This window comes from Ruegeria sp. N7, assembly GCF_056531345.1.
This window is the reverse complement of record NZ_JBQFLR010000019.1, coordinates 1-57191: the sequence shown is the minus strand read 5'-3', so window position 1 is coordinate 57191 and position 57191 is coordinate 1. Positions and strand designations below refer to the sequence as shown.

The 57191-nt window shown below is 55.6% G+C and carries 57 protein-coding genes and 1 pseudogene (1 of these 58 running past the window's edge); 17 read left to right on the top strand and 41 right to left on the bottom strand.

Annotation, left to right across the window (positions count from 1 at the left end; all coding sequences use genetic code 11):
- Both ACR0ES_RS17390 and ACR0ES_RS17385 read right to left on the bottom strand, forming a co-directional pair.
- Positions 1-469: the start of an ABC transporter permease gene (locus ACR0ES_RS17390; RefSeq protein ID WP_480473304.1), read on the bottom strand. The gene continues 509 nt to the left of window position 1, outside the view; the window shows 469 of its 978 coding nt (coding positions 1-469); it begins with the start codon at positions 467-469; its stop codon lies beyond the left edge, outside the window.
- A gap of 60 nt (positions 470-529) precedes the next feature.
- Complete coding sequence (locus ACR0ES_RS17385) at positions 530-2110, bottom strand: ABC transporter substrate-binding protein (protein WP_480871407.1); 1581 nt, start codon at positions 2108-2110, stop codon at positions 530-532.
- 180 nt (positions 2111-2290) lie between these two features.
- Between ACR0ES_RS17385 and ACR0ES_RS17380 the strand changes: the two genes are divergently transcribed.
- Entirely contained in the window at positions 2291-3202 is a 912-nt protein-coding gene (locus ACR0ES_RS17380) for a LysR family transcriptional regulator (RefSeq protein ID WP_480506344.1), read from the top strand.
- Here the strand turns inward: ACR0ES_RS17380 and ACR0ES_RS17375 are convergent.
- Positions 3199-4740: a M81 family metallopeptidase gene (locus tag ACR0ES_RS17375; protein WP_480871406.1), complete on the bottom strand. Its 1542-nt coding sequence runs from the start codon at positions 4738-4740 to the stop codon at positions 3199-3201. The two genes, ACR0ES_RS17380 and ACR0ES_RS17375, sit on opposite strands and share 4 nt — an antisense overlap.
- A gap of 139 nt (positions 4741-4879) precedes the next feature.
- On the opposite strand from ACR0ES_RS17375, the gene ACR0ES_RS17370 reads away from it, so the two are divergent.
- A complete protein-coding gene (locus tag ACR0ES_RS17370; protein WP_480871405.1) occupies positions 4880-5392 on the top strand; it encodes an RES family NAD+ phosphorylase in 513 nt (170 codons plus the stop codon).
- A 217-nt stretch (positions 5393-5609) separates the two neighbouring features.
- Here ACR0ES_RS17370 and ACR0ES_RS17365 read toward each other — a convergent pair whose 3' ends face one another.
- Complete coding sequence (locus ACR0ES_RS17365) at positions 5610-7169, bottom strand: acetolactate synthase large subunit (protein WP_480473298.1); 1560 nt, start codon at positions 7167-7169, stop codon at positions 5610-5612.
- A gap of 121 nt (positions 7170-7290) precedes the next feature.
- Positions 7291-7476, bottom strand: a pseudogene (locus ACR0ES_RS17360) (hypothetical protein); the annotation flags it as partial.
- A 153-nt stretch (positions 7477-7629) separates the two neighbouring features.
- Here ACR0ES_RS17360 and ACR0ES_RS17355 point away from each other — a divergent pair.
- Positions 7630-8247 (top strand): GNAT family N-acetyltransferase, encoded by a 618-nt coding sequence (locus ACR0ES_RS17355; protein WP_480473296.1) that lies wholly within the window; start codon positions 7630-7632, stop codon positions 8245-8247.
- Positions 8248-8524: 277 nt separating this feature from the next.
- Here ACR0ES_RS17355 and ACR0ES_RS17350 read toward each other — a convergent pair whose 3' ends face one another.
- Genes ACR0ES_RS17350 through ACR0ES_RS17330 form a run of 5 tightly spaced genes read right to left on the bottom strand, consistent with a single transcriptional unit; the run spans position 8525 to position 13318 of the window.
- A complete protein-coding gene (locus tag ACR0ES_RS17350; RefSeq protein ID WP_170463241.1) occupies positions 8525-9283 on the bottom strand; it encodes an SDR family NAD(P)-dependent oxidoreductase in 759 nt (252 codons plus the stop codon).
- An 18-nt stretch (positions 9284-9301) separates the two neighbouring features.
- The gene (locus tag ACR0ES_RS17345) at positions 9302-10123 is read right to left on the bottom strand and encodes an ABC transporter permease (protein ID WP_171176822.1); all 822 of its coding nucleotides are present in this window, start codon (positions 10121-10123) and stop codon (positions 9302-9304) included.
- 7 nt (positions 10124-10130) lie between these two features.
- Positions 10131-10982: an ABC transporter permease gene (locus ACR0ES_RS17340; RefSeq protein WP_171176820.1), complete on the bottom strand. Its 852-nt coding sequence runs from the start codon at positions 10980-10982 to the stop codon at positions 10131-10133.
- 37 nt (positions 10983-11019) lie between these two features.
- On the bottom strand, positions 11020-12183 hold the full coding sequence (locus tag ACR0ES_RS17335; RefSeq protein ID WP_480871404.1) for an ABC transporter substrate-binding protein: 1164 nt from the start codon (positions 12181-12183) through the stop codon (positions 11020-11022).
- 34 nt (positions 12184-12217) lie between these two features.
- Positions 12218-13318: an ABC transporter ATP-binding protein gene (locus tag ACR0ES_RS17330; RefSeq protein ID WP_253282989.1), complete on the bottom strand. Its 1101-nt coding sequence runs from the start codon at positions 13316-13318 to the stop codon at positions 12218-12220.
- Positions 13319-13470: 152 nt separating this feature from the next.
- Between ACR0ES_RS17330 and ACR0ES_RS17325 the strand changes: the two genes are divergently transcribed.
- The gene (locus ACR0ES_RS17325) at positions 13471-14238 is read left to right on the top strand and encodes a helix-turn-helix transcriptional regulator (protein ID WP_371810850.1); all 768 of its coding nucleotides are present in this window, start codon (positions 13471-13473) and stop codon (positions 14236-14238) included.
- A gap of 236 nt (positions 14239-14474) precedes the next feature.
- A complete protein-coding gene (locus ACR0ES_RS17320) occupies positions 14475-14678 on the top strand; it encodes a hypothetical protein (protein WP_170666102.1) in 204 nt (67 codons plus the stop codon).
- Positions 14679-15031: 353 nt separating this feature from the next.
- Here the strand turns inward: ACR0ES_RS17320 and ACR0ES_RS17315 are convergent, their stop codons facing one another.
- Both ACR0ES_RS17315 and ACR0ES_RS17310 read right to left on the bottom strand, forming a co-directional pair.
- A complete protein-coding gene (locus ACR0ES_RS17315) occupies positions 15032-16330 on the bottom strand; it encodes a nucleotide disphospho-sugar-binding domain-containing protein (protein WP_480484405.1) in 1299 nt (432 codons plus the stop codon).
- A gap of 4 nt (positions 16331-16334) precedes the next feature.
- A complete protein-coding gene (locus ACR0ES_RS17310) occupies positions 16335-17453 on the bottom strand; it encodes a GntR family transcriptional regulator (RefSeq protein ID WP_170666104.1) in 1119 nt (372 codons plus the stop codon).
- Here ACR0ES_RS17310 and ACR0ES_RS17305 point away from each other — a divergent pair.
- The 8 genes from ACR0ES_RS17305 to ACR0ES_RS17270 all read left to right on the top strand — a co-directional run bounded on the left by ACR0ES_RS17305 (position 17437) and on the right by ACR0ES_RS17270 (position 24846).
- The gene (locus ACR0ES_RS17305; RefSeq protein ID WP_170463246.1) at positions 17437-18507 is read left to right on the top strand and encodes a polyamine ABC transporter substrate-binding protein; all 1071 of its coding nucleotides are present in this window, start codon (positions 17437-17439) and stop codon (positions 18505-18507) included. The two genes, ACR0ES_RS17310 and ACR0ES_RS17305, sit on opposite strands and share 17 nt — an antisense overlap.
- A 78-nt stretch (positions 18508-18585) precedes the next feature.
- The gene (locus ACR0ES_RS17300; RefSeq protein ID WP_170463247.1) at positions 18586-19440 is read left to right on the top strand and encodes an ABC transporter permease; all 855 of its coding nucleotides are present in this window, start codon (positions 18586-18588) and stop codon (positions 19438-19440) included.
- Positions 19440-20222 carry an ABC transporter permease gene (locus ACR0ES_RS17295; protein WP_170666106.1) on the top strand — a complete coding sequence of 261 codons (783 nt, stop codon included), beginning with the start codon at positions 19440-19442 and terminating at the stop codon, positions 20220-20222. Before ACR0ES_RS17300 ends, ACR0ES_RS17295 begins: the two co-directional genes overlap by 1 nt.
- Positions 20219-21280 carry an ABC transporter ATP-binding protein gene (locus ACR0ES_RS17290; RefSeq protein ID WP_170463249.1) on the top strand — a complete coding sequence of 354 codons (1062 nt, stop codon included), beginning with the start codon at positions 20219-20221 and terminating at the stop codon, positions 21278-21280. Before ACR0ES_RS17295 ends, ACR0ES_RS17290 begins: the two co-directional genes overlap by 4 nt.
- A gap of 24 nt (positions 21281-21304) precedes the next feature.
- On the top strand, positions 21305-22591 hold the full coding sequence (locus ACR0ES_RS17285; RefSeq protein WP_480871403.1) for a glycosyltransferase: 1287 nt from the start codon (positions 21305-21307) through the stop codon (positions 22589-22591).
- Positions 22588-22953, top strand: a complete 366-nt coding sequence (locus ACR0ES_RS17280) for a cupin domain-containing protein (RefSeq protein ID WP_170463251.1) — start codon at positions 22588-22590, stop codon at positions 22951-22953. The genes ACR0ES_RS17285 and ACR0ES_RS17280 overlap by 4 nt, the downstream gene beginning before the upstream one ends.
- Positions 22950-23294, top strand: coding sequence for a cupin domain-containing protein (locus tag ACR0ES_RS17275; protein WP_170463252.1), 345 nt, complete (start codon positions 22950-22952; stop codon positions 23292-23294). Before ACR0ES_RS17280 ends, ACR0ES_RS17275 begins: the two co-directional genes overlap by 4 nt.
- Before the next feature lie 34 nt (positions 23295-23328).
- Positions 23329-24846, top strand: a complete 1518-nt coding sequence (locus ACR0ES_RS17270) for an aldehyde dehydrogenase family protein (RefSeq protein ID WP_170463253.1) — start codon at positions 23329-23331, stop codon at positions 24844-24846.
- Positions 24847-25040: 194 nt separating this feature from the next.
- Here ACR0ES_RS17270 and ACR0ES_RS17265 read toward each other — a convergent pair whose 3' ends face one another.
- The 8 genes from ACR0ES_RS17265 to aptA form a co-directional block, all read right to left on the bottom strand.
- Positions 25041-25673, bottom strand: a complete 633-nt coding sequence (locus ACR0ES_RS17265; protein ID WP_480871402.1) for a tyrosine-type recombinase/integrase — start codon at positions 25671-25673, stop codon at positions 25041-25043.
- A 231-nt stretch (positions 25674-25904) separates the two neighbouring features.
- Complete coding sequence (locus ACR0ES_RS17260; protein ID WP_171176310.1) at positions 25905-26315, bottom strand: universal stress protein; 411 nt, start codon at positions 26313-26315, stop codon at positions 25905-25907.
- Positions 26316-26456: 141 nt separating this feature from the next.
- Positions 26457-27749, bottom strand: coding sequence for a TRAP transporter large permease (locus tag ACR0ES_RS17255; protein ID WP_480508844.1), 1293 nt, complete (start codon positions 27747-27749; stop codon positions 26457-26459).
- A complete protein-coding gene (locus ACR0ES_RS17250; RefSeq protein ID WP_480508846.1) occupies positions 27746-28393 on the bottom strand; it encodes a TRAP transporter small permease in 648 nt (215 codons plus the stop codon). The genes ACR0ES_RS17255 and ACR0ES_RS17250 overlap by 4 nt, the downstream gene beginning before the upstream one ends.
- Positions 28394-28432: 39 nt before the next feature.
- Complete coding sequence (gene dctP, locus ACR0ES_RS17245; protein ID WP_480508861.1) at positions 28433-29422, bottom strand: TRAP transporter substrate-binding protein DctP; 990 nt, start codon at positions 29420-29422, stop codon at positions 28433-28435.
- 104 nt (positions 29423-29526) lie between these two features.
- Positions 29527-30636, bottom strand: coding sequence for an alanine dehydrogenase (gene ald, locus ACR0ES_RS17240; protein WP_480508848.1), 1110 nt, complete (start codon positions 30634-30636; stop codon positions 29527-29529).
- Between the two features lie 25 nt (positions 30637-30661).
- Complete coding sequence (locus tag ACR0ES_RS17235; protein WP_480871401.1) at positions 30662-32173, bottom strand: CoA-acylating methylmalonate-semialdehyde dehydrogenase; 1512 nt, start codon at positions 32171-32173, stop codon at positions 30662-30664.
- 34 nt (positions 32174-32207) lie between these two features.
- Positions 32208-33530, bottom strand: a complete 1323-nt coding sequence (gene aptA, locus ACR0ES_RS17230) for an omega-aminotransferase AptA (protein WP_480871400.1) — start codon at positions 33528-33530, stop codon at positions 32208-32210.
- Positions 33531-33685: 155 nt separating this feature from the next.
- On the opposite strand from aptA, the gene ACR0ES_RS17225 reads away from it, so the two are divergent.
- Positions 33686-34240, top strand: coding sequence for a cupin domain-containing protein (locus ACR0ES_RS17225; RefSeq protein ID WP_170417168.1), 555 nt, complete (start codon positions 33686-33688; stop codon positions 34238-34240).
- 393 nt (positions 34241-34633) lie between these two features.
- Here the strand turns inward: ACR0ES_RS17225 and ACR0ES_RS17220 are convergent, their stop codons facing one another.
- The 5 genes from ACR0ES_RS17220 to ACR0ES_RS17200 are packed head-to-tail and all read right to left on the bottom strand — an operon-like array spanning position 34634 to position 38830.
- Positions 34634-35719, bottom strand: coding sequence for a flavin monoamine oxidase family protein (locus tag ACR0ES_RS17220; RefSeq protein WP_480773463.1), 1086 nt, complete (start codon positions 35717-35719; stop codon positions 34634-34636).
- On the bottom strand, positions 35719-36393 hold the full coding sequence (locus tag ACR0ES_RS17215; protein WP_480773464.1) for an SDR family NAD(P)-dependent oxidoreductase: 675 nt from the start codon (positions 36391-36393) through the stop codon (positions 35719-35721). Before ACR0ES_RS17215 ends, ACR0ES_RS17220 begins: the two co-directional genes overlap by 1 nt.
- 4 nt (positions 36394-36397) lie before the next feature.
- Positions 36398-37075, bottom strand: coding sequence for a cupin domain-containing protein (locus ACR0ES_RS17210; protein WP_480773465.1), 678 nt, complete (start codon positions 37073-37075; stop codon positions 36398-36400).
- Between the two features lie 15 nt (positions 37076-37090).
- Positions 37091-38071: an MBL fold metallo-hydrolase gene (locus ACR0ES_RS17205; protein ID WP_480474286.1), complete on the bottom strand. Its 981-nt coding sequence runs from the start codon at positions 38069-38071 to the stop codon at positions 37091-37093.
- Between the two features lie 57 nt (positions 38072-38128).
- A complete protein-coding gene (locus ACR0ES_RS17200) occupies positions 38129-38830 on the bottom strand; it encodes a type 1 glutamine amidotransferase domain-containing protein (protein ID WP_480474287.1) in 702 nt (233 codons plus the stop codon).
- A 108-nt stretch (positions 38831-38938) separates the two neighbouring features.
- Here ACR0ES_RS17200 and ACR0ES_RS17195 point away from each other — a divergent pair, with 108 nt between their 5' ends.
- Complete coding sequence (locus tag ACR0ES_RS17195) at positions 38939-39484, top strand: TetR/AcrR family transcriptional regulator (protein ID WP_480484710.1); 546 nt, start codon at positions 38939-38941, stop codon at positions 39482-39484.
- A 175-nt stretch (positions 39485-39659) separates the two neighbouring features.
- Here ACR0ES_RS17195 and ACR0ES_RS17190 read toward each other — a convergent pair whose 3' ends face one another.
- From ACR0ES_RS17190 to ACR0ES_RS17120, 15 genes are all read right to left on the bottom strand, one after another.
- Positions 39660-40355, bottom strand: coding sequence for an RraA family protein (locus ACR0ES_RS17190; RefSeq protein WP_480773466.1), 696 nt, complete (start codon positions 40353-40355; stop codon positions 39660-39662).
- Positions 40352-41047, bottom strand: coding sequence for an alpha/beta fold hydrolase (locus ACR0ES_RS17185; protein WP_480871399.1), 696 nt, complete (start codon positions 41045-41047; stop codon positions 40352-40354). Before ACR0ES_RS17185 ends, ACR0ES_RS17190 begins: the two co-directional genes overlap by 4 nt.
- Positions 41044-42168: a cobalamin-independent methionine synthase II family protein gene (locus ACR0ES_RS17180; RefSeq protein ID WP_480773468.1), complete on the bottom strand. Its 1125-nt coding sequence runs from the start codon at positions 42166-42168 to the stop codon at positions 41044-41046. The genes ACR0ES_RS17185 and ACR0ES_RS17180 overlap by 4 nt, the downstream gene beginning before the upstream one ends.
- 102 nt (positions 42169-42270) lie before the next feature.
- Positions 42271-43233, bottom strand: a complete 963-nt coding sequence (locus ACR0ES_RS17175) for a cupin domain-containing protein (protein ID WP_480539873.1) — start codon at positions 43231-43233, stop codon at positions 42271-42273.
- A gap of 151 nt (positions 43234-43384) precedes the next feature.
- Positions 43385-44359 (bottom strand): nuclear transport factor 2 family protein, encoded by a 975-nt coding sequence (locus tag ACR0ES_RS17170; RefSeq protein WP_480488929.1) that lies wholly within the window; start codon positions 44357-44359, stop codon positions 43385-43387.
- The gene (locus ACR0ES_RS17165; RefSeq protein WP_209599322.1) at positions 44356-45375 is read right to left on the bottom strand and encodes a LacI family DNA-binding transcriptional regulator; all 1020 of its coding nucleotides are present in this window, start codon (positions 45373-45375) and stop codon (positions 44356-44358) included. Before ACR0ES_RS17165 ends, ACR0ES_RS17170 begins: the two co-directional genes overlap by 4 nt.
- Positions 45375-46142: an SDR family NAD(P)-dependent oxidoreductase gene (locus tag ACR0ES_RS17160; RefSeq protein ID WP_480773469.1), complete on the bottom strand. Its 768-nt coding sequence runs from the start codon at positions 46140-46142 to the stop codon at positions 45375-45377. Before ACR0ES_RS17160 ends, ACR0ES_RS17165 begins: the two co-directional genes overlap by 1 nt.
- A gap of 1 nt (position 46143) precedes the next feature.
- Positions 46144-47193, bottom strand: a complete 1050-nt coding sequence (locus ACR0ES_RS17155) for an ester cyclase (RefSeq protein WP_480484717.1) — start codon at positions 47191-47193, stop codon at positions 46144-46146.
- A gap of 83 nt (positions 47194-47276) precedes the next feature.
- Positions 47277-48617, bottom strand: a complete 1341-nt coding sequence (gene hisD / locus ACR0ES_RS17150) for a histidinol dehydrogenase (protein ID WP_480773470.1) — start codon at positions 48615-48617, stop codon at positions 47277-47279.
- An 11-nt stretch (positions 48618-48628) separates the two neighbouring features.
- Complete coding sequence (locus ACR0ES_RS17145) at positions 48629-49159, bottom strand: ester cyclase (protein ID WP_480773471.1); 531 nt, start codon at positions 49157-49159, stop codon at positions 48629-48631.
- Positions 49160-49291: 132 nt separating this feature from the next.
- Entirely contained in the window at positions 49292-50320 is a 1029-nt protein-coding gene (locus ACR0ES_RS17140) for an ester cyclase (protein WP_480773472.1), read from the bottom strand.
- A 179-nt stretch (positions 50321-50499) separates the two neighbouring features.
- The gene (locus ACR0ES_RS17135) at positions 50500-51381 is read right to left on the bottom strand and encodes a carbohydrate ABC transporter permease (RefSeq protein ID WP_209507350.1); all 882 of its coding nucleotides are present in this window, start codon (positions 51379-51381) and stop codon (positions 50500-50502) included.
- Position 51382: 1 nt separating this feature from the next.
- The gene (locus tag ACR0ES_RS17130; RefSeq protein WP_480488923.1) at positions 51383-52411 is read right to left on the bottom strand and encodes a carbohydrate ABC transporter permease; all 1029 of its coding nucleotides are present in this window, start codon (positions 52409-52411) and stop codon (positions 51383-51385) included.
- 65 nt (positions 52412-52476) lie between these two features.
- The gene (locus tag ACR0ES_RS17125; RefSeq protein ID WP_480773473.1) at positions 52477-53703 is read right to left on the bottom strand and encodes an ABC transporter substrate-binding protein; all 1227 of its coding nucleotides are present in this window, start codon (positions 53701-53703) and stop codon (positions 52477-52479) included.
- 82 nt (positions 53704-53785) lie between these two features.
- Positions 53786-54835, bottom strand: coding sequence for an ABC transporter ATP-binding protein (locus ACR0ES_RS17120; RefSeq protein ID WP_480773474.1), 1050 nt, complete (start codon positions 54833-54835; stop codon positions 53786-53788).
- A 160-nt stretch (positions 54836-54995) separates the two neighbouring features.
- Here ACR0ES_RS17120 and ACR0ES_RS17115 point away from each other — a divergent pair, with 160 nt between their 5' ends.
- Together ACR0ES_RS17115 and ACR0ES_RS17110 are read left to right on the top strand one after the other, a co-directional pair.
- Positions 54996-55997, top strand: a complete 1002-nt coding sequence (locus tag ACR0ES_RS17115; RefSeq protein ID WP_480871398.1) for a nuclear transport factor 2 family protein — start codon at positions 54996-54998, stop codon at positions 55995-55997.
- On the top strand, positions 55994-56878 hold the full coding sequence (locus ACR0ES_RS17110; RefSeq protein WP_480488919.1) for an amidohydrolase family protein: 885 nt from the start codon (positions 55994-55996) through the stop codon (positions 56876-56878). The genes ACR0ES_RS17115 and ACR0ES_RS17110 overlap by 4 nt, the downstream gene beginning before the upstream one ends.
- A gap of 75 nt (positions 56879-56953) precedes the next feature.
- On the opposite strand, the gene ACR0ES_RS17105 is transcribed toward ACR0ES_RS17110, so the two are convergent.
- A complete protein-coding gene (locus tag ACR0ES_RS17105) occupies positions 56954-57142 on the bottom strand; it encodes an integrase core domain-containing protein (RefSeq protein WP_480484748.1) in 189 nt (62 codons plus the stop codon).
- Between the last annotated feature and the right edge of the window lie 49 nt (positions 57143-57191).

Genomic DNA, 57191 nt, shown 5'->3' with positions numbered 1-57191 from the left:
CTACGGCAAACAGCATGATGAGCATAAGCCCGACCCAGAAGGTCGGCAGCGAAAACCCAAGGATTGAGCCAGCCATAATGCCCTTGGACAGCGGGCTGTCGGGATAGAGCCCGGCATAAAGACCCAATGGAATACCGATCACGATAGCAAGAAAGAGTGCACTGAAGGCCAGTTCCATCGTGGCAGGCATATGGTGCAGGATCAGTTTGAGCGCGGGCTCACCGAAGACGAAACTGTCGCCGAGGTCACCCTGTGCAGCACCTTTGAGGAACAACCAGTACTGTTCCCAAATAGGCCGATCCAATCCAAGCCGTCGAATTGCAGCTTCGATGTCAGCCTGATCCGCGTCGGGGCTGACCAGCATGTAGACCGGGTCACCAACGATATTGACGCCGAAAAAGACAATCACCGACATCAGGAAGACAACAAGCATTGCTTGCTGCAATCGGCGAATGACAAAAACGGTCATGAGGACATTCCCTGGGCAAAGGCTCCGGGCCGCTGCGAAGGCGGCCCGGATGCATTGCGATTACTCTTTCACGACGCCTGTCGCGAGAGTGTACTCGTCGGTCCGAGGGATGTAGCTCAGACCTTTTTTGGCCGCCCAGGTGTTGACCTGGAAGTGAGTCGGAATGATCGCCACATTCTCGATCGCGCGCTCTGTCGCCGCGGCGAGTAGTTCCTGCCGCTTTGCGTCATCGACTGTTCGCAGGGCTTCTTCGATCAACGCGTCGGTTTCAGCATCCGAGTGCCGGCCACGGTTCGATGATCCAAAGCCCGCATCCTTGTCATGGGTGTGGATCAGCGATTTGAGAGGCGAGGACGCTTCGCCGGACCCCGCGCCCCATCCGACGAGGATAAAGCTGAACTCCGGCAGACCCTCCGGGCTGCCTTTGGACGCGCGTCCAAAGTATACCGAACGCGGCATTGTTTCGACTGCTGTCTTGATGCCCACACGGGTCAACATTTGCGCAATTGCCTCGGCAATTTTGGCGTCGTTGATGTAGCGGTCATTTGGCCCATGGATTGTCATTTCAAATCCATCGGGATAACCGGCTTCAGCCAGAAGTGCTTTAGCACCGTCCGGGTCATAAGCCACCACGTCCAGATTGTCGGACACGCCAAAGAATCCCTCGGGCAGAAGCTGGCCAGCGGGCAGCGCAACCCCCTCCATGACACGCTCAACGATCGCGTCGCGATTGATCGCCATGCTGATCGCCTTCCGGACTCGGACGTCCATGAGCGGGTTCTTTATATCGCCACCACCGTTGGCCTTCACAAAGGGTGAATCCTCACGGAATTGGTCCATGTGAAGATAGATCACTCGGTTGGACACGCCCTGGCTCAGCTGGATACCATCGTTGCCCTTAAGTGTTGTGATATCGGTCGTCGGAACGCCCGATATCATGTCGACGTCACCGGCAAGAAGCGATGCAACACGGCTCGGACCGGACGTGATTGGGCGGAATTCCACCTCGGACCAGATCGGTACATCACCCCAGTATTCGTCGTTCCGTACCAGCACGATGCTTTCACCCGGCGTGTAACTTTGGAACTTGAACGGCCCTGTGCCGATGGCGGCCGTACCCGCGTTGAAGTCTTCCGTCGTTGCTTCGCAGCCCACTTCTGAGATCACAGGGATCGTGGAAATGTCGTTGCCCATCAACGGATAAGGTGCGGCCGTTTTGAAGTGCACCGTGTAGTCATCGATCTTGACGACTTCCTTACCCTTAAGATAGGTGCCGTATCCCGATGGAGAGTTCGGTACGTCCGGCGCGCGCGCCATGGTGCAGACGACGTCGTCCGCCGTGAAGTCGCTTCCGTCGTGAAACTTTACGCCCTCACGCAGCTTGAACTCCCAAGTCAATTCATCAATTGGCTCCCAGGACACGGCAAGACCCGGCGATAGGCGCTGCTTCTCATCCTGCGCGATCAGCCGGTCAAAGATGTGCACGGACATGGCGTTGTTCGGACCAAGGTTATGAAAATGCGGATCGAGTGACGTCGGCTCCGAAGCGAGGCCGATCGTCAGTTTTTCCGCCGAAACAGCACCGGCGCCGAAAGCCAAAATGCCGACAGCGACGGCTGTCGCAGATGTGAGTTTCCTCATCAAAAAGACTCCCTGTTGATTTGGCGCTTGTGAATAGGCGAATCCCTGGCCGATCCCGCGCCCTGTAAAAAAGGCTAGCTACCGCAAAAAACATTGCCAATACTCAATGCTATGCAACTCTGCATAGACCAATCCAAGAGTTTGGATGTTCAGCCGCTCAAACTGGGGGAGTAACGTAGCATGACGGAACACCGACACAGACTGCGCGAGTTTGAGGCCCTGAGAGCCGTAATCACGACTGGTACAACCATCGGCGCCGCGCGGCGAATGGGGATTTCGCAGTCTGCCGTAAGCCGGTCCTTGTCCCAACTCGAGGCCCGTGTTGGGCGATCGCTCTTTCTCCGCCGATCGGGACGTATTGACCCAACAGACGAAGCATTGCGTCTCAACGAAAAACTGGACCCAATCTTCGAGACGCTTGCGGACATCGAGGGCGCAGAATGGGCTACTCCGGATAACGAGCCGTTGCGCCTGATCGTGCCGCCAACTCTGGCGCATCACTTTGTCATCTCTAGGGTGGCCAGTTTTCTCAAGAAGAATGAGGGAAAGCAGCTTCAATTGGATATTCAGGCCACGGACGTGCTTGTCGCTGGCATTCTCGACCTCCGCTATGATCTCGGCTTGACGAGTGCGATGATCCAACGAACGGGTGTTCACCTAATGCCCTGGCGCCGCAGTCAGGTGGTTTGCGCCATGCCGAGCAACCATCCGCTGTCGGAAAAACGAGTGGTGACGCCGCACGACCTTGAAGGCGTCGCGCTGATCGAGTTTCTGCGAAGGCTGGGGACGCGAGCGATCACCGAAAAGATCTTTGCGCGCGCTGGAATTCGTCCAAAACAAGTCGCTGAAACAGCAACGAATATGGCCGCTTTGGAGCTTGTCCGCGAGGGTTTGGGTGTGACGCTGATCAACCCGTTCCCGTTACTGTCGTCGGGGATGGAAGGCGTTGTCGTCAGACCATTTGACGCCGCCATCTTCTATGACACCAGCTTCGTTTTACCATCAGGCCGACCGCCGTCGCAACTTGCCCGCCAGTTCATGCAGTTTGTCAAATTGACGACGCCACATGACAAGTATTCAGAGCCCGTCTAGCGCAACATTTGCTCCGCCCGCGAGGTATCGAAGTCCATCGGAAAGTTCGGTCGTGGCAAATTAGCAAACGGCCAGCGGTCGTGAACAGGCGACGTAAGCCCGCCCGTGTCGACTTCAAATACCTGATTTGCCCCAAACCATTTGGAAAATCCGGCCCGAAAGTGGCCTCGGGATTTCACAACAACGGTCCGGGCCGACGCAATATCCAGTCCGAACATGTGAAAGAACACGGGGTCGGCAGTCTGTGTGCGATCGGTGATCACCACCACGGTGATACCACCAATACGAAGCGCAGCGCATGGGCCCAGGACCAATCTGCGACCAGCTGTCATGCCCAGTTCACCTACCACATCTCCATTATGGAGACCCAAGACCTCTGCATCCGCCTCAAAAGGTACATCCCATTGCGCCCAGAAAGCGCTGGAATCGGAAGACCGGTTGAATCGTGCCCTGAATTTGCCGCCGACACCGATGCCATGGGCTTCGTTCGCAAGTTCCGGATCACAAAAGGAACCGAACAGGCATTCTTCGACCTTTGCCGCATGAAGAGCGGCTAACAGTTCCGTGGTCCTGCCACTGCCGCCGCCGCCAGGATTGTCACCGGCATCGGAGAAAATCACAGGCGCGCGCGCTTGGTCGGTGGAAATCGAGATCGCTTCCGTCACGGTTGTCAGTTTCCGAACGAAATCCTTCCTCAATGACCAGGCCATGTCTGCCAGTTCTTCCGCCAGTGCATTGGCCGCTTTCTGGTCCTCACGCGCGGTGACAACGATGCTCAGACCGTTGTCGGGCGTGTCGGAGAAAAGGAAATTACCGAAGATCGATACGTTTAGAAAGTCACCTCGACCTTCGGCTTGTCGTCGCTGACCGTGGTCAATCAGGGTGCCATACGGGTGCTCGGCACTTAGTAGGGTTACGGATGCCGGAACAAGAGGCAGCTTGACATGCGCGGTTTGGGGCCGGACGCCTGACGCCAAAACCCGGCGCAGCGAAAAAGCGGCTTCCTCGCCACGTTCTATCTGATCGACGTGGGGATTGGTCCGATAGCCGACGATCAGGTCACAGGCATCGACCATCCGCTGTGAGATATTTGCATGCAGATCGAGTGTCGCAACGATAGGTACGTCCGGTCCGACAACTCTCCGAATGCGCGACATCAACAAACCATCGGGGTCGTGGTCATGCTCGGCAACCATCGCGCCGTGATTGCAGATGTAAACTGCGTCAACAGGCCCAGCTGAGCGAAGCATGTCTTCCGAAGTCACTATGATCTCTTCGATCACGGTTTTTCGTACTGGACCCGCCGGGTGGCTGGCTGCCAAGATACAGGGTACCGGAGTCCAGTCGCCCGTAGCATCCATTGTCCTGACAAAAGCTGCAAATTCTATTGCCAGCTTTGGTGTCGCGGATCTGGCTTCAGACATCAAAGCATCGCCTGAAAGCCATGTCAGAGACTTAAAGTCTGACAAATCAGCCGGGGGAGCAAAGCGATTTGACTCGAGAATAGCGCCAAGGAGGGCGATCTTTGGAGCCGTCATGCGAAAGGCCTTTGGAAGTGCAACACAGTGAGAGGAAACATGAGTAAGTGATTTCAATCAAGATATCATGCGTCTTCTCTTTTCTAGGAAAACCCCTGCCGCCTTGCGTCTTTCCTATAACGCGACGCGCAGACGATCAGTGCCACCCGTTATGCTGACAGAAGTTTCCGGAGAATTCGTAAAGATCGTTTGGGCCGATGATCCAGACGTTCACCTATTGCGGGGCGCACCAGATCGCCCATCCGCCCGGTTCAATCGCCGCGGGCAAGACGCTTTGTATCTGAGCCCTGATCTTGAAAGCGCAAGGGTCGCCATCGGACAGGACGTTAGGAAGGATGATCGCCCGCGGGTTGTGCTGACCTTCGAGGTGGAACGATGTGCGTTATTCGATCTGCGCAGCCCCGAAGCCGCGGATATCTATGCACTCGCCAGTCAGCCCTGGCGCAAACTCTTAGCTGCGGGCGGAGAGCCGTCTTCATGGCTCGCTGCTGATCGGCTCAGAACAGATCGGCATATCGGGTTGATTGACCCTTCGCGAAGGCGTCCGGGTCTTTGGCACATAACTTTATTTCGATGGAGCGAGCCAGGCGCACCTGGCGTGTTTCGGCGTAGTGAAGTGAAGCCGGTTTCCGTCCTGCCGGATTATCGGTGACGTTTAAGGTGCGACCAACTATCATTTCGCAATTATGGTCATCGCGAAAATTGGCTGTGTGGAGGACATTGTCATGAGTTCTCTTCTGGCACGCCAATGACATTTTTTTGCATGTTGTTTGAGCGCTCGTGACAGTCTGCTTTCAGTGCCAAAATGTAGCTTCGCTTTGGGTAACGAAAGGCGGCTTTGGGCCGCCCGTTTCAAAAAGAACTTGTGTTCAAGATGCTGGCGGGCACATGACTTCGATCAAGGAAGGGCCGTCACGTGATAGCCCCGCGGAAAGGGCTTTTGCAAAGCTATCGGTGTCTTCAATTCGTATTCCGGGAACCCCATGCCCTTTAGCGAGCGCAACCCAATCAAGCGTTGGGTTTTCCACATCAAACATTGCCTCCGCATTCTTGCCAAAACTCTCAACACCGACATTTGCCAGCTCATCTCGAAGGATTTGATAGCCGCGGTTTGCAAAAACAATCACCGTAACGTCCAGGCTTTCGCGTGCCATCGTCCACAAAGATTGCAACGTATACATGGCTGATCCATCGCCTGTTAGAGCAATTACTTTTCTATCTGGACATGCAATTGCTGCGCCGGTTGCGCACGGTAGGCAAAGCCCTATCGCACCACCGGTTCCCCCAAGCAAGTCATGTGGTCGCGCGGTTGCAGTCGGAGGAATGACGTGAAACCCGGACGTCACGGATTCATTGCAAACGATAGCATTCTCGGGAATGAGGGCCGCTAACGCTTGGCCGACTTTCGCTAGGGTGAGATCTCCGGTTGGGATTGGAGGCAGGTCGAGAGCGTATGTGTTCAGCTGTGTCTTGCTCGAAACACCAACCGCATCTGCCAGTGTTTGAAGAGTCCAGGCAATATCATCCGTCGGAGCACACAGGCTTGAAACCGTGCAACCGGCGGGCTCGGGTGTGCTCGGTTTGCCCGGGTATGCAAAGAAGGCAACGGGTTGGTCGGCGCCGATCAAAGTGATTGACGATGTCTGTTCAAGCTGAGCGATCTTGGGTGCAATTGGATACACAAGTTGATCCAATTTGGCAGCCCCGGCCCCCTTCGAAATTCGAGGGATTAGAGTATCCGCCAACAGGCGGCATCCGGTTTTGACGGAAATTTTTCCAGCCAGTACACGAAGTGGACCAAAAAGCGCGGAACCACCTATCATCAAAGCCGCGTTTGCAGTCTTCAGACGCATGGCTGCGGCCTCGATGCCTTCCAAGGACGGGCGATGAAGTGGTTGGGCCAGAATGCTATTCGTCGCAGGGCCAGTCGCTGCATCCCAAGCAGTATCGGCGGGAAGAACAAGAGTGGCGATCTGGCCGTTTTGAGATCGGGCGGCCTGGATGGCTGCGGCCCCGTCCGATGCGACGCTTGTGGCCTGATCAGAAACTCGTGTCCAATGGCTTATGGCCTGACTTACGCCAATAATGTCGCCTCTGAGTGGGCTTTCATAGCGCAGGTGATGTGTTGCGTGATCTCCCACCACATTCACGATCCCGGACCCTGATTTTCGGGCGTTGTGTAGATTGGCAAATGCGTTGCCTAGCCCCGGTGCAAGATGCAGCAGAGTGCCGGCGACGTCCCGTTTCATGCGGTAATAGCCATCAGCGGCGCCCGTCGTTCCACCTTCGAACAGGCACAGAACACAGTTCATCTCGGGATGTCTATCAAGAGCCGCAACAAAGTGCATTTCAGACGTGCCTGGATTGGCGAAAACCGTATCCACACCATTGTGAAGAAAGGTTTTGACTAACGATTCTGCGCCATTCATTCGATCACCGCCAACTCTGATTTCAACGAACTTTATGGGAGAGACAATCTAAAAGTAACTGAAAAAGCTTTCGATGATGTGCAGGCCGTCAATCGTCATCGATGCCCTCGCCCGTAAGACATGCCATGTTGAACAACGCGAAATCGCGGTGGTTTTCGGCCAGTTCAAGTCGAACTCGGGTCGCCCAGACATGCTTGGGTTTTGGCGGCCGCTTCTGACCGACGATACGTCCTTTGTTCCAGGTTGGGCGAAGCGCGCGAACGGCAGGTATGTTTGGGTTTCCATGACTGATCCTCCGATCCGCCATGCCCTCCCACAACGACAACCCGACATTGACGAGAAACAATATTACAGGATGCTGCGTCGCCTCAGAGGCCTGCTGGGAGCTCGACGTAGCCATCCATCGTTGCTTGAGCAGGACAATAAATTGCGCATTTGACAACAAGTATTTGCGGCCCACATGCTGAAACGTGAAAATCGAGGTGTAACGACCAAAGGTAATTTCATGTTTAGATCATCAACCCGAAGTGAAGCAGAAAGTTTGTTAAGCGGACTTGCTCTTGGATTTTCTGCGGACCCGTTCATGCGTTGGCTGTATCCTGAACCTGCCGATTTCCTTACCCACTTCCCGCGAGTAATGGATTTCTTTGGCGGGCGTGCATTTGAACAGGGTAGCGCGTTTCGGAACGATGATTTCACTGCTGGCGCACTTTGGCTTCCGCCAAGCATTCACCCTGACGAAGAACGGCTTGTCGCCTGTTTTGAGCAGACGGTCTCACCAGAAAAGCATGATGCGTTGTTCGAAACCTTCGGGCAGATGGACAATTATCATCCCGATGAGGATTGCTGGCATTTAGCATTTATTGCGGTCGATCCAATTCGCCAAGGAAAAGGATTGGGGTCCGCGTTGCTTGAATGCTGCCTCAAACGTTGTGATGAAGATGGAAGACCTGCTTACTTAGAGTCGACAAACCCTACAAATCTATCGCTGTATAAGCGCTATGGTTTCCAAGAGATGGGTCTAATCAAAGCCGACCAAGCCCCACCCCTGTTTCCGATGTTTCGAGCCGCCCAATAGCGGTAGATCAAACGGCTGCATTGTCTGCAATCTGTGAGTTCGGCAGTTTCAGGATATTTATGTCCGTAGCGAATGGCCGGTCTGGTGAAGCCGCACTGCGGCACCAGTGACTGCGATGAATGTCTCTTATGGGCCGCCTGCGTGAACCGTTATTGGCAGGGCAGGGACCCTTTCTGCATCGGCCCCGAGGTCCTTTGTGAGCCCAAAGCGGACTGAAATGTGCTCACCAAAAATGAAGTGCGGCGATAGACATTCTCTTGAGCGGTCTAACCCATCACTAAATGCATTCACCGCCATCGATAACCAAGGCTTGCCCCGTCATAAAAGCGGATTCATCTGAAGCTAAATAGACGATCCCATGGCCAATCTCTTCAACTGTCGCCCACCGACTCATAGGGATCGCCTGCTCGATGTAGCTTTCCAGTTTGGCACGGCCACCCATCTGCTTTTCGAAGCCTGCATTGAAGGGGGTGTCCACAAATCCTGGACAAAGGGCATTGAAACGGATTGCATGGACAGCGTAGTCGGCTGCCATCTGCCGGACCATCGCAACAGCTGCGTGCTTTGTAGTCGCATAGGCGATCATGCCCCGGTCGTATTGAACCCCAGAATTGGAGGCCGTGACGATCACGCTGCCTCCACCTTGTGATTTCATATGGGGGACGGCTGCGCGCGCGGCAATGAAGTGAGCGCGGACATTCAATGCCCAAGAAGCATCCATTCCATCTGGTTCCACTTCTTCCAGCGTTCCTTCGATCTGCAACCCAGCATGAGAGTGCAACACGTCAAGCCGACCGAAGTTTTTTACTGCTTCGTCTATGGCTTTGGTAAGGGCATCGTCATCGGTCACATCAAGCTGTATGGCAGATGCTTGATTCCCCTGCGCAACGATCGCGGCCACAGTGGCTTCAGCAAGTGTTGCATCGCGATCCGTTACCACAACATGCGCACCCTCTTGTGCCATTGCCATTGAACCCGCCCGACCAATTCCTGATCCCGCGCCCGTCACGAGCGCGACTTTACCTGCAAGCCGCATTTCACTTGGCTCCTTTATTTAACTATTCGATTTTGAGGCGCCTCGGCGCAAAAGCAGTTGCGCTGCAACGAGCAACAAGAGCGACGCGCCCATAACCATAGTGCCGATGGCATTGATCTCGGGCGTTACGCCGCGCCGGATGGATGAGAATATGTAGATAGGCAGGGTTGTTTCTGAGCCAGCTACGAAGAACGCTATGATGAAATCATCAAATGAGAAAGTGAAGCTGAGCAGGAAGCCCGCCAAAATTGCCGGTGCTATCAACGGCAGGGTCACCTGCCGAAAGGTGCCCCAGGGCGTCGCAAAGAGGTCAGCCGATGCTTCCATGAGGGCACGGTCCATACCCGATAGCCTTGCACGTACGATGATTATGACCAGCGCCATTGTGAACATGGTGTGTGCGGCGACAAGCGTGGGCATCCCCATGGAAAGTTGCGGGGGATTTGCTCCATCGGGCCATAGGCTCGCAAGAAGCGGGTTTAGCCAGCCAAATACGGTGACCAGGGCAATGAGTGTCGCGATACCGATGACGATACCTGGTATCATTATCGCAATATAAATCATCGCATCGAATAAAGTTCGGAGCCATCCCTTAACCCCTTGTAAAGCGATGGCCGCCATGGTTCCGAGTGTGGATGCGAGGCAAGCAGTTATGAATGCCGCAAGCAGACTGGTCTCGAGCGCGTCCATAACAAATGGGTTGTTGAGCGCTTTGCCATACCATCGGGTCGAGAACCCCATGAACTGGCTTGCGTGTCGTCCGGCATTAAAGCTGAAAAGCGCGATGATGCCGATTGGAATATAGAGAAAAAGGTAGACGCAAATCGCGTATAAGCGCATCGGACCCTCACATCAGCGAGACATCTTCGCGCTGGCCACCCAGGCGCGAGATGAATTTCATGTAAATTGAGACAGTGACAAGCATTACGACAACCAGCGTCATTGCGACCGCCGATCCGTACGCCCAGTTTCGAGACTGCAGGAACAGGTCCACCAGCGCATTTCCGACGAAAAACACTTTTCCGCCACCTAAGATCGCTGGGATCAGAAATTCGCCCATGAGTAGGATGAAGACCAGCATGCAGCCAGTTGCGATACCTGGTATTGACAGAGGAAGTGTTACCTGACGGAACGTACGCCACGGAGTAGAGCCGAGATCCGCTGAGGCTTCCAGAAGGCGTTTATCCAGTTTGTCCAAGCTTACAAAAATTGGGAAAACCATCAACGGTAGATACCCATAGACAATCCCCACAAGCACAGAGAACGGCGTATTTATCAGGCGGACATCATCGATGCCGATCGACTCTAGTAAAGCGGGCAAGCCACGCCCCCCAAGGATGAAAATCCATGCGTATGATCGGATCAGGATCGATGTCCAGAACGGCACGATCACCAGGATCAACAGCGAAGTTCTCCACTTTGGTGAACAACGCACCGCAAGAAAGTAGGCGAGCGGGTAGGCAATTACCAACGCAGCGATAGTCCCCAGAGGTGCAAGGATCAAAGTGTTCTTAAACGCCGTCCATCGCGCAGGAAGGTTGGCATATTGTTCCAAAGTGAACGCTGGAACATAGCCTCCGGCGGCACCCCGTTCGCCAAAGGAAAAGACGAAGACGACCAGTAGTGGAAGGGCAAGCATTACCAAAAGCCATATTCCTGCCGGTGCCAGCAACAGTGCTTTTCTGCCTCGTTCGGTCATATTGTCCTCGTCTTTTCCGATATTGCGGCCTTGCCGCTTAGGCCGACTTGAAGCGGGCGAGCAACTCGGCACGGTTTGGATCGGTTAGCGTAGCCGCCGCGCCAAACTCGAGCGCATTCAGAAGGTCAGCTGCCGGATAAAGGATCGGATCTTCCAGCAATTCCTTCGGCAGCAACGCATTGGTGCGAGCATCAGCCGATGGATAGCCATGAGCGAGGACTTCTTTCGCATTAACTTCCGGGTTCAGCAGGAAGTCGATCAAGGCATAAGCGGCATCCATATGGGGTGCGCCCTTAGGAATAGCGTAGTAGTCGGACCAGAGTTCACCGCCCTCGGCTCCCAGAACGTAGGCGATTTCAGGCATGTCGACATTCATCTGCTTGCCGTCACCTGTCCAGCACATCGTCATCCACGCGTCACCGTTACGCATCGGTGGCTGATAATCCGACGAGATTGCAAACAGATGCGGTTTAGCATCCAGCAACAATTTCTCGGCATCCGCCAGTTCCTTCTCATCGACCGAGTTGAAGGAGTAGCCGAAGTATTTCAGGGCATTACCGATGGTGGTGAGTTGGTAATCATGCACCATTGTCCGACCTGAGTAACCTTCCATAGTAAGGTCCCAGAACTCTTTCCAAGTGGTTGGAGTCGGAGCGCCGTCAAGCTTACTAGTATTCACTGCAAAGCCGGTCGTGCCCCAGTTTTTCGGCACCGCGTAAAGCTGGCCATCGACAGAGCCGGCATCTGAAAAGCGCTGTTCGAATGAACCTGCGTCGTAGTTTGGCAGTTTGGACGTATCGAGCGGGATGATCAGATCTTCGCCCACATACGTAGTGATCGTGTAATTGGTTGGAACGAACACGTCCCAGCCAGACCCTCCGGCTTGCAGTTTTGCCAACATCTCTTCGTTCGAGCCAAAAACATTGACCTGAACGTGGGCGCCAGTGGCTTCCGTGAAGGCTTCGAAGTTCATCTCGTCATGGTAGTTCGGCCACGTGGCGAGGATCACTCGGTCGCCAATGTCTCCGGCAGCAAATGCCGGGCGTGGACGCAACCCAAGCATAGCCGTGCCCAGAACGGCCGTTGCCATCCCAAGACCTGTCACGCCCAAAAAATGTCGCCGTGTGACCGAACCCTTTTGGTACCGGCGAAGCTCTTCCATGAACTTTTGCTTGGAAATAGTCCCATTATCCTTAGTCATTGTGAACCTCTCTGTTGTTGGATTGCGGGATCTGTTAATTTTCCAGGATCAGCAGTGCGCCTTCGCCCCATGAAACAAAGGCCTGTTCTCCTGCATTGAACGTCCCCTCGTTCAATTCCGCTTGCCTTGGCACAAGTACGTGGAAATCACCCAGTGCTTCGTTGCGCGCAAGGTATTCTGTGTGCTCCCCAAGGAAGATCCGATTTTGAATGGTAACTGGCAAAGCAATTTCAGCTGCGGGCAGCGCGCGGGTCAGCGTGATCTGTTCAGGACGGATACTGACGCAAACTTCCTGCCCTGCATCTATTGGAATCTCCGGAGTTCCGTGCACCTTTTGGCCACTCGCTAAACGCACAGTGATTTGGTCGGCTACTGCGTCAGTTACAGTTGCATCAAAGAAATTTGAGGTGCCTACAAATCCAGCCACGTAGCGGCTGCGGGGCATGTCATAGAGTTCGCGTGGGCTGCCAACCTGCACAATACTGCCGCCTTCCATCACACAAATTCGGTCGGACATTGAAAGCGCTTCTTCTTGGTCGTGCGTGACGAGGACAAAAGTTATTCCCAGTTGTCGTTGCAGGTTCTGCAGTTCAAACTGCATTTCTTTTCGAAGCTTTCGATCCAGAGCAGCCATTGGTTCATCAAGCAGCAAAAGCTTGGGCTCGTTTACGATCGCACGCGCCAAAGCGACGCGTTGCTGCTGACCACCAGACATCTCCCAGATGCGACGTGGGCCAAACCCACCAAGACGGACAGTTTCCAGCGCTTGCTCAACCTTTGTCGCGATTGTTTGTTTGTCTACGCGTGGTCGTCGTTGGCGCAGGCCGTACGCGATGTTGTCGAACACGCTTAGGTGAGGAAAAAGAGCGTAGTGCTGAAACACCATGTTGACTGGGCGATGGTGCGCATCCAAGTCGTTGACGACTTCGCCATCGAGCAACACCTGACCTTCGGTTGGTTTCTCGAAACCCGCCAGCATCCTAAGTGCAGTGGTTTTGCCGCAACCAGATGGGCCTAAGAACGACAGGAACTCTCCTTTCCCAATGGAAAGATTCAGGTCTTTGGCGGCGACCACATTCCCGAAGGTCTTGGTCACTCCTCTGAGTTCCGCAATCGTCTGCATGGTGACGCTCATGTCAAAGCTCATATACTGCTGTTTTCCTTTTGCTTGATTTTTTGGCATTTGCTGGCATACCACTCAAACAAGGAAAAGTAACAATAACTCGGATTAACTGTATATACCACAATTGGGGTATAGAGGTGCCTTTCGAAAATCTGGAGCGGCGTGTGTACGATTGGATGGAAGAGGCCGGCAGGGTCGTAGAGAAGATCGGAACCCCAGAATTTCCATGTGCTTTGGCAGATGGCTTACGGCAGGTCGCACCATTTGATTTTACGGTGGTGTTTGGCCATGTCGGAACCGAAGCACCAATAGACCTTCACGACGATTTTCCCAAAAGCAAACGGCGTATTTTTGTTGAGGATTACCAAGCAGGGCCCTACGTACTTGATCCATTTTTTTTGGCCGCGACAAAACCGATAACACCGGGTCTGTACCGCATGCGCGATATCGCACCGGACAGGTTCTATCAGGGCGAATACTATCGCAGCTATTACAAAAGGACTGGGTTAGCAGAGGAGATTGGCTACTTTATCGATATCCCAAGCACTGGGATGGTTGTGGTCTCGCTCATGCGATCAGCGAAGCCTTTTTCAGCCAAGGAAATTCGTCATTTGCACGCTCTATGGCCGCTCGTTCGGGCAGCCTGTTGCAAACATTGGAGTGACTTTCCAACGATGGCCCGCGGCGCCGCAGCGAATGGCGTTAGTCGTCGCGTTGATCTAGCATTCCAGGCATTTGGCGATGGCGTTCTGACGCCACGAGAACGAGAAGTCGTTGAGTTCACATTGAAGGGCCATTCGGCAGAAGCTGTTGGCACAATTCTCGGCATCTCTCCAGGCACAGTCCGCATCCACAGACGCAACATTTACGCGAAACTTAGGATCAACTCGCAGGGTGAGCTTTTTTCAAAGTTCATTGAAAAGGCTCTTTAAAAGGTTCCTTGAACACCCACTTTATCCGTTTTGCCGACCTTGCTACCTTGTGACCCGGAAAGCACCAAACATTTGGACGGCACTGTCTGATAGCCAAGGAACCCAAAGTGAGAGGATTGGGACGCCCGGGACCCGTGTCGGGCTAAATTAATACCCGAAAACGCTTTCGGGCCATTGTCTATCTAACCGGATCAGCCGTTTTAAAAATGGCGTCAAGATTCGAAAGGCAAAATTTCATGGACGCACCAGTTATCCAGTTGATTTTTATGTTCATCTTGCTGGTTGTCGTGATCTGGCTTTATATCCTGCCGATCACGATGGCGGGACGGCGCAACCGATCTAGTTTTATCTGGTTCCTGATCGGTTTGGTTGGATCACCCCTTTTGGCTATCCTTTTGCTGCTGGCTCTGGGTGACGCACCCGAGCAACCAACAACCTAATTTTGCGGACGATACCGTCTGACACCCAAAAGGGCTTAACCGGAGGGTATCTAGACGCTCGTGAGCCATAAAGGACTGCTCAGCATGCAATGAGGGTGCCAATTGAGACCCTATACTTCCGAAAGTGAAGACTACTAGTCCTTCTCACTCTCCACAACCGTGTACTGTAAACCCAAGGATGGCCGATTTGTTTGGAGAACCATAGACCGCTTTGCCCGTATTGCTGCCGCTCGCGACATTTCAGCGAGCGTCTGTCTCGAGCCCAAACCGACACTTTAGGTTCAGTGATTTAGAGGTCATTGCGATGCACCCTTCCATCCTTCATGACAAAACGGATGACCGACGGGAATAACCTAGATTCGGTTAGGATTTACACAATCCAGAATTTTCTGAGCAGCTAACTGAACCGACTTTCTCAACTGCATGATCTCTGAGTTCGCAGCCAGCCGGGCCTTCATCTCCGCGTCCCCAAGGAGTTGGTTAATCGAATTATCCAACTGCTCCGGTGTCCAATCCCATCGATTTACCCTGAGTCCGACACTGGTCTCAACTGCCCGCTGGGCGTTATCGTGTCCGTCCCAGCAATAGGGAAGGATCAGCGACGGGACCCCGAAATACAGCGCTTCGCAAAAGCTGTTGTTGCCGCCGTGGTGAATAAACAGATCGCATTGTTCAACCACGGAAGGCTGCGGGAACCATTCCTGCAGATGAACATTGTCTGGGACTCTGGAATAGGCGTCGATTTGGGCCCCGACATTGACCAGAAACCTCATGTCCATTGTCTTGAATACGTCGAACAGGCTCTCAAAGAATGGGACATCCATGGCACCCAGACTGCCAAAACTCACGTACACCAGAGGCCCGTCGTTACGGGGCATTTGAGGTACACGGTAAGGACCTTCCTGGCGAACGCAGCCTTCGAGAAAGGTGAATTGTCCAGAGTCCAGTACCTGATCACGATCATGGCGAATGATAGATGGCGCTAAAAGAAGGTTTTGATGCGGTGATGTTTCTAGGAACTCACCTTCAGGCAATAGCTCAAGCCCCTTATCCAGGCGAAATTTGTTGTAGCGAGCATGAATTGGGCCAAGGGTCTCCAGGTACTGGTCTCGGAATGCCGCACACCCGGCGGCGTCAGATGCCGGCAGACCGGACAGGTACGGCGGTAGGCAGTTGTCTGGCAACTCGGTTTCCGCGCAAGAAATAACCCTGACCCATGGGCGCTCGGATCGTACGATGGCCGGGAACATGATGACGTTGTCGAGGACGACGACATCTGGGTTGGTCCGCTCTAGCGCCGTTTCCAACCCCTGTTCGACCGATTCCGCTGTCTCGACGATTGCGTTCCAAACGGGCTCTACATAGGTGGTCAGTTGGTCAGTTGGATGCATGTTAAAATGCGGCAGATGATGGCTCAGGAATTCCTGCCAGTAGGTCTGGGTTTCCTCTTCTGTCAACTCTGATTGAACAGGGACGGCGAACTCGTCAAAACCGTAATCTGCGAATACGCCACCAAAGCCACCGTGGGTCAGGAAAACGGGGTGTGCACCCATTGCGCGAAGTTCCTGAGCGATCCCCACACAATTCAGTGCAGCCCCAAAACTAGCTTCGGGGAAAAACGCGATTACGGGTGCTTCCTTGCGGTTCATCATTCACTCACCGGATTGACCCGCAGGTTGCTTGGACTAGCGCCGGAGCACCACGATTGGCGACGCTGGGCCTTTGGTGCATTGAAAGCCGCAAGTGCACCCTCATCTGATCCGCCGCAAGATCGAAATGATCTTGTTCGATGAAATCAAGTATACGCAGATGTTCATCGAGCGCCTGCCTCATCCGAAAGTCGATCATACCGAATGATCCGCCCGGCAGGTGGCGCAACCCATGATGGGCCATGAGAGCAGAAGCTAGATACTGGTTTCCGGACGATCGAGCGATGAGCTTGTGAAAGGCAAGATCCGCGTCTTGAAAATCCTGGCTATTGAAAGAGTTTTCCGACTGCGCCAGAAGCGCTTCGGTCTGGCTGCGGACCAGATCGGCGCGCTTGGTGTCCAACTTGAAACCGTCGGACAGAATGGCCTGCGGTTCCAGTATCAGACGAAATTCGTAGCTCTCTATTCGTCCGGAGCGGTCTCCCGGCATGCGCGTGAAAACCCAGGATTGACCTTCGGCTTTCTGAATCACGCCTTGGGCCAGGAGGGCTTCGAGCGCACGCTGTGCAGCGCTGCGGGAAACCGAATATCTGCGGATCAGGTCTGTGACATTGATGGCACCGTCCAGGCGTCGGGCGCCGCGATCTCGTAGGATGGCACCAGCGAGATCCACACCTGCACCGACCGCATGCTGGTTGAGTATCGAATGCCCCTTTTCGGGTTCGCATTCTAGGACAAACCCGCCTTCTGCCGCTTTGCGTGCCATCCCCTCCTTTTCCAGCAGCCTCAATGCGGATCTAACCGGAGTGCGAGAGACGCTGCACGAATCAGCAAGGGTTTTTTCCACCAGTCTGTCGCCCTGATGCAAATCGAGATCCATCGCAACATCCAGTATTTTTTGAGCAAGTTTCAAGTATTTGCTTGGTGGCATAAGAAGACGGCTTTCGTCATACCTAGTTAATATACAATAAAAACGGTATCTTAAATGGCTTCTCCGGGCCATACAAAAATGATTCAAAAAAATGTTGAGTTTTATTTCGTCAAAAAATACCGTGATTGCATCATATATCTCGCCCCAGAAGCGAGCGCGGATGTCAAGGGAGGAAGACATGACCAACAAGTTCACCAATTCGTTCCGTTTGCCATTTGCTTGGCTCACCACCGGGGCGGCCTGCGCACTCAGCTTATTCGCCGGAGCGGCCCAAGCAGAAAAAATCGTGATCTCGAACTGGGACGGCTACATGCCGCCGGACCTGCTGGAGAATTTCACCAAGGAAACAGGTATCGAGGCCGAGCTCTCGGTGCATGGCACTAACGAAGAAATCATGGGCAAGGTCGTAGCCGGTGGAGGCAAGGGCTACGACGTTCTTTTCGTCTCGTCGCCTTTTGCCGAGGCGTTAAACAACCTGGGGCTGGTGGCTGCAATCGACCACGACAAGGTTCCGAATGCCTCTAACCTGTATGACGAAGCTAAAGAACTAGCCCATGATCCGGGCAACAACTATTCAATGCCATACGCTTGGGGCACGACGGGCTTATGCTACCGGTCTGACCTGATGGCAGAGCCAACTTCGTGGAACGATCTGCTCAAACCCTCTGAAGACCTTAAAGGCAAAGTGACAATGCTCTCGACGGATCGCTGGCTGATGGGGGCTGCTGCGCTAGCCCTCGGAAAGTCGCTTAACGATACGTCGGATGAGACGTTGGCGGCTGCAAAGGACCTGCTGGTTGCGGCGAAGCAGGATCTGCTGGCCTACGATGACGCAACTTTTTATCTGAAGTTGGTATCGGGCGAGGCAACGATGGTTCACGCCTGGGATGGCTGGTGCAACTACGGCATCGGTGAAAACGCGGACATCAAGTACACGATACCATCAGAAGGATCGGATCTGTGGGTAGATGCGCTAGTCATCGCGGATGCATCTGAAAACAAAGATGCGGCGCATGCCTTTGTGAACTATGTCTTGGGCGCGGACGTCGGTGTCTGGGTTGCCAGCAATATCCTTTACAAAACGCCGAACAAGGCTGCGATGGAGGCGCTGGACCCGTCCTTGATCGAAACCTTCCCGAACATGGGAATGTCGCCTGCAGACCTTACCAAGTACGAGCAGTTGCGCGATCTCGGCAATGGCCAGAAACCCTTTGCACGGACCGTGACCGAAATCATGGCCGCACAGTAAGTGATCAAACCCTGAGCAAAACCCGACCCGAACAAAGGGTCGGGCCTGTACGACATCACTCCACAGATTGCCAAGTATATGACCAATCGACTGAAATCGGTGATCTTGCTGGGGCCGGGCCTGGGCTGGCTTGCGCTTCTTATGGTGGTGCCGTGTGGCCTTATTTTTACCTATGCGTTCTTTGAACGCGGTATCTATGGCGGCATCGACCACGTCTTTACGTTTGAAAATTTTGTGCGGGCCGCCGATCCTCTTTACCTCGGGATCTTCTTACGCTCGGCCAAGATCGCGTTTCTGGCCACGATAATCGCGATCCTGATCGCCTATCCGGCGGCCTATGCCATCACGCTGGCGCCGCGCCGTTGGCAGACCGGTTTGCTGATCTTGGTGATCTTGCCGTTCTGGTCCAACTACCTAATCCGCACTTACGCCTGGATCGTGATGCTTAACCGCGAGGGCTTGATCAATAATACTCTCCAGGGGGCAGGCTTGATCGATGAGCCGCTGTCTCTGCTTTATAACAATTTCGCGGTGATCGTTGGGCTTGTCTACAACTACACCCCCTTTGTGGTTCTGGCGATCTATTCGTCGCTGAACCGCATAAATGTCGAAACCATAGAAGCCTCGGAAGATCTTGGAGCGCCCGCTTGGACCACTTTCTACCGGGTGATACTGCCACAGACCGTTCCCGGGATTGCGGCAGGTGGTGTCTTTGTTTTTGTATTGTCGATCGGCAATTTCATTACGCCCGATTTGCTTGGCGGCGGGCGACTTCAGATGGTTGGAAACCTGATCTATGACCAGTTCCTGAGCGCCCGCGACTGGCCATTCGGAGCAACGCTGTCGATGTTCCTGATTGCGATTATGATGGGGCTTTTGTTCGCACAGGCGGTATTGGCCAATCGCGCAGCGGGACAGAGAGGGCAGGACTGATGCGGGACCGATCCAACATGGGCCTGAAGCTGCACCTGGTTTTGTTTTACACCTTTCTCTATGTGCCGATCCTTGTGCTCATGGCGTTAAGCTTTAACCGGGCCGGACTTCCAACTGTATGGACCGGGTTTTCGTTGGAATGGTACGGCAAGTTGTTTACCGCGGATCCAATACTGTCGGCGGCGCGCAACACGCTAATCGTGGCCTTAATCTCGACCGTTCTGGCGACAATAATCGGCACGCTTTTGGCGGTCGGTGTCGAGACACGGCGTAATTCTTCAGTTCTAGACGCGGTTCTGTTCGCACCGATGATCATCCCCGACATAGTTCTGGCCATCGCGCTCTTGTCCTTTTTCACCCTACTCAACATGACGTTGGGGCTTCATTCGATCATCCTCAGCCATGTCGTATTTAACATAGCCTTTGTTGTCGCCGTGGTGCGTACGCGGATGCGCAATTTCGACCATTCGATACTTGAGGCCAGTGCCGATCTTGGGGCCAGCGAATTCACCACCTTTCGCCGCATCCTGCTGCCCGCCATCGCGCCGGGGGTTATCGCCGGGGCGCTGTTGTCTTTCACCCTGTCTGTGGACGAATTCATTATTGCCTTCTTTACCGCCGGTGCTGGGCAATCCTCGACCACGTTGCCGATGCAGATTTACGCAATGATCCGATTTGGCGTCACGCCGGAAATCAATGCGATGGCTACCATCGTCATGTTCGTTTCATTCACGCTGGTCTTCTTCGCACAGCGTACCGACAAAGAGGTTTTCAGCCGATGAACCAAGGGGTTCAACTCAGGAATATAACCAAGCGATACGGTTTGGTGACCGCGATCGACAATGTTTCACTGGATATTCGCGATAACGAGTTCTTTGCACTTTTGGGCCCATCGGGCTGCGGCAAGACCACACTATTGCGGACGCTGGCGGGATTCGAAACGCCACAGGAAGGACAGGTAATCGTTGCCGGGCAGAACGTGACAAACATACGTCCCAGCAGGCGGCCCCTGAACCTGATGTTCCAATCCTATGCCTTGTTTCCGCACATGAGCGTCGAAAAAAACATCGCCTATGGGTTAGAAATGGAGAAATTGCCTAAGGACGAAATTGCCACGAGAGTGGCCGAGGTTCTGGAAAGTGCGAAACTTTCGGGATTTGCCGGGCGCAAGCCGGATCAGCTTTCTGGTGGGCAGCGACAGCGGGTTGCTTTGGCGCGCGCGCTGGTCAAAAGGCCAAAAGTCCTGTTGCTGGATGAGCCCCTTTCAGCTCTGGACAAGAAACTACGAGAAGAGATGCAGCTGGAGCTCAAACGGTTGCAACACGAGGTGGGGATTACATTTCTAATTGTGACCCATGACCAGGAAGAGGCCTTGGTCATGGCCGACCGGATCGCGGTCTTGCATGATGGTAAGCTGGCGCAGGTCGGTACTCCTCACGAGCTCTACGAACACCCCGGATCGCGCTTTGTTGCAGATTTTATAGGCGTGATGAACTTTCTGGATGGTAACGCCGTCGACGGCGGTGTCGATGTCCACGGGGCGGGAATGCTGAGGGGCGTTTCCGAGCTGCGCGGTGCTGCCACGATTGCTGTGCGCCCGGAACGGGTCAGCCTGATGCAGACCGCCCCTCGAGATGGGCGCAACTGCCTTCCAGGCACTGTCGAAGAAGTCGCCTATCACGGATCAGACCTGGGTGTGCATGTGCGCGTTCGCGGTGGGAGGAGCACCCTTTCCGCCCGCGTTCCCGCCAGCCAAGCCGACCGTGAAAATATCCAGCCGGGTCAGGATGTCCACTGCGTATGGGACGCGAAACATTCCCGCATCCTTCCCAACTGCTAAGCCAAATCTAACCGGAGACCTACAATGTCACAGAAAACCATCGCCTTCTTCCCCGAAGCTGCCTTTGGCCCTGCGCTGAATTCGGTTGGCATCGCGCAGGCCTGCGAGAAACTGGGCCATAAGGCTGTATTTCTAAGCGATCCCGGCTTTGTCGAGGTATATGAAGGTTATGGGTTTGAGGCGCATCCTGTTGCCCTGTCCGAGCCGATGGAACCCGAGGCGATGGCAAAGTTCTGGGAGGATTTCATCAACGGTCACATCCCAAATTTTCGCAAAGCCCCGATTGACCAAATCGATAACTACGTCAAGGATTGCTGGGAGGCGATCGTCGACAGCGCAAAATGGGCGCAAAAAGATCTGCCCGAGGTATTGGCAAAAATCAAACCAGATATGATCTGCGTGGATAATGTCATTATGTTCCCAGCCATCAAGCAGTTCGGCGTACCGTGGGTGCGGATCATCTCATGTTCCGAAAACGAAATCCCGGACCCGATTGTGCCGCCGCACTTATCGGGCTGTCGGGTGGATGACCGCGAGGGCATGGAGGCCTATGAGGCAAAGTTCCACGATGTGATCAAGCCGATCCACGACGACTACAATGCGTTCCTAGCCAGATGCAACGAAGACGCCTATCCGATTGGAGAGTTTTTCGAAGCGTCGCCCACAATGAACCTTCTGCTTTATCCCGAGCCGGCAAAGTACGAACGGCAGAACCCACTGGACCCAAACCGGTTTCAGTATCTTGAAGGTTGCGTGCGCGAAGAAGAACCCTTTGAGGTGCCAACGTTTAAGTCCAACAATGACAAACCACTTCTCTATGTATCTTTCGGGTCGCTTGGCGCAGGCGACACCGACCTGCTAAAGAGGATCATTTCGACCATTTCCAGGTTGCCCTACCGGGCGCTCGTAAATGTCGGGGATTACATTGACGAATACACAGACATTCCCGACAACGTGCACATGCAGAGCTGGTATCCCCAGCCTTCGGTAATTCCGCAGGTTGACGCGGTGATACATCATGGCGGTAACAACTCGTTCACAGAGTGCCTATATTTCGGCAAAACAGCAATCATTATGCCCTATGTCTGGGACGGCCACGATAACGCCACCCGTGTTCAGGAAACCGGCCACGGGTTCGGGTTTCACCGATACGACTGGACCGATGATGAATTGGCTATTGCCCTCGACAAATGTATCAACGATCCAGGAATGCAGGCGAAGATGGCGGCAACCTCTGCTCACATGCAGTCACGGCATGGCCCGACCAAGGCAGCTGGCATTCTCGACGAAATCCTGAAAGCCGCGGAATGAGCAGCGCCCCGCATCTTTCGGAAATCTCGACCCGCACCGACCTCACGGACTGGGGGCTACAGCCGGACATGATTGAAGGCCAGTCGCATTCATCGGGTATGCTGGTTCACAAGGGTCCTGACAACCGGCCGGAGATCGGCGCATGGGTCTGCACTCCAGGCCGCTGGCGCCTAACGATACCGCGTGACGAGTTCTGCTATTTTGTGCAGGGCCGCGCGGTCTATCGGTCGGATGCAGGCGAAAGCATCGAAGTTACGCCCGGAACGGCCGTACTATTCCTCGCCGGTTGGGTAGGGGAATGCACGGTCGAGGAAACATTGCGCAACACCTACTACCTAACGGATCGCGAACCTGAAACATGACCACGCCACGTATGCAAAACCCGCTCCAGCAGACTGATCTTGTCGATTGGGGGGTAATCCCGACGATGATTGAAGGGCAATCCCGCACCTCGGGAAAGCTGATCCACAAGGGGCCTGACGGCCAGTCCGAATGCGGCCTTTGGGTCTGCACTCCCGGTAAGTGGGAATGTCACGTCACCAAGGACGAGTTCTGCCACTTTCTGGAAGGCCGCTGTACCTATATCCATGAAAGCGGCGAGGTAATTGAGATTACGCCCGATACGGCGGCCTTTTTTCCGCAGGACTGGAAAGGCGTTTGCACTGTCCACGAGACGGTCAAGAAAGTGTACATGATCCGCTAACGGCGCAATGCCTGTCAAACAAGGGGGCTGCCCAATGCGTGACCCGTTCAAATCTACCTACTACCTCAACCCCAAGCATGTGCCATTGGAGGGTGGTGGGACCACTCTGGTCAACCCGTCTACCTTGCAGCCCGTCGGGGTTTTTGGTGAGCCGTCGCCGCAGATCGTGAACCAGGTCCTGGACCGGGTAAATGCGGCGCAAAGGAGGTGGTCCGCGATGGACTGCAAATCTCGCGCGCGGGTATTGCACCAGATCGCCAACGACATCGAAAGCGGCGACATGACTGAGATCGCCCGCTTGATGACATTGGAAACGGGCAAACCTTACCCTGAATCGATCGGCGAGATTGCGAACATCCCGCCGGTTTTCCGCTACTATGCCGAGATGGCGCGCAATGACGCGGGCAAGATTGCCGGCACGATGCAAACTGGATCTTTTCAGTATCAGACATACGAGCCCTACGGCGTGTCCGTGCATGTGGTTCCGTACAATTTCCCCCTCATTCTTGGCTGCTGGTCGATGGCCGCATCACTTGCGGCAGGTAACGGTGTAGTGTTGAAAGCCTCACCTGCAGGAACTTTGTGCACGATGGCGTTCATGGAGTTTTTTCGGGCGTTGCCCCAAGACCTGATTGCTTGCCTGCCGGGTGGTGCAGACGTGGGCAAACAGCTGATTGCCAGCCCCAAAACCCATGTGGTCGCTTTTACAGGGTCCGTGCCGACAGGTCGTGCAGTCGCAGTGGCCGCAGCGGAGAACCTGAAACCCGCAGTGATCGAGGCTGGGGGAAGCGATCCACTGATCGTCAGTAAACACGCCGACATCGCGGTCGCTGCTGCCGGGGCGGTTACCGCTGCATTTTTGCAGTCGGGCCAGGTTTGCACATCGTCTGAACGGATTTTTGTAGTGGATGACGTGTACGACGATTTTGTCGATGAATTCGTGACCCGAACCCGGAAACTGCGCATCGGCGACGGAATGGGGGTGGCGGAAATCGGACCTTTGGCCTCCAAGGAGGCACGCGACAAGGTCGAGCGTCTGGTGCGCGATGCAACTGAGAAAGGCGCGGTGGTTGAGGTAGGAGGCGGTACCCCGGATCACGTCGGGCCGGGTTGGTTTTTCGAACCAACGATCCTGACCGGCGTGACGACGGACATGGCGCTAACTCAGGAAGAGGTTTTTGGGCCAGTCGCCTCGGTCATTCGGGTGAGCGACTTTGACCAAGCGCTTGAACTGGCAAACGCGTCACAATTCGGTCTTGGCGGATGCCTGTTTACCGGCGACTTGGACGAGGCATTTCAAGGGGTGAACAAGCTACAGGTGGGGATGGTCTGGGTCAACAACCCGCTCGTGGACAACGATGCCTTGCCTTTTGGCGGCGTCAAGAATTCTGGGCTTGGGCGTACGCTAGGCCTTCAAGGCCTCGAGGCTTTCAGACGACCCAAGATGGTCGTGATTGATCCGAAGGCGAAGGAGGCGGACTGGTGGTATCCATATCCCGACGACTGGTTCTATTCAGATGACGTACAGGGCGGGAGAAAGCACACCGGCTAGGGTGATGATCGGTGCGACCTGATCGACTCTACAACTGAAGATGAGCTAACGGCAGGATTGTCCGCAACCTGTGAGTTTGTGCAGCGCCAAAATTTGCACTTGCAGCGAATGACCGGAATGCGGGCGCGGTCGCAGTGTCTCGACCAACCGGTGAAAGGCAGCTATGGGCCGCCCGTGTAGGCGGCCCAGAGATGTTAGATTTCAATGGCTTCAGCAATGGCCAAAGCATCCTCAAGTTCAACACCAAGATATCTGACCGTACTGTCCATCTTTGTGTGCCCCAATAGAAGCTGAACGGCGCGAAGATTGCCAGTCTTCTTGTAGATCTGAGTGACTTTCGTGCGCCGCATCGAATGCGTGCCATATGCACTAGCTTCCAGTCCGATCGACGTGACCCAGTACCGAACAATCCGCGCATACTGTCGTGTCGATATGTGAAGTCGCTCATGAAAACGGCCTGGCCAAAGAAACTCTGATCCGACCATCAGTTCGTCTTCCATCCATTTCTCGACGGATGCGCGGGTGCCTTCCGATATCTCAAACCTGACTGGTTTCTGCGTCTTGCTCTGCAGCACTGAGGCGCGTTCCTTGATCTGGCCAGACGCCATCACATCCACAACTTTCATCTTCACAAGGTCGCACCCGCGAAGCTTGCTGTCGATTGCCATATTGAACAGAGCTAGATCACGATATTTCTCTGCCAATTCAAGCCGCACCCGGATTGCCCAGACATGCTTAGGTTTCAGTGGCCGCTTCTGACCGACGATGCGGCCCTTGTTCCAGGCTGGCCGAAGTGCGCGAATGGCAGGTAAGTTTGGTGTATCCATAACTGATCCTCCTTTCCGCCATTCCCGCCCACAACGACAACCCGACGTTGACGAAAGAGGATATCACAGGATGCCGCGTTGTCGCCGAGATCGGCTGCGAGTCCTACCTCCCAAATGCTGCAAAGTGAAACTCTTTTAGGTACGCCAAAATTAGACCTTGGTCACTGTGAGACGTGCTTATCATCGCAGATTTCACTGGGCGAAGTTACGAACATGTTGCGGGTAACAGCGTCACAGACGGAGTACATGCACCGAACACTGAGCATGGCGAACAACGAGAGCAGCCGTGGAACCCAAAAAGAACTCTTTCATCCCAGGTTTATGTGAAGCGAGGACGATACAGTCGATGCCATGTTTGTTGGCGTATTCGGTGATTGCGCGACCTGCCGATTGGCTCTCGAGCAAGATAGACGACACGTCGGTCTCACTTGTTAGACGCTCGGCCAAGCGCGCCTTTGCTTTTTGGAGAGATTTTTCTGCGATCCCTTCATCCATATAGTACATTATCTGTCTATTTGGGGGCTCATGGATATGTGCGGCAGTGATTTTTCCACCTTCGGATACAAGGGCATGTGCCGCCGCAAGCGCGTGTTCACTGATGCCATGCTCCAGAGACAGTGCGACTAGAATATTTTTGTACATTTTAAACCTCCGTATTTAGGTTTTCAGTTTTCTTCTGCGAACTGGCCTCTCCCACTTCATCTTTAGGAGGGCGCTCAGGCACCCCAGCCGTAAGGTTGGGGTGCGTGCTATTTCGTCTTGGGCTTTTGCTCTTTCTTGCCACTACCGGCTGAGCAGGAGCTCAGGCAGGAACAGGGCCAACTCTGGTACGAAAGTTGTCAACATAAGCGTCGGAAGCCAGGCAAAGACTATGAAGATCAAAGTCGGCCATAACATGCGCGAAACCGGCTCATCACAGACCTGAGCACCAAGGTAAAGCAGCGGCGCAGTTGGTGGGGTGATGTTCGCCATACCAAGGTTCACGCCAATCACAGCCGCAAAGTGGATCGGATCCATACCAGTGCTCTGCGCGATGGGCAGCAAGATCGGCGTCGCCAGAAGCAGACCCGAAATATCGTCCATCAGCATTCCGATCAGGATCATCACGACGTTGATCATCAGAAGGATGACGACCGGATTGTCCGAAACGGAATAGACCAGATCTTTGGCCAACTGAGGTGCACCCTGCGAGATCAGGTTGTCCGACACGATCAGAACCATGAAGATCATGACCATGACCACACCAATCGTAACACCGGAATTCTGGATCGTCTGGGCCAGGGTTTTCCAGGTCAGGCCACGATAGAAGTAGATCGCGATTGGGATCGAGTAGACCACTGCGATACCGGCGGCTTCGGTCGGTGTCATGATACCACCATAGATACCGCCGAGGATGATCAACGGCATCATAAGCGCAGGTCCGGCCAGGCGCGCCTGAACTCCGAATGTCGGCAGGAACGGTTTAGGACGTTCCGTCAGGTTGATGTCGTCATACTTCCGCAGCATGAACTGATTAACGATTATCAATAGCGTGATCAGGATGATCGCCGGAATGACCGTGGACAAGAAGCACTTCAGTACGTGCTGCTGTGCAACCCAGCCATAAAGGATGTGAGACGAACTCGGTGGGATCAACAGACCCAAGGGGCTGGCCGCCACGATCAGAGCTGCCGATTGCCCACCCGGATAGTTGGCCTTTTTTAAGTGGGGCATCATGATGCCGCCGATACAGGTCAGCGTTGCATTGGCACTACCGGAAATGGACCCGAACACACCGCAGGCTAGTACCCCTGCAGCGCTCAATCCTCCTTTGATATGGCCAATGAACATTTCAGCCAGAGAGACAAGAGGGGCCGCGATTTTACCTTTCTCCATGATGCCTCCGGCGATCATGAAGAGTGGGATCGCCAGAAGTACGAGTGAGCGGATACCTGTAGAACCGGTGGGCAAGTAGCCGGTGATGGATTGATCTCCGACAAAGGCGATGAAAATCAATACAGATCCGAATGCCACATAAACGCTGACGCCCAACAGCAGCATAAAGCAGACAATTAGGAGACTTCCTCCGATGATCATTGGGTTTCTCCTTTTTGCATTTCTGATCTCAGGGGAAGCCCGAGCCCCTTGCGGATGTGTACGTACAAGTATGCCGCCGTGAACGTAGCCATGAGGCCAAAGGCAATCATGATCGCAATCCGCCAGGTCACAAACGGAATGCGCAGCACCGGGGTTGCGCGCAGCCGGGGGAATGAGAAGTCATCAAGCAGCGAGACATAGCAGGCGTACATGAGGAACAGGATCACCAACACCTCGACTGTCAGGACCACAAAGCCGCGCCACCAAATCAACCGAGGGTTTTGGATCACGATGCCAAGAATGTCCGCGTTGATGTGCAGGTTGCGGGCAGAGGCCAGAACAGCACCTGCAAAAAAGCCGATGATGCTGATACCCAAAAGCCATTCTTCGTAGGCAAAGAGATCACCGCCAAATCCATATCGGATGACAACAACGGCTCCAAACGTGAATGCCATCAGGAAACCGGCAAACATGACGATCTGCCTCATGACAAAAGCCACTGCTTTCAGCGGATACCCAATAATGATTGGCAACTCGTCAGTGATTTTTTGCGAGCTCTTCTTTTCTGCGCTTTCGACGACCAATGGGCGTTCAGCTTCAGAACTAGACATCTTTCTCCCTCCCTTAGTTGAGCCAAAGACCAAAAAAGGGCCAGCTGATTTGCTGGCCCTTCTTCTCGGTGTTTATTGCTGTTCTTTTGCTGCCAGCAGGCGGTCGATGATGTCCTGACCGACGTTTTGTGCCATCGCGGGCCAGACCGTTTCCTGAACATGAGCGGCCATCGCAGCTTGTTCTTCGTCGCTCAGGCGCAGGATGGTGTAGCCTTTGTCGAGCAATTTCTGGCCGAACACTTCGTCATTCTCACGGTTGTAGGCGAAGAAGTCTTCGGACGCCTTCGTCATCGCGGCTTGCAGCGCGGCGCGCTGTTCGTCGTTCAGCTTGTCGAGCGTCCGCTGCGACGCGTAGAAGGTTGTCAGCTCAGAGATCGAATTGTATTCGACAAAATGGGTGCCAACATCCGACTTGGCGAAGATCGAGTAAGTCGCGGTCTTCGTGCAGCAGATCGCCCCATCGACGATGCCGGCCTGAAGTGCCGGGAAGATGTCGCCCCATGCCATAGTGGTCGCCTGGTAACCCAGTTCTTCGACCATCGACTTCACAACGCTGGAAGACCAGACGCGAATGTTCATGCCCTTGTCGTCAAAGGTATTCCAGTTCTCGGGCTCTTGCGACGAAACGATGCCGATGAACCCTTCCGGATTCTGCGCCATGACGCGCACGCCATATTCGTCGGTGATCTCTTGCAGGATGGTGTTGAACTCGGAATCCATGTTCAGAAGCGTGCTTTCCATGTCATCCCAGCCGCCAAGCAGGAACGGCATTGACAGGAATTCCAGGCGTGGATCGGTATCGGCATAGATGAACGCCGATGCCAGGTCGATATTGCCGCGTGCAACATCTTCGAACAGCGCCTCACCAGAACCCAGCTGGTTTGCCGGAAAGACTTCGACCGTCAGGCCGACATCCGCGGCTGCAACATCCGCTGCGACCTGTTCCATCATCTTCGTGCCCTGATGATCAATCGGGAACACGCCAGCAAAACGCAGAGTCATGTCTTCCGCTGCAGCTACGGTTGAGAGTGTGGTTGCAGCAAGCAAAGCAGCGCCACCCATCGCGCCAAGGGCGCGGCGGTTAATCTTCGTAATCATAAAGGTTTCCTCCTCAGTGGTGTGTGTCCCATCGCATAGCGCGCGGCGGGACATTTCTTTGCTTCAGTTCAGCAAAGTTCAGGGGCGATGAACTTGTATCCAAGGTCATCGGCCACAGCCTTGTACGTCACCTTTCCGTGGGCCACGTTCAGGCCATTCATCAGGTGACGATTATCTGCCAGCGCCTGTTTCCAGCCATTGTTGGCAATGGCCAGAGCGTGCGGCAGCGTGACGTTGTTCAGTGCGTAGGTCGACGTTCGGGCGACTGCGCCCGGCATGTTGGCGACGCAGTAGTGAACAACATCGTCGACAACATATGTGGGCTCGGCGTGAGTGGTGGCTTTGGACGTTTCAAAGCAGCCGCCCTGGTCAATCGCTACGTCCACGACGACCGCACCGGGTTTCATTTTCGAGATCAAATCGCGCGTGACCAGCTTGGGTGCAGCAGCACCGGGGATCAGAACCGCGCCGACAACAAGATCGGCATTGGTGACTTCTTCCTCCAATGCGGCTTTGGTCGAATAGACGACTTTGGCGGACGCCTCGAAATGGTTCTCCAACTTCTCAAGGACTGCCGGATTGCGGTCCAGAATGGTCACGTCCGCATGCAAGCCAACGGCCATCTGAGCCGCGTTGAACCCAACGACGCCTCCACCGATGACCACAACTTTGCCGGGCTTCACACCGGGCACGCCGCCCAGCAATACGCCCAGACCGCCCTTTGCCTTTTCCAACGCGCTGGCACCGGCCTGGATCGACATGCGTCCGGCAACCTGGCTCATCGGTTTCAGCAGGGGCAGACCGCCATTGTCGTCGGTGACGGTTTCATAAGCGATGCAGACAGCGCCCGAGTCGACCAGATCTTTGGTCTGTTCCGGGTCGGGGGCCAGATGCAGATAGGTGTAAAGGATCTGACCTTCCCGCAGCATAGCGCGTTCAACGGCCTGAGGTTCCTTCACCTTCACAATCATCTCCGCATTGGCAAAGATATCCGCTGCGGTTTCGGCAATCTCCGCGCCAGCGGCACGATAGGCATCATCATCAGCCCCAATGCCTGTGCCGGCATTGGTCTCGACGATGACGTTGTGACCATGAGAAACCAGTTCGGCGACGCTTTCAGGGGTCAGGCCAACACGGTATTCGTGGTTCTTGATTTCCTTGGGAACACCAATGAACATATTTTTCACTCCTTGGAACGGATGATCATTTTGCGGTTGGCATGACGAACTCGGCACCTTCCGAGATGCTTTCGGGCCAGCGCTGCATGATGGATTTCTGCTTGGTGTAGAAACGAACGCCTTCTTCGCCATAGGCGTGCATGTCGCCGAACAGGCTTTTCTTCCAGCCGCCAAAGCCATGCCAGGCCATCGGAACCGGGATCGGAACATTGACCCCGACCATGCCGACCTGAACCTGCTTACCGAATTCGCGCGCGACGTTGCCGTCTCGGGTGAACAGTGACACGCCGTTTCCGAATTCGTGGTCGTTGATCAGTTGAAGACCTTCGGCAAAGTTCGAGACGCGGACGCAGGACAAGACGGGGCCAAAGATCTCTTCCTTGTAGATCTTCATGTCGGGGGTGACGTTGTCGAACAGGGTGCCGCCAAGGAAATAGCCTTCCTCGTGCCCTTCGACGGTATAGTCGCGGCCATCGACCAGCAGATCCGCACCTTCTTCGACGCCAGAGTCGATGTACCCTTTGACCCGGTCCCGCGCGGCTGCGGTGACAATCGGACCCATCTCGGCGTCCAGTTCGAGGCCGTTTTTGACCTTCAGGGTTTCGGCACGTTCTTTCAGGACCGGCATCAGCTTGTCGGCGGCATCGCCAACCAGCAGGGCAACCGAGATCGCCATGCAGCGTTCGCCCGCCGAACCAAAGGCTGCGCCGATCAATGCGTCCGCAGTCTTGTTCATGTCGGCATCGGGCATAACCAGCATGTGGTTCTTCGCGCCACCCAGAGCCTGAACGCGTTTGCCATGCCGCGCGCCAACTTCATAGATGTAGTTCGCAATCGGGGTCGAACCGACGAAAGACACGGCCTTGACGTCGTCGTTCTCCAGCAACGCATCCACGGCGACCTTGTCACCTTGTACGACGTTGAACACGCCATCAGGGAAACCGGCTTTTTGCATCAGATCCGCGTACAGCAGCGCAGCGGACGGATCGGTTGGTGACGGTTTCAGGATAAAGGTATTGCCCGCGGCGATGGCGATCGGGAACATCCACATCGGCACCATGACCGGGAAGTTAAACGGCGTGATCCCGGCGACAACGCCCAATGCCTGACGCGTGGTCCAGTTGTCCATGCCAGTGGAAACCTGCTCCGTATAATCGCCCTTGAGGAGTTGCGGAATACCGCAGGCAAACTCGATGATATCAATACCGCGCTCAACTTCACCTTGGGCGTCCGTGAACACCTTGCCATGTTCGACGGTGATGGCACGCGCCAGATCGTCTTTGTGCTCGCGCACCAGAGCCAGAAAGTTGTTCATAAGACGGGCGCGGCGGATCGGCGGTGTGTTCGACCAGTTCGGGAACGCTGCTTTTGCCGCGGCCACTGCGTCGTCGACTGTCTGGACGTTCGCCAGCGACACCTCGCCGGTTTGCACACCGGTTGCGGGATTGAAAACCGGCTGCGTATTCTCACCAGCTGGAGCAGTGATTTGGCCATTAATGTAGTGGCCGATCAAAGCGATCGGGGATGCATCTTTCATGATGTCAGTCCTTTTTGGGGTTAGAAGTCAGGGGTTATGGCAGGTCAGCCAATACCTCTCCAAGTGTTTGACAGAGTGTCGCTATTTCAGGTTCCGAGATGATCAGTGGCGGCGATAAGGCGATGATGTCTCCGGTGACACGGATCATTATTCCGGCGTCCCAGGCACGCTTCATCGCGTCATAGCCCCTTGCGCCCGGCGCGCCTTCTCGTGGTGCCAGCTCGACCGCGCCCACCAGTCCCAGATTGCGGATATCGATAACGTTCGGCAGACCTTTTAAGCTTTGAAGCTGATCCTCCCAGGGCTGCGACAGCAATGCAGCGCGGCGGAATAGATCATTCTGCTTGTAACTCTCCAGCGTTGCCAACGCCGCAGCGCAGGACACAGGGTTGGCGGAATAGGTATAACCGTGGAACAGTTCAATCGGCGCATCGGCATTTTCCATCGCCGAGTCATATACCTTGTTGGATACGATGACCGCTCCCATTGGAATGACACCGTTGGTCAGGCCTTTGGCAGTCGTGATGATGTCTGGCTTTACATCAAAGTACTCTGATGCCGTCGCAGCACCCAACCGACCAAAAGCGGTGATGACCTCGTCGAAGATCAACAGAATGCCATGGCGGTCGCAGATCTCACGCAGTCGCTTTAGGTATCCTCTCGGCGGCAGGAGAACACCGGTCGAACCGGCCATTGGTTCGACGATCACAGCCGCAATGGTCGAGGCGTCATGCAAAGCAACCAATCGCTCCAGATCGTCTGCTAGCTCTGCCCCGTGTTGAGGGCAACCGCAGGAGAATGCGTTTTTGTCCAGATCATGCGTGTGACGCAGGTGATCAACGCCGGTCAGAAGCGTGCCGAAATGCATGCGGTTCTTGACGATGCCGCCAACCGAGATGCCCCCAAACCCTGTGCCATGATACCCGCGCTCACGTCCGATCAAGCGGGTGCGAGTTCCGTCACCACGCATCCGGTGGTAATGCAGCGCGATCTTGAGCGCAGTATCGACGGACTCTGAGCCAGAGTTGGTGAAGAAGGCGTGGTTCATTCCCTCAGGCATCATCGCTGTCAGCTTTGCCGACAACTCAAACGCCTGAGGGTGGGAGAACTGGAAGTTCGGTGCGTAATCCAACTCGTGCACCTGTTTTTGCACGGCTTCTACGATCAGTGGATCCCGGTGACCCGCGTTGACGCACCACAGCCCGGCGGTACCATCCATGACCTTCCGGCCATCAGAACTGGTGTAATACATCCCCTCGGCCGCTTGGATCATTCGGGGCTCGCGAAGGAAATCACGATTGGCCGAAAACGGCATCCAGAACGATGACATTGTATTGGGTTGATCGAGCACGTCCATTCCTCGCGAAGCAGATTTTCATTTGATGACAAATCCTTGCAGAGTTTAGACCTTCCGCACATCCAGTTTTATCTTAATCTGTAAGTTATTGAAAAAAATCGTTGCGCCCCTAGAATGCTTTCGATCTAAAGCAAGAAAGCACTAGAGTAACGGTTTTGTCATCAGATCTCGAAACAGCCCGTCGTCTAAAGTTGATTCGGACGACCAAAGGCCTCAGTCAACGTGAAATGGCCAAACGCGCGGGAGTGGGTAGCGGGACGATTTCTCAAATCGAAAGCGGTTCGACTCAACCATCTGTGGCGTTGCTAAAGAAGATCCTTGCCTCGGTAGACGTCAATTTGGGCTTCTTCTTCAGTTTTGAATTGCAAAACGAGGAGTCGTTTTTTTACCCGCACGAAAGAATGCGCGACTTGGGATCACCTGGAGTCTCCTATTTGCTTGTCGCAGGAGAGCGCCGAGACAGAAAACTCCAGATGCTCATAGAAGAGTACGATGTCGGTGCTGACTCGGGTCGATCTGAACTGTCGCACGAAGGAGAGGAATGTGCGGTTGTGATAGAGGGCCGTCTTGAAGTGACGGTAGATGGGCAGTCCAGGGTTCTGGGCCCCGGGGACGCATACTACTTCTCAAGCATATTGCCACACAGGTTTCGGAATGCCGGTGATACGCCATGCAAAGTGATCAGCGCCTGCACTCCCTCGTCGTTCTGACTAAATGAAAGAGCTCTTCTGTGAGTGCTTCAATATTTCGCGGGATAGTCAAATTCGATAACCAACTCAGAATGAAGAAATGAAATCGACATTCACGATCAGGAGCCAATTGTCGCCTTTCTCACGCGATCCTCAACGGCGGTCCATCTAGATTTCGCGCTTGCAGCGAATGGCCGGAATGCGGGCTGCACCCGCAGAAAATCGGTGCCGTGCTGAATGTCGGTTAAGGGCCGTCCACGAGGGCCGAAATATAGTAGGCATTCGATCTGATGTTTAACCACCTCCAACTGCGGTTGTGAGCGGTCTTTGTAGCAGCGCCGTGATATCCCGCCATCGAACCATCTTCCATACGTGAGCGATCATTCAAGACAAAGGGCGACAGTGAAAGCTCGGTCAGGCCTCAGCTATGATGGTTTCATCTGCGAATGCTGCAACTCTCTCAGCAGCTTCCAGGGCACCTTCGAGAAATCCGCCGTACCCGCGTGCGGTTTCGGTTGAGCAGAAATGGACACCTCTTTCCGCAAGGCTGCCAAGGACAGAAGGCAAACCGTAGCTTGGGTGAAAGCGAACCGGGACGTGATCCTGCGCGCGGGAGATTTCCGCGATTGTGGCCCAATCCTGCAGTTCCAGATCAAGGGGCTGCGCCATTTTGGGGCCAAACATGGCCGTGAGTTGCGCCAGGGCCTGATCCATCATGGTGTCCTTGTGTGCCTCGCGCGTGTCGGCGGGATAGCCGACGAAACCGAACAGAGCGTAGGGGCCGCCCTCCATGGGAGACGCGTCGTGGATTTCGACCATGGGGCCGCGATGGCTCATGGCGTCACCTGATAGCCCGGCGTTGCGCCAATGGGGCTCATCGTAAACCGCGAGGATCTTGGCCTCCCCGGCCATCCAGGTCGGGATGTTCTTCAGGGCCTGAAGCTGAGCCGCATCTAGCGCCGGCTCGAATGTGACGGTATCCGCAATCACCCGCGGCGGGATGGCCAGCATTATCTGCCGGGCTTCAACGGTATAGGCCGTGCCGTCATGATCGAGAAGTGCGGTGATCTTACCGGGAGAATGCCGGACCGATCTGAGGCTGGTTTGCGTCAGGACGTGACCGGCATCCAGAGATCCGGCAAGCGCCTTGATCATGGCGCCCATGCCCCCGGCAAGTCGGTAGGACCCCTGCATCGACGCATAGCCGCGGGCGCGGTGAACCGCCCCGGATTGGTCCTGATACATCTGATCGCCGGTTGAAGACTGTTCGAACACCGGGATTCGGAAACGCCGCGCGAGCGCAGCCATGCGCGGCTGGCCAGGCCAGAACCAGGCCGGCCCAAAGTCGAACTTTCCGCCCGAGAGCTCTTTGGTCAGGATGCGCCCGCCAAGGCGATCCTGCGCCTCGATCAGTAGGAAATCTGTGCCCTGGCCTGTCAGGTGATCAGCAAGGGCGAGGCCGGACAGGCCGCCGCCAACAATAAGAGTGTCGGTTTGCATCAGAATGCCTCCCGCATGGGTCTGAGATCCAGCTCGTGGGTCCAGGTGGATTGCGGCTGGCTGGCCAGATCAAGATAAACCTTTGCGATATCGGCGGGTTTCATCATCCGCGCCGGATCCATCTTGTGCAGATCCCGACTGGCCCTGGTGTCGACGATCCCGTCCAGGATCACATGCACCACATGCACGCCTTGCGGCCCGTATTCGCGAGCCAGGGATTGGGTCAATGCCCGCAAACCTGCCTTGGCCGAAGCGAAAGCCGAGAAGTTCTTGCCACCGCGCAGGCTGGCCGTGGCGCCAGACACGATGAAGGTGCCGCCCCCGGTGTCGGCCATCGCGGGCAAAACACCTTGCGCCAGAATGACCGCTGACAGGACCACGGAACGCCAGGTCGCCTCGAAGTCATCCGTGCTTGTCTCCTCGAAGGGCGAGATGACAAGGTTCGCCGTGTTGTGGACCACAAGCTTGGGCGGGCCATGGGTGCAGATCATGTCCCGGAGCTTCGCCCTGTTCCAGCGCTGTTCGGTCAGATCGACAGCCAGCGTGGTACAGGCGCCTTGCGGCACGGTCCGGTTCAGCCCAAAGGCCGTATATCCGTTCTGAGCAAATGACGTGACCAGCGTCTGTCCAAGGCCGGGGCCGGCACCGGCGACGATCGCGAGAGGTTTGTCCATTGTCCTATCCTTGGGTCGGGATGATTGGCGGTTGCGCCAAGTGGTCGGATTTGATCCAAAGACGGGCACCTTCCAACCCGGCCGTGGCGTTGAGCGCCATACCCGGTGGCAGACGCAGCCATGAGTTCTTCTGGAAGACTTCTCCGCCTTCGGTGAAGCTGCCGTCGATCACCAGTGCCTCGAACCCTTTGTGCCCGGTCACGTTTACATGTGCCGATGCGTCCCAGATCTCGATCCGGACCCGTTCACGGGAATCCTCAAAGAGCGGGATTTCGGATATGCCATCTGCAACCGGGCGCGGGTCCTGCGCGTTTGTGTCGATTGTCAGCTGTGTGCGGTCCTCCGGGTCGAACTGCCAAAGCTTGACCAGGATCGTTGCTCCGTCCGCCGCGCTTGGCGTATGCGACGTGGTCGGCGGGTTGCGCACATAGGTGCCGACGGGAAGATCCCCGTGCTCGTCCTGAAAGACGCCGTCAAGCACCAGAAACTCTTCGCCACCGGTATGGGTATGGGCCGAAAAGGCGCTGCCTGGTGCATAGCGGACAATCGTTGTTGCCCGTGCAACCTCGTCGCCGATCCGGTCGAGCATGCGACGGTCGACACCCTTCATTGGCGAGGGGACCCAGGGCTCGTTCTCCGAGTGGACGACAGCGCGTTCATCAAAGTTTGCATTGATTTCCATGGCTCATTCCCTTTCTCAAAGGTTGATCTTCATGCCGACGGCAATCGGCACAACCCGTTCGCCGTATTGGCGTTCCAGCGCGTTTGTCGCACGCCAACCTGTGCAGTGGCCGGGCATGATCAGGTCGATGTCGAACTGCGCAAAGTCGGCGACGGTCCGGTCGATGATCTTTTCGTTGCCACCGGCAAGGTGAAAGCCGCCGGTTAGGCCATGGATCGGCACTCCGGGGATATCCCTTTGAGCGGCATGAAGGACATTGACGATACCCGCATGGCTACAGGCCGAAAACACCACCAGCCCTTTGCCCGCGATGTTCACCGCCACATAGCGTTCGTCCATGAGCAACGGGTCGTCTTCCCAACCCGCGCCGTCTTCGGTGCGGCGGACATGACCCGGAAATCCGACCTCGTAATCCGTGACACGGGGAATTTCGCCCGAAATATAGAACATATCGTCCAGCACGCTGACCGGTTGATCCGTAACAACGGGTGTAGCCCCCTGCGCAGCCAGGGCTTCGGGCGTGGCGATTTCGCGAATTTCGATCAGTTCCCCCGATGAAAGCGGAAAGGCGCGTTTGCGGAACATCCCGGGATGCAGATAAACCGGTAACTCGCCGGTCTGGCCATCCTTGCGGATCAGGTCGATTGCCGCTGGAATGCCGCCTGCATGGTCCCAATGCCCATGCGACAGGGCGATCGCCTCGATGGCTGCAAAGGATTTGCCAAGGCGTGATGCGTTGAACTCGACGGCAAAATCCACCGGCCCGGCGTCAAAGAGCAATGTATGTTCCGTCACACCGCGCCGGGCTGTGATGATCAACGCCAAGCCGTGATTGGCACAACACTGACCGGCGCCCGAGATTTGCTTCATCCCGACGTTGTGGAGGTTGATCCACTCATGGGTGAACCCCTCGGGCACGCTGGACAGGCTGTCCGTCCGGTTGTCGATGAGAACGAGAATCTCGACACTGTCGATGGGTTGCAGATCGGCGGACATGGGACTTCTCCATTTCGAATTGCCGGGGCGGACAGGTGCCCGCCCCGACGTAAGGCGTCAGGCAGCCAGGCGCTGCTTGAGCGCTTCCGCGAGTGGTGGTGCCGACGCCGGGCTTTGGCCGGTCATCAGGGCGCCATCTTCGACCACGTTGGCCTCCCAGTTGGCCTTGCTGACGTAGGTGGCGCCACGGCGTTTCAGTTCATCTTCGAGAGAGAACAGAAGGTGATGCAGAAGCTCGATCTCACTGTCTTCGTCGTTCTTGAAACCGGTCAGGCTGAGGCCCTCAACCAGGTAGCTGCCGTCTGACTTCTTGATATCCCGCAGTATGGCCGGCGCGTGGCAGACCATCGCGACAGGCCGTTCGGATTCGTAGAACTCCCGGATCATCTTGATAGCATGGCTGTCCGACGCCAGATCCCAGATCAATCCATAACCGCCGGGTACGAAAAGCGCATCGAAGGTCGAATAGTCGATCTCGCGCAGTTTGCGGGTATTCTGTACCGCGAACATGGCCACCGGATCGTTGAAGAAGCGGTCAGTGTTTTCGGTAGTGAACGGAGCCTTCATCGACAGCAGGTCAATCGGCGCGTTGCCGCCTTTGGGCGAGGCAAAGACAACCTCATAGCCCGCTTCCGTCAGGACGTAATACGGGGTTGCGACCTCTTCGAACCAGGTGCCGGTTTGCTTGCCCGAGATGCCCATTTCGTCAACGGACGACATGACCAGCAAGACGCGTTTTTGTTTGTTTCCAGTAGCCATCAGCGTGATCCTTTCATCAATATCTATCTATCACTAGGTAGATAACAGTTAGAAGTTGATTCCTGGGCTGTCAACGTTTATCTATCAATCGGTAGATTGGAGGTAGTCATGCCACTGACAATGAAAGAAAAAATTCTCATCGCCGCCGAGAAACGCGTGCGCAGTGCGGGCTTTTCGGAGATGAGTTTCCGTGACCTGGCGAACGATGTGGGAATCAAAAGTGCCAGCGTACACTACCATTTCCCCACCAAACCGGATCTCGGGGAGGCTCTCGTCACCCGCTACGCCGAGCAATTCAAGGCAGAACTGGACAAGATTGACCTGAACGATCTGCAAACCGCTCTGGACTGCTTCGTTTCGCTCTACTCCAAAGCGCTTGTGCTGAACGAATCGATATGCCTTTGCGCCGTCATGGGCGCCGAGGCCATCGGACTGCCGGAAAACATCAACCAACGCACAAAAGCCTTCTTCGAGATGAACAAGGCATGGCTCCAAAATCTGCTCGTCAAGCATGGGGTCAAGGATGCCGCTGACAAGGCAAACCTCATCGTCGCCGCCCTTGAAGGGGGCATGATCGTCGCATCAGCGTCAAACGATCGATCGATGTTTGAACAGGTTGCCAAAGCTGCAATTCGCGGCGTTGGTACGATTTAGGAACAGAAGCTAGCAGTGCGTCCCATGCGCAGGGGCGGGGATCTGTTGCAAACCTTTGACTGTTGACGCTCATAAGTGCTTCGAGTGAATGGATATCGGAATATTGAAGTCGAAGATTTGCAACAGATCCCAGCGGGGTCTACACCTTCAGAACCGGGGAATACAGATCGCAAGTTTAAGTCCGAGAGGCTTCAAACGCCGCCCATGCTTTTTCGAAGGCATCGAAATCGAACCCGGTTGCGCGGGCGGGATCCAGAATCAGTTTTTCGGTTTCAAGCAATTTGATGATCGCCCGTTCAAGCTTGCCCACGACTTCGGGCGGGATAACCAGCGCACCATGACGGTCCGCGTGCACAAGATCGCCGTTCTGGATCTTCAGACCAAAGATAGAAACCGAGGTGCCGATTTTGCGCACATGTACGAACCCGTGACTGGGCCCGATTGACCCGGCAACAACCGGGAAGTTACCGGGTAGATCGCCCAGGTCGCGCATTACCCCGTTGGTCAGCGCACCACTGATGCCGAAGCCCTTGTGGATCGTCGTATTGATCTCACCCCAAAAGGCGCCGATGCAATCTGGATAATCCAAATCCTCAACCACGGTGACAGCCGGGTCGCTCCCAGTTGCCATATGCCTGTAATAATCCATCCGACGTTGGCGGATCTCCTCAGGCGGTTCTGACGGCGGGTTCACGGCGGCAATCTTCGCGGTACGGGCATATCCAACCATCGCGCCCGCATCGGGATCAGAACATAACATCGTGCCCCGGGTGAATTCATTGAATCCGCGCTTGCCCTGCGCCACTTCGATTGCGTTACAAACAGTCGGCGTGTCGATCTTTTTCAGCAGGTCCAGCAAGGATTGGTTCATATCAACTCCAGCCAGCGGATCAAAGCCGCCGTTGTTTGTCGCGGTTGTTCCAGTGTCGGCAGGTGGCCGGCGTTTTCTATGATTTCCAACCGGCTCTGTGGCATCAGATCGTGCATCAATTCATGCCTTGAAACAGGGCACAGGGCATCGTCGCGCCCGCAGAGAATGAGTGCTGCGTCGGTGAAGTTGCGCAGAGTGTTGCTCTGGTCAGGGCGATCACGCAGAGCTTTAGATTGATTGACAAAAACGTCCGGGCCAAGATCCATGGCCATATCCATGCACAGGTCCAGAATGGCGGCGCGGCGCGGACCTTCAGTCAGGTAGTTCGGTTTCATCTCTTCGGCTATGACCTTGCGTAGGTTGCCACGTCCGACCGCATCGATCTGAGGGCCGCGCCTGGCTTTGACCTCGTCCAAATCAGCAAGCGGGTTCGTGTCCATCAACGCCAAACCAGCCACACGGTCCGGTGCCTGACGCAGGATTTCCATCCCCACAATGCCACCCATCGAGAGTCCCGCCAGAGCAAAGCGTTCGGGCGCATAGGCTAACACATCGGCGGCCAGCGCCTGCATTGTGTCCTGTCCTCCGATTGGTGCGCACAGGATCGGGTATTTGCCTGACAAAGCGTCAATCTGCGGTGCGAACAACCGCGCATCGCACATCATTCCGGGCAGGAGGATAAGCGGCGTCATTTGACCAGGGCAGCCCCTTCGGCAAGCGCGCCCAGCTTGGCGTAGGCGATATCCGGATCTACCGCACCAAAGCCCGCAAAGGTGCCAAAGCCGCAATCTGATCCGGCGATTACACGCTCATTTCCAACTATGTTCGTAAACCGCTCGGTACGCTGAGCAATCAGTTCCGGGTGTTCGACAAAATTCGTCGTGGTGTCCACCACACCGGGCACAAGAACCTTGTCACCCGGAATTTCACCCTTGCGGTCACGGAACACCGTCCATTCATGCGCGTGTCGCGGGTTAGAGGTTTCGAACAGCACATAGCGCGATTTGGTCGACATCAGCGTCGAAAACACCTTGTCCATGCCGATGTCGCAGCAATGCGGCCCCTCGTAGTTGCCCCAGCAGATATGGACACGCACTTTGTCAGATGGGACATTCTGCAATGCGTGGTTCAATGCCTCAACATGCATGTTGGCGATTTTCACGAACTCGTCGTCGGACAGATCGGTGAACAGCATATGGCGCGACAGGGCCAGATCGGGGCAGTCCAATTGCAGATCCAGACCCGCACCAACGATGGTCTCATATTCTTCCTTCATCGCATCGGCCAGCGCGGCCAGATAGGCCTCGCGCGTCGGATAGAAATCATTTTGCAGAAACAGGGAAATAACTCCGGGGCTGGCGGCGTTCATAAAACCGCGCTCGACCCCGTGCTCGGCCATCGCGGCTTTGAGATTGTCGATGTCCTTCTGCAGCTCACCTTGCCCTTTTGAGCGCACCTCGCCCACACACATGGGTCGAGCATACTGGGGCGTTCCACCGTCATCGGCCAATCGTTGCAGAAAGCCCGGAAACATCTTGAGGTCAGCTGGCGCATTGCGCGCGCTGTCACCTGCAAAGCCGGTATAGCGGTCCTTGACGTAAGTGGCGTAAGAGATCTTTGAGGTCTCACCGTCCGAGGCGATATCTACCCCAGCCTTGACTTGTTTCCGCACGGTTTCGGACACGGCCGCGGTCATGCAGGCGTCAAATGCAGCCTGATCGAACGGTTCCTCTCGCTCGCGAGCAAAGATGAAGTCAACGACCTCCTGATTTCGTGGCAGACTTCCCACATGGGTGGTTGAAACGCGGGTCATGTTAGGATCTCCATTCAAATCTAGGTCCATCGCCGGGCCGGAAAGCCGGCGATGGATGTGCTGCGCGCGCCCCGATTGAAACCGGGACGTGTAATTTCGGCGTTATTCTCCTGTCCAAGTCGCCCCAGCAGGGTCGTCGGTTGCGGTGATCCGGTACAGACCCGCTTGCCCGGTCATAGACGGTTCAGCGCTGTAGCTTTCACCGGGCAGAACCAGAGCGGTATCACCGTTGGACAGGGTAACCTCGACCTCATTGATTTTGATGCGCCAATGGCCACTCGCCGGCATCAGAACCACGGGTTTGTCCGCCTTGACCAGTTCAGCCACAGCCGAACCGCGCGTCAAAAAATCAACCTCGAAACCGGGCTTGTCTTTGATCAGGCCATTTTCACCGATCACAACCGCAGGTTTGTCCGCCGCCAGCGCCATCAGGTCCCAGTAGCGAGCGACGTATTTGCCGATCACCGCATCAACGGGAACCTCAGGGTAGGCTTTCAGCTCTTCCTCGGTCAGTAGCGGCATCGGCTGCACATAGTGTGGCAGTTCCTCACCCTTTTTGCTATCGTAAAGGACGCCGTTATTGCCCAACATCAGGCCATGGGCCTGCGCATCCTGAATGACTTGCGGAGCCCAGGTCACGCCGCCACCGGCATCGTCGCCACCAAGCATCGACATGATCATCCCATAGTCCTGGCCGACATTCTCGAAGCCGCGGAAGATCCCGGTCGGGATGTTGAAGATGTCGCCTTCTTCGGCGATGAACTCGCCAGCCGTGCCATAACGACCCCAGAAGAACCGCCATCGACCTTTAGCAACAAAGAACACCTCGGCGGTGGTGTGGCTGTGCAGCGAGTTGCGGCATTTCGGCGGTTGACCCGCTGCACCGATGTTGAACCCGATCTTGTCGGTGATGTGGACGTGCTGATCCGGGCTTTCGCTGACCCCACCGCCAATGATGGTAAAATTTTCTTTCTGGTTCGAGCCCGGAGTGTGCGCGTCGATGAACGCGGTTTTACATGGCTTCAGTTCGCCATAACGGACGATGCGGCTTTCGATGGTACTCATATCTTTTCTCCTTTTGATTTGGGTTTGATCGGATCAAACCAAACCACCCGGCGGACGATTGTTCAGTCGCCGGGCGCGCAGGCTGGCGCGATGGGCGTGGTACCGCCGCAACGCCTGCCCGGCATCCAGATTTGAGATACGGTGCGACATTCTAGAGATCGCCGGTTTTCAGAAGAATCTGTTTCCAGATCGAGGTTTCGTCAAACAAGGTGTATTCCTTGCGCAGACCCCATGGACCGAACTCGGCCTGGCTGATGCCCAGCACAAAGACCTCGGCCCCTGTGGGCACACCGAACACGCCCCAGCCGTCATGTGTGCCATGCAAAGACCAGCGGATCGCGGCGCGCGGCGGCATCATCGGGTCATCACGGCCGATCTGGTGGTGGATCTTGAATTCGGCACGTGGGAACGCCGCGCGCAGGCCCATCCAGAACCGATCAACCGGCCCCCAACTGTGGCCGGTCTTGCCCCCGGGATATTCTGACAGAACAGCGCGGTCGTATTCAGCCTCGATCACCCTCATATCGGCATTCATGATCCGGGTCAGGATATCCGCGTATTTCTGGCCCCATTCATTGTCATTGCCACGGCCTTTATAGGGGCCGGGCTGATCGTTCGCCGGTGTGAAAGGTTGCACGCAGGCGTCAGCCCCACCCTCGCGCGCGATCAGATCGCGGGCATATTCCTTGGGGTCCCAACCCATCTGCTGCACGATCGCGCTCTGGTCGCGGATGAGCCACTCATCGTTGATCTGGTTGTTGATGGCGTGGCAGTCGGCTAAAATGCGGTAGACCAGTTTCTTGCCGGTCGCCTTGCCATACACACCGTCACCCAGATGGGTCGCTGTGGACAAAAGGCGATGCGACGACAGCATGCCCTCTTCCGGCGTTCCCGACCAGATCACATCCTCACCCAACAGCGTTCGATCAGGGAATTCTGCCAGAGTTGCCATAGTGGCAGCAATGACATTCTGGTTTCCGACAACCACCGACCCAGGTGATCGCACGACGATGTCCGGGGCGTAATAGTCGTGCAGCGTGGCAATGCCACGATCTTCCCAGATTTCTTTGGTAATCCCGATTATGTAGTCGGGGAAATCTTTGAACTTGGGATCAAATCCCTTCATGTCTTCCATCCTTCAGGTATGCGGGCGGAGCCGCGCACAATTAGCGGTCCGTCAATCTCGACCCGACGCGGGCCGGCATCGGGGTCCTCGATCTTGCCGAGCAGAATATCGACAGTTTCCGTGACCATGCGATTGGCGGGCTGTCGAATGGTGGTCAGGTTGTAGGCTGGCCATGAGGCGACAGTGACATCGTCATACCCGATGACCGAAACGTCGCCCGGAACATTCAGCCCCAATTCGAACCGCAGCGTGTCCATCACGGAAACGGCCATGTGATCGTTGGCGACAAACACCGCATCAGGCGGATCGGCTTCGAACATCCGCAGCGTGGCTTGCCGGGCTTCTTCCGTCGAAAAGTTTCCTACTTCGCGGGCGTGCAGCGTAACCCCGGCTTTCTGCAAGGTCGCAACAAACCCTGTTTCGCGGTCACGCTGGGTCGAAGCTCCTTCCCACCCGGCGATATATCCGATCTTTTGGTGCCCAGCTGCCAACAAGAACTCGGCAGCCTTTCGACCACCGGCAACGTTGTCAGATGTAACTGACGACATCGCCGTGTCGTCTTGTGCCCGATTGAACAACACCATCGGTATACCGGCCGTTCGGCAGCGGTCTGACAAATCTGAGGACAAAGCCACCGAAGCGGCGATAATCCCTTCGACCTGAAAGTCGAGTATTTCCTCGACCACATTGTCGATGTTTCCAGATTCATGCGAGGCCATGAATATCAGCACGTGGTATCCACGTTCCTGTAACGTGTTTGTCAGCTTCTCCAGCGCCTCGGGATAGAACTGGTTGTTCAGATAGGCCACGACAAGCCCGATGATCCGGCTTTTCCCGGACACTACAGCGCGGGCCAGAACGTTCGGGCGATAGCCCAGTTCCTTGGCCGCCTTGCGCACCTTTTCAACGGTTTTTTTCGACGCAGACGCGCCGGGGGTGAACACACGGCTGACCGCAGATTGGCTGACCCCGGCGAGACGGGCAACTTCCAGTGATGTAACTTTTTGTGTCGCCATCAGTCTGCCGTCCAACCTCCGTCAACCATCAATGCCGTGCCCGTCACCAGCGACGATGCATCCGAGGCCAGATAAACCACCGCCCCCATTATGTCTTCAACCTCTCCGGGGCGACCCAGTTTAATCTTGTCCAGAATCCAGGCCCGCTTGTCCGGATCGTCAAAAGTCGACTTTGTCAGATCCGTCAGAATGAAGGTGGGGCAAATCGTGTTAACCCGGATCTTTGACGGTCCCAACTCAAGCGCCATCGCCTTGGTGAAGCCTTCGACCGCGAATTTCGACGCACAATAAACCGCGCGTTCGCGACCACCAACATGGCCCATCTGGCTAGAGATATTGATCAGCGAACCGGGGCGGCCAGCGTCGAGAAGGCCTTTGGCAACAGCCTGGGTCAGGAAATAAGCACCTTTGACATTGACGCCTATCACCGCATCGAAATCTTCCGGCTGTGTTTCCACGGCCTTGCTGTGTCGGGCAAGCCCAGCTGAGTTCAGCAGAATATCGAACGGCCCATTTTGCGCCACGGCTTCAGCGGTTGCCGCCACGTCCGAAACATCCAGTTCCAGAACCCTGGCAGACCAACCCTGCGCCGACATATCTTTTGCAATATCCTGAAGCGCACCAGCACGGCGCGCCGCCAAAGTGACCTCAGCACCATGTTCCGCCAGCGCCACAGCGCAGGCCATGCCTATGCCCGACGAGGCTCCGGCGACCAAAGCTCGCTTGCCGCTCAGGTCGAAACTGGGGGTGCTGGGAAAATGTGGCATATCAGACCTCGCCGACCGGGAATGGGATGGTGCCGGGTACACGTGCCTTATTGAACTCACGCAGTCGGGCAAAAACATCTACGCCCAATTGCCGATACACATCCAGCAGATCGACCAACACCCAATTCTCGCGGATCAGCCCACCTTCCAGACGCCAGAAATCAAGTGACTTCAAAGTGATCCGTTTGCCCGAAGGCGCAATCCCCATCCAGCCGTCATGGGTGACGGTCTGGATCATGTTCGGCCAGCCGGTCACAGCGGCGTAGTCGCCATCACCAAAAAAGTGAAAGGTGATCTCGTCGGCATACTGACCACGATCGGGCATTCCGTTGAGGAATGGAATCTGGTGCCAGTTGCGGAATCCCGCGATACCGCGCGCTGTCCCGATCCCTGCGGGACCGTACCAGTTCATGCGCGGATGCCAGAACCGCTCCATCTCCATCACTTCGGGCCCACCCTGGCTGGGGTGTTTCTCAAGATGTTTCAGCATGTCGACGATATGATTGCACGAGGCCAGAGATTTCACCTCATCCCACGGTCCGGACACAACGCCATCCAGAGTCGCCGGGCCGGGAATGCAGAACTCCAGCCCCAGAGACGGGGCCATTGGCCAGGCATTCGCCTGCATCATGACTTCGGGAACGTCCCAGAGTGCCTGAATCTCGACAACCTTGCCATTTTCAAAGCGGTAGAATTCGTGGAACCGCATGTGGGTCAGATGCCCGGTCGGCGGGATGTCCAGCCAGGGGGCGACGAAGGTGCCGAAGTAGTGGCCGCCGCAGCCAACCCAGTCGTTGCCCTGTTCTGTCCGACCACCCATGACGATCCAATCGCGACGCTCAAGATCGGGCATGGATTTCAGAAGTGGCGCGTAACAGGTGTCATAGAGTTCCTGCGGGCCGGTCAGATCTCCGAATGGATACAACATGTGGATGGCAGCATCGGGCGCAATCACCGCCTCCAGCGCCGCTCGTACTCCGGCTTCGTCGAATTTATACATTGCCTCGCGCAGGGGCGCGATCAGGACCTTGTGGGTAGAGTGAGTATCCATTGCGAAATCTCGCATTATTTTAACTTCTTATCCAAAAAATTCTGTAGGGCCCCGGTCGAATCCCTGCGCAAGATTCGTCACGCTTACGAAGTCGCATCGGCCGTCTCGCGGTATGGTGCGCCTTCACCATAGGGCACGTTGATGCCCCCATAACGCCGGACACGGATGTTGCATTGTTCGGCATGGCCGACAAAGCCTTCCAGCATACACAGACGTGAGCCGTATTCGCCGATCATCGCTGCGGCCTCATCAGTGACGACCTTCTGATAGCTGTGGGTTTTCATGAATTTGCCGACCCAGAGCCCGCCGGTATAGCGCCCGGCCTTTTTGGTCGGCAGTGTATGGTTGGTACCGATCACCTTGTCGCCGTTGGCCACGTTGGTGCGCGGACCAAGGAACAGCGCGCCATAGCAGGTCATGTTTTCCAGGAACCAGTCGTCGCGGTCAGTCATGACCTGCACATGCTCTGACGCGATGTCATCGGCCACTTGAAGCATCTCGTCATAGGTGTCGCAGACGATGACCTCGCCGTATTCCTCCCAACTGACCTTGGCAGTGCCGGCGGTGGGTAGGATCTCGAGGATACGGTCGATCTCGCTCAGTGTCTCTTCGGCCAGTTTGCGCGAGTTGGTGACCAGAACGCAGGGGCTGTTATAGCCATGCTCGGCCTGTCCCAGCAAATCGGTCGCACAGAGCTCCGCATCCGCTGCGGTTTCGTCGGCGATGACCATCGTCTCGGTCGGACCCGCGAACAGGTCGATGCCCACCCGGCCAAACAGCTGGCGCTTGGCTTCGGCCACAAAGGCGTTGCCGGGGCCAACCAGCATGTGAACCGGATCAATGGTCTCAGTCCCTATCGCCATGGCACCGATGGCCTGGATACCGCCCATAACATAGATCTCATGCGCGCCTCCTAGATGCATCGCTGCGATCACGGCCGCATTGGGTTTGCCTTGGAAGGGTGGGGTACAAGCTATGATGCGCGGAACACCGGCGACCTTGGCAGTTGCCACTGACATATGCGCCGAAGCCACCATCGGGAATTTGCCACCGGGGACATAGCATCCCACTGACTGAACAGGGATGTTCTTGTGACCAAGGATCACTCCTGGCAGAGTTTCAACCTCGATATCCAGCATCGAGTCGCGTTGTGCCTGCGCAAAGTTCGTCACTTGCTTCTGCGCGAATTTGATATCGGCCAGTTCGCGTTCAGTCAGCGAGTTGATCAACTCGTCGATCTGATCCTGGCTCAGGCGGAAGCTTTCCGGCGAGTAGTTGTCGAACTTCTCTGACAGCTCGCGCACAGCGGTATCGCCGCGGGTTTCGATATCCGCCAGCGTTGCTTCGACAACAGCTCGGGTTTTGGCATCGTCTTCCGCCCGATCAGCTTCAGGTTTGCCGCGTTTCAGGTATTCAATAGCCATTGTCTCTATCCTCAGTTTTCGGGCCGGGGTGGAGTTTTTTCTCCCCGGTCAAATGCTTCCCAGCCTTCACCATTGAACAGATCAACGCCAAGCTGCGCGGCGACATGGGCGAAATCGACGTTCACCCAGTTGTCAACGATCTTGCCATCGACGACTTTCCAGAAATCCATGTACCGGATCTCGACCCGCTTTCCCGTCGGAGCGATGCCCAGGAACTCGCCCGAATGAGTTGCCTCCTGTCGGCCAAAGGCCGCAGCCCATTCGCCCATGTAAAGCCGGGCCTCATCGATGCAAATCTTATCAGAAAACGCTGCCTGGAACGGGCGTTGCCAGTTGTTCTGAAACTCCTTGAGCCCAGTTTTGGTGCCGCAGCCCCGGTTGCCGATCCAGCGGAACCCTTCTGCGAAGAATTCGCCGATATCGTCGATGCGGTGATCGTTCAAACCATCGACCATCCCCTCGATCACGGCGCGGGTCTCGTCGGTTTTTCTCATGTCCGTGTTACGTGTCAGCACGGCCTGTTCGGGGCGGGAGCCCTTCATGTGTCTTTTCCTTTTATGGTTACCAAGGGGCTTTCTGTCTGGACGGGGAGGGTTGGTCGGCCGTCAGAAAATCCCTTGGCATCCGGTTGAGCGCCGGGTGGCGCGCAATGGCGTTATGTCTGGCGGAACAGCTCATCGGGTCTGTTCAGAAATTTGGGCAAAAAGGTCGTAACCCAGTTGCAACAGCAGATGTGGAATATCGAGCATGCACCAGTTCTCGATGATCTTGCCGTCTGCGCAGCGCCACCAGTCGCAGTCACGCATAAAAACGCGCTTTCCCGTTGGCTCCAGGCCCAGGAAGGATTTGACGTGGACGCCGGTGATCTGCGGCCAGCCGCACAGGAATGCATAGTCGCCATCCCCGGCCTTGCAATTCGAGCCGACCCCGGTGACGCCTGCGTCCCTGCCGTCACCCCAGCCTTCGAACGTGTCCTCGAAGGGGGATTGGAAATCGGCGAAGGCATCGACCGTGGCATAGGATCCCAGCCCGCCGGGACCGTACCACACCATTCGGTCATCCCAATAAGGCCGCCAGCTTTGGTCCTCGGTCGTTAGCTGTTTTAACATGTCCTCGACCAGATCTGCTGTGGCGCGTGACTGCGCTGAGTCTGAAGGCCCAATGACGATGCCGTCATGCGTTGCCGGACCCGGCACGACACCTTCATAGCCCTGCAGTTCCAGCGGCCAGAGGCCAAGCGCGATGATCAACTCGGCAAAGCCGAGAAAGACATAGGATTCGACGATCTTGCCATCTTCCATTCGGTGGAATTCACCAAAGCGCAGAAATGCCAGTTTGCCGCTGGGTGGAATACCACAAAGCGGTCGCTTGAAATGACCGTGGAAATACCCGGTCGAGGTGACCCACTCGCTTCCCAGGTATTCGCCACCTGTGACCACATAGTTCTGACGGGTGAGCCCCTCGAACGCCTCTGAAATCGGCAAGATGACAGAGCTGACGTAGCCGTTGCCATCGGGGGCTGCATTGATCGGATGGCTCGCTTCGGTAGTGGCCGTTGCGGCGAAAATCTCGCTGGCGGCCGTCTCCATGGTCTCGCCGAGGCCCTTATCAAAGCTTTCGAGAAACTGACGATAAAGCTGTTTGTTTTCAAACGTGGTTCCGGTAGCAATACCCATCGCTGGGCGATTTGCGCGCTTGTTCATGGCGCTTTCCTTTTTAGGACGTTTTCCTATTCGCTGTGGCGGTGTGCAGGCACGAGGACCCGCGCGCATCATGGCAAATGGAATTCGTCCCGGCCGTCGGGCCCGGCGCGCAGCCAAGTTCAGGCTGGCTGCGTGCGCATGGGCAGATACGGACTGAGGATGAGTGCGCCCCATTTATGTCAGCCTTTCACAGCCCCGGCGGTCAGGCCGCCGACGATCTGACGCTGGAAGAACATCACCAGTATGAACAGTGGAACAGTGGCTGAAACCACGGCTGCAACAGCGAACATCACGTTGCCCTCGGTTTGCGTTGTACCGAGGAATGCGGCAATGGCAGGCACCATAGTACGGTTGCTTTCAGACAGCAGCATCGCCCCCACGGCAAAGTCGTTATAGGCCAGAAGGAACGAGAACAGCCCGGTCGTGATGACGCCTGGCCACATCACCGGAATGATCACACGTCGGAAAGCCTGAAACTGGTTGCATCCGTCGACCTTGGCACTTTCATCCAACTCGCTCGGGATGTTCTTGAAGAAGGAATGCAACATCCAAAGAGTGAACGGCTGGTTGATCGCCACAAGCACGATAATGGTGGTTGGAAGAATTCCCCAAACATTCCATTCAAAGAAGGGTAACAGATAACCCGAGACCAGAGTGATTGGCGGCATTGCACGGAAAATTAACGCCGTGATCAAAAGCCAGAATGTGTAGTTGTAAGTAGACCGCGAAAGGGCATAGCCCCCTAACGTCCCGATAGTCAGTGAGATGGTAACAACAAAGAAACAGACGATCCCGGTGTTCAGAACATTGCGCCAGAACTCTTCCTGAATCCATGCGCCCTCATATCCGGTGGTGGTGAACGGCGAGCCATAAACCGCTTCGGTTCGGGCACCGGTCAGGGCGTTGGTCCAGTCAGCGATCGAGAAGAAATCCAGCTCGACCTTGAACGACCCCCAAACCGTCCAGAGGAACGGAAAGGCGGCCAGGATAAACCATAGGAGCACAAACAGGGATGAGGCGATCCGAAGGCTTGTAGGCATTCTTTGCGCGCGGCTGGCCATATTATCTTGCTCCTTTGAAATCGCGCCAGGTGCGGACAAGCACGGGCGACAGAAGAATTGCGACCCCGAAAATCGTCATCACAGAGGTAGCAGCAGCGGAAGACAGTTGCCGAGTCTCGCCACCGAGATCGTAGAAGATGAAGGTGCTGAGTGATTGCGCATGCGCTTGTGCACTGAAGCCGATGATAGGTTCAAACACCTTGAAATTGTCCATCAACTGGATCAGCGCAACAAATGTGACCAGGGGCATGAGATGGGGCACAACCACGAATTTGACCTGCTGCCAGCGCGTCGCCCCGTCTATCTGGGCGGCCTCAATCTGGTCTTGGGGCAAGGTTTGCAGGCCAGCATAGAACACGACAAAGGCAAACGGCGCAGCGTGCCAAACACCATAGACCATCAGCGCTACCCACATCAGCCCTGTTGATGCTTTCAGGCTGAAATCCGGATCTCCAGCAAGATATACGAGGGCGTTGCCGATCACCCCGCGACTGTCAATCATCCAAAACAGGATGAGCGAGCCGATCAGCGGGGTCACGATCATGGGCAGAAGAGAGAAAAAGATCATCAGACCTTTGAGTTGCCTGTGCAGGGAGTTTACTGCCAGCGCAATCACCAGCCCCAATACAATTGTGAGCGGTGTCACGACAGCAACGAAGGTCAGCGTGAATGCCATCGCCCGGTAAAAGGGCAAATTGCCGAGTTCCGAGAAAAAGCCGCCCCATGTTTCATTTGCGGCCCAGATTTGACCAATTTCCTGTATCGCCAGATGGCCTCGGTTAAAGTAAATGTCCAATCCCACAAACCGGCCCAGAGGTTGCTCGGCGCGAAGCGCCGCGGTGGCCTCTTGATCAACAGTGGTCTCAGTTGTGCATCCGATAAGCGGGGTACAGTTTTCCACCTCTAACAGAACGGCCGGGTGGGGCGCGAAGATCGATTGAGTCACCACCGAGACAATTGGCATTGCAATGAACAGCAGCATCGCGAGTCCTGTGGGCAGGAAGAACCAAAGGAATGTCTTATGGCGCATGTTGCAATCCTCGCGTGAGTAGGATTGCGCGGGTGGGTATCAAAGGCACCCGCGCAATAGGCTTCTTATTGCAGATAGCCTTGCTCGATGGCGGCGGCACGATAGGCGGCTTCTACATCAGCCAACGCTTGTTCCGCGCTTTCCTTGCCCTGCATGAAATCAGCAAGTTCGTTGCCAAGTGCGCTGTGCATGAGCCCCATGTACGGTAGCATCGGATAGGGTGGTGTGCCCATTTTGGCCGCAGCAAACACACCCTCGGCATCTTTTCCCGGCTGGTAGCCTTCAATCAGCCAGACCGCCAACGGCGTGGTTTCATCGTTCAGCATGTCAGGACGGATGCCATGTTTCATTGCAATGAATGTGGCCTCGGCCTCTTCATCTGAGATGTTCTTTCCGACAGTCCAACCGTCCCACCACAGGGTCGTTGCAGGGATATCTCCGCCACCAACTGTCAGCGGCGCGCCAATCGCATGGCCGTCGATTACCTCCTGCAACACACCTTCGGTGGTGGTTTGCTGCGATGCGCGCGAACCCCACATATTCATGATTGCAACGTTGCCAGCACGGTATTCGGCATTGGTAGCGTTGGAGTCATGAGTCAGGAAGTCGGGATTCATGTATTCCGACAAAGCCTTCATCATATTCAAGGCGTTGACACCGGCCTCAGAATTCACGTTGGGTTCGGCCGTACCGGGTTTAAAATGGCTGCCGCCATAACCAAGGAACATATTGTTAAATTCCTGCGCCAGGTTCCAACCCGATGCATAGGCTCCACCAACCGGGTTTTGCATAATACCCTGCGCACGAATGGCCTCGGCCACCTCGAGCATCTCCTCATAGGTAGTCGGGACTTCCACACTGGCTTGCTCAAGGATGTCCTTGCGGTACATCAGATGCTGCGCGTTCGCCATGAAGGCGATAGCCATGATGTTGTCGCCAATCTTGATCAGCTGCCCAGGCTGCAGGTCCTGACCATACTTTTCCACCAGATCATTGAGCGGACGAATAACGTCTTCGTTCATCAGTGCCACAACCGAACTATTGGCGATGATTGCGGTCGTGTATTCCGACGGATTGCCCGACAGGCCAGCCACGTTGATGGTCTGGTGCTCGGATGTCAGGTTGGATTCTACCGACGCCCCGGTGCATTCCTTCGCTCCGGCTGCGACGGCCTGGATGGCCGCAAATTCATTGCCGACTATATTGACACGTGCGCCGATTTCGCAGGCATATCCCGCGCTTGCGGCAAAGGCGGCTACCGAGCCGGCCAATGCAATTTTCTTTAGAAACATCAATATTCCTCCCTAGATGGATGGTGCATCTTCGAAGTCTGCACCCAGATTACCCCGTCCCAACGGGTGTGGTTTGCGGTTCTCAGCCCTCCAGGCGAGCCCCGGTTTTCGCATCAAACAGATGGCAGTGATCGGTATGGATATGAATAGAGACCTGATCGTCGATTTCGGCCCGATAGGTTTTGTCGGCCTTGACCGAGACCAGCGCACCACCGATCCGAACCGAAACCATGGTGCTGTCGCCCAACAACTCTTGCGTATAGATCGGCGCGTTGATCTCGCCGTCACTTTCCACAACATTTGCGTCCTCGGCGCGAAACCCCAGCGTGATAGGACCGTCCGGCGCGTTCACCCCGTGCACCTCTGTGCTTTGGGCGCGGAACACGCCACCCTGAACCTCGCCATCGACAAGGTTCATTGCCGGGTTGCCGATGAAGCTGGCCACAAATGTATTTGCAGGTTCATCGTAAATATCGGTTGGGGAGCCAACCTGCTGAACCACACCTTGTTTCATGATCACCACCCGATCAGCCAAGGTCATTGCCTCGATCTGGTCGTGGGTCACATAGATCGTGGTGACCGCCAATTCGTGGCTCAGGTTCTTGATCTGCGCGCGGGTAGAAACGCGCAGTTTTGCGTCAAGGTTAGATAGTGGCTCGTCCATCAGGAACACGTTCGGCTCGCGCACAATGGCACGAGCCAGGGCAACCCTCTGACGCTGACCGCCAGACAGTTCCGCCGGTTTGCGGTGCAGGAAGTCATCCAGCTCGACCATAGCCGAAGCGCGCCGCACTTTTTCGTCATGGGTAGCAGGGTCAATACCGCGAACTTTCAGCGGGAAGCGAATGTTCTCATATACATTCATATTCGGATAGAGCGCGTATGACTGGAACACCATCGCGACATCGCGGTCTTTGGGCTCCATGTCATTTACTCGGGCGCCATCGATCAGGATATCGCCCTCAGACGCGTCCTCGAGACCAGCAATCATGCGCATTGTCGTGGTCTTTCCGCAACCTGACGGCCCAAGAAGTACCAGGAATTCCTTGTCGGCTATCGTCAGGTCAAAATTGTCAACTCCAACAAACGATCCCCAACGCTTTCCAACATTGCGAAGTTGAATTTCGGCCATTCTGTCCTCCCTGCTGCACTCATCGTGCATACGCTTGCAAAACCATAGACAACAAAAGAAACATCTGGCAAGCTTTTTTTGCATGCGTGTGCAAACATCGACTTCATCTTCTTCGCAACTCGCCCCATGACAGCGACTAAAGAACTGAAAGAAAGTAATAATGTCCCATGAAATCCAAAAAGCGATCATCTTGGATTACTACTCGGCGCTCAGCAGCGTAAAAGAATCGGATATCGCCAACACGTTGTCTGAGTTCTGCACAGAAGACTACCTGTGGCGCGGTTTCCACCCGTTTGATGAGCTTCGGGGCACCCATGACGTAGCACAGGCATTCTGGCGTCCCCTGAAGCAAAGTCTAAGGAAAATGCAGCGCCGGATGGACGTGTTCATGGCCGGAAAAAACGAGATGGACGGATTCACCTCGGTCTGGGTTGTTTCAATGGGGCATCTGATGGGCCTGTTCGACAATGCGTGGCTGGGCATCGCCCCCACGGGCAAGATGGCGTTTTTGCGCTATTGTGAGTTCAACAAGATCGAGAATGGCAAGATCGCCGAAACGGCGATGTATTTCGACATCCCGCATTTCATGATGCAGGTCGGGTTGCAGCCCTTCCCGCCTCAAACTGCAGCCCATCTGGTTCAACCCGGACCGATGACGCATGACGGGTTGATGTTCAGCCCGCAGCCTGCCGAAGAAGGCGAGAAAACTCTCGACACGATCAATGCCATGATTTCCGATCTCGGCCAATGGAACAGCGGCTTGAGCCTTGAGGAAGAATTGCGCCAGACATGGAGCGAAGACATGATTTGGTGGGGGCCCGCCGGGATCGGTGCGACCTATACGATTGAGCGTTATGCAAAGCAGCACTCAGGCCCGTTCCGCGCATCCTTAACGGACCGCTCGAAGACCAAGCACATTTGCCGCTTGGCTGAGGGTCACTATGGCGGCTTTTTCGGCTGGCCGAATTTCACGGCGCGGCCCACCGGCGGGTTCATGGGTATGCCCGCCACAGACAAGACCGGTGAATTCCGTGTGATCGACATCTATCGTCGCGCGGGTGACAAGCTGGCCGAGAACTGGGTTTTCATTGACCTGCTGCACTTCTGGAAACAACAGGGTGTCGATATTTTGGGGCGCATGTCGAAAGTACCGCGAACATGACCGGCTGGATCGATGCCCATCACCACCTTTGGGACCTTGAAGCTGTAAACTACCCCTGGCTGATGGCGCGCGGGGTGGAAAGGTTCTTTGGCGACCCGACGCCGATTCAACGGGATTATCTGCTGCGCGAGTTCCGGTCCGAAGCCGCGCCCTGCGGAGTCGGTGCCTCGATCCATATCCAGGTGGGGGCCAAAAACGGTCTGGACGAAGCCCGGTGGGTTCAAGCTGTCGCCGAAACCAATCCAGACTGGCCAATGGCGCAGGTTGTGTTCTGTGACCTGACCTCGGCTGACCTACACGCCCAGCTTGATACGTTTCAGGCCCTTCCAACTGTACGCGGTGTGCGCCAGATCGTCGGGCGCGCACCCGGAGAGGACGCGCAGACGGGAACCAATTTCCTGTTGGACGATCCGCGGTTTCTGGACGGACTGAAGGAGGCTGGACGGCGTGACCTCAGCTTTGATCTGCAGCTCATTCCTGATTTGATCGTAAAAACCGCGCGAATTCTCGCTCAAGCCTCGAATACACGAGTCGCTCTATGCCATGCCGGATCACCATATGACCGCACTCCGGCGGGCCTGAAAAGCTGGGCTCAAAGATTGCGCGCGCTGTCCGATCTGCCGCACGTCTCATGCAAGCTCTCAGGTCTGGGCATGTTCGATCACAACTGGGCGCCTGAGAGTATTCGCCCGATCGTGGAGATTTGCCTTGAACAATTCGGACCTAAAAGGGTCATGTTTGGCTCGAATTTCCCGGTCGACAAACTCTATGGCAATTACACATCGCTGGTAAAGGCTTACCGTGATCTGGTTCCGGCTGAAGCACAATCGGCGGTTTTCAGAGAAACCGCCGCACACTTCTATGATCTCGAGGTGCCCTGAGAGTGATATTCAATGACTCGGCCCCTTGATCCGGGCCGATCGGATGTAGAATCCGTTCCCGTTTCTTTCTCGTGATTAGGTTGCGGTCAAGGCCTGCTGAGCGGAACCGTTGCGCAACTCAAGCGAAGCAGGCCGGGCGGTACGGTTAAGATTAGCGTAAACGGCTGGTGCCAGTCCGCCGAGAGAAATGTGCGGTCGCTGTGTATCGTAGTCAATCCTCCAGTTTTTGATGATCTTTCGGGCTTCAGCCAGGTTGCCGAAGATATGTTCGTTTGAGCGCTAGCAGAAATGCGCTCGAACTGACAGTTGGGAG

Bases quoted from the DNA above. Each gene is read 5' to 3' on its own strand.
- ACR0ES_RS17175 (WP_480539873.1), bottom strand. From the start codon at position 43,233: ATGAGTACCATCGAAAGCCGCATCGTCCGTTATGGCGAACTGAAGCCA.
- ACR0ES_RS17155 (WP_480484717.1), bottom strand. From the start codon at position 47,193: ATGGATACTCACTCTACCCACAAGGTCCTGATCGCGCCCCTGCGCGAG.
- ACR0ES_RS17295 (WP_170666106.1), top strand. From the start codon at position 19,440: ATGCGGGACCGATCCAACATGGGCCTGAAGCTGCACCTGGTTTTGTTT.
- ACR0ES_RS17350 (WP_170463241.1), bottom strand. From the start codon at position 9,283: ATGCGGCTTGCAGGTAAAGTCGCGCTCGTGACGGGCGCGGGATCAGGA.
- ACR0ES_RS17275 (WP_170463252.1), top strand. From the start codon at position 22,950: ATGACCACGCCACGTATGCAAAACCCGCTCCAGCAGACTGATCTTGTC.
- ACR0ES_RS17120 (WP_480773474.1), bottom strand. From the start codon at position 54,835: ATGGCCGAAATTCAACTTCGCAATGTTGGAAAGCGTTGGGGATCGTTT.
- ACR0ES_RS17255 (WP_480508844.1), bottom strand. From the start codon at position 27,749: ATGATCATCGGAGGAAGTCTCCTAATTGTCTGCTTTATGCTGCTGTTG.
- aptA (WP_480871400.1), bottom strand. From the start codon at position 33,530: ATGGACGTGCTCGATCAACCCAATACAATGTCATCGTTCTGGATGCCG.
- ACR0ES_RS17185 (WP_480871399.1), bottom strand. From the start codon at position 41,047: ATGACGCCGCTTATCCTCCTGCCCGGAATGATGTGCGATGCGCGGTTG.
- ACR0ES_RS17345 (WP_171176822.1), bottom strand. From the start codon at position 10,123: ATGCGCTTATACGCGATTTGCGTCTACCTTTTTCTCTATATTCCAATC.
- ald (WP_480508848.1), bottom strand. From the start codon at position 30,636: ATGTTCATTGGTGTTCCCAAGGAAATCAAGAACCACGAATACCGTGTT.
- ACR0ES_RS17380 (WP_480506344.1), top strand. From the start codon at position 2,291: ATGACGGAACACCGACACAGACTGCGCGAGTTTGAGGCCCTGAGAGCC.
- ACR0ES_RS17195 (WP_480484710.1), top strand. From the start codon at position 38,939: ATGCCACTGACAATGAAAGAAAAAATTCTCATCGCCGCCGAGAAACGC.
- ACR0ES_RS17340 (WP_171176820.1), bottom strand. From the start codon at position 10,982: ATGACCGAACGAGGCAGAAAAGCACTGTTGCTGGCACCGGCAGGAATA.
- ACR0ES_RS17200 (WP_480474287.1), bottom strand. From the start codon at position 38,830: ATGGCTACTGGAAACAAACAAAAACGCGTCTTGCTGGTCATGTCGTCC.
- ACR0ES_RS17290 (WP_170463249.1), top strand. From the start codon at position 20,219: ATGAACCAAGGGGTTCAACTCAGGAATATAACCAAGCGATACGGTTTG.
- ACR0ES_RS17125 (WP_480773473.1), bottom strand. From the start codon at position 53,703: ATGTTTCTAAAGAAAATTGCATTGGCCGGCTCGGTAGCCGCCTTTGCC.
- ACR0ES_RS17330 (WP_253282989.1), bottom strand. From the start codon at position 13,318: ATGAGCGTCACCATGCAGACGATTGCGGAACTCAGAGGAGTGACCAAG.
- ACR0ES_RS17215 (WP_480773464.1), bottom strand. From the start codon at position 36,393: ATGGACAAACCTCTCGCGATCGTCGCCGGTGCCGGCCCCGGCCTTGGA.
- ACR0ES_RS17355 (WP_480473296.1), top strand. From the start codon at position 7,630: ATGCTGAAACGTGAAAATCGAGGTGTAACGACCAAAGGTAATTTCATG.
- ACR0ES_RS17260 (WP_171176310.1), bottom strand. From the start codon at position 26,315: ATGTACAAAAATATTCTAGTCGCACTGTCTCTGGAGCATGGCATCAGT.
- ACR0ES_RS17220 (WP_480773463.1), bottom strand. From the start codon at position 35,719: ATGCAAACCGACACTCTTATTGTTGGCGGCGGCCTGTCCGGCCTCGCC.
- ACR0ES_RS17165 (WP_209599322.1), bottom strand. From the start codon at position 45,375: ATGGCGACACAAAAAGTTACATCACTGGAAGTTGCCCGTCTCGCCGGG.
- ACR0ES_RS17385 (WP_480871407.1), bottom strand. From the start codon at position 2,110: ATGAGGAAACTCACATCTGCGACAGCCGTCGCTGTCGGCATTTTGGCT.
- ACR0ES_RS17270 (WP_170463253.1), top strand. From the start codon at position 23,329: ATGCGTGACCCGTTCAAATCTACCTACTACCTCAACCCCAAGCATGTG.
- ACR0ES_RS17160 (WP_480773469.1), bottom strand. From the start codon at position 46,142: ATGCCACATTTTCCCAGCACCCCCAGTTTCGACCTGAGCGGCAAGCGA.
- ACR0ES_RS17235 (WP_480871401.1), bottom strand. From the start codon at position 32,173: ATGAAAGATGCATCCCCGATCGCTTTGATCGGCCACTACATTAATGGC.
- ACR0ES_RS17190 (WP_480773466.1), bottom strand. From the start codon at position 40,355: ATGAACCAATCCTTGCTGGACCTGCTGAAAAAGATCGACACGCCGACT.
- ACR0ES_RS17375 (WP_480871406.1), bottom strand. From the start codon at position 4,740: ATGACGGCTCCAAAGATCGCCCTCCTTGGCGCTATTCTCGAGTCAAAT.
- ACR0ES_RS17180 (WP_480773468.1), bottom strand. From the start codon at position 42,168: ATGACCCGCGTTTCAACCACCCATGTGGGAAGTCTGCCACGAAATCAG.
- ACR0ES_RS17210 (WP_480773465.1), bottom strand. From the start codon at position 37,075: ATGGAAATCAATGCAAACTTTGATGAACGCGCTGTCGTCCACTCGGAG.
- ACR0ES_RS17305 (WP_170463246.1), top strand. From the start codon at position 17,437: ATGACCAACAAGTTCACCAATTCGTTCCGTTTGCCATTTGCTTGGCTC.
- ACR0ES_RS17130 (WP_480488923.1), bottom strand. From the start codon at position 52,411: ATGCGCCATAAGACATTCCTTTGGTTCTTCCTGCCCACAGGACTCGCG.
- ACR0ES_RS17335 (WP_480871404.1), bottom strand. From the start codon at position 12,183: ATGACTAAGGATAATGGGACTATTTCCAAGCAAAAGTTCATGGAAGAG.
- ACR0ES_RS17320 (WP_170666102.1), top strand. From the start codon at position 14,475: ATGGACGCACCAGTTATCCAGTTGATTTTTATGTTCATCTTGCTGGTT.
- ACR0ES_RS17140 (WP_480773472.1), bottom strand. From the start codon at position 50,320: ATGAACAAGCGCGCAAATCGCCCAGCGATGGGTATTGCTACCGGAACC.
- ACR0ES_RS17135 (WP_209507350.1), bottom strand. From the start codon at position 51,381: ATGGCCAGCCGCGCGCAAAGAATGCCTACAAGCCTTCGGATCGCCTCA.
- ACR0ES_RS17280 (WP_170463251.1), top strand. From the start codon at position 22,588: ATGAGCAGCGCCCCGCATCTTTCGGAAATCTCGACCCGCACCGACCTC.
- ACR0ES_RS17145 (WP_480773471.1), bottom strand. From the start codon at position 49,159: ATGAAGGGCTCCCGCCCCGAACAGGCCGTGCTGACACGTAACACGGAC.
- ACR0ES_RS17110 (WP_480488919.1), top strand. From the start codon at position 55,994: ATGACCGGCTGGATCGATGCCCATCACCACCTTTGGGACCTTGAAGCT.
- ACR0ES_RS17365 (WP_480473298.1), bottom strand. From the start codon at position 7,169: ATGAATGGCGCAGAATCGTTAGTCAAAACCTTTCTTCACAATGGTGTG.
- hisD (WP_480773470.1), bottom strand. From the start codon at position 48,617: ATGGCTATTGAATACCTGAAACGCGGCAAACCTGAAGCTGATCGGGCG.
- ACR0ES_RS17170 (WP_480488929.1), bottom strand. From the start codon at position 44,359: ATGAAGGGATTTGATCCCAAGTTCAAAGATTTCCCCGACTACATAATC.
- dctP (WP_480508861.1), bottom strand. From the start codon at position 29,422: ATGGGTGGCGCTGCTTTGCTTGCTGCAACCACACTCTCAACCGTAGCT.
- ACR0ES_RS17300 (WP_170463247.1), top strand. From the start codon at position 18,586: ATGACCAATCGACTGAAATCGGTGATCTTGCTGGGGCCGGGCCTGGGC.
- ACR0ES_RS17115 (WP_480871398.1), top strand. From the start codon at position 54,996: ATGTCCCATGAAATCCAAAAAGCGATCATCTTGGATTACTACTCGGCG.
- ACR0ES_RS17315 (WP_480484405.1), bottom strand. From the start codon at position 16,330: ATGATGAACCGCAAGGAAGCACCCGTAATCGCGTTTTTCCCCGAAGCT.
- ACR0ES_RS17265 (WP_480871402.1), bottom strand. From the start codon at position 25,673: ATGGATACACCAAACTTACCTGCCATTCGCGCACTTCGGCCAGCCTGG.
- ACR0ES_RS17205 (WP_480474286.1), bottom strand. From the start codon at position 38,071: ATGTCCGCCGATCTGCAACCCATCGACAGTGTCGAGATTCTCGTTCTC.
- ACR0ES_RS17285 (WP_480871403.1), top strand. From the start codon at position 21,305: ATGTCACAGAAAACCATCGCCTTCTTCCCCGAAGCTGCCTTTGGCCCT.